At 71.4% G+C, this 56768-nt stretch carries 48 protein-coding genes and 10 pseudogenes (2 of these 58 running past the window's edge); 34 read left to right on the top strand and 24 right to left on the bottom strand.

The features are described 5' to 3' along the window. The 7 genes and pseudogenes from QFZ64_RS35275 to QFZ64_RS03465 form a co-directional block, all read left to right on the top strand. Positions 1-431: pseudogene (locus tag QFZ64_RS35275) on the top strand (hypothetical protein); its annotated part reaches 190 nt to the left of the window's first position; the annotation flags it as partial. Positions 432-528: 97 nt separating this feature from the next. After that, positions 529-1314: pseudogene (locus tag QFZ64_RS03485) on the top strand (maleylpyruvate isomerase family mycothiol-dependent enzyme); the annotation flags it as partial. Positions 1315-1434: 120 nt separating this feature from the next. Next, complete coding sequence (npdG, locus tag QFZ64_RS03480) at positions 1435-2091, top strand: NADPH-dependent F420 reductase (protein ID WP_307071554.1); 657 nt, start codon at positions 1435-1437, stop codon at positions 2089-2091. Positions 2092-2138: 47 nt separating this feature from the next. Next, entirely contained in the window at positions 2139-3701 is a 1563-nt protein-coding gene (locus QFZ64_RS03475) for a Re/Si-specific NAD(P)(+) transhydrogenase subunit alpha (RefSeq protein WP_307062173.1), read from the top strand. Positions 3702-3704: 3 nt separating this feature from the next. Then, positions 3705-5150 carry a Re/Si-specific NAD(P)(+) transhydrogenase subunit beta gene (gene pntB, locus QFZ64_RS03470; RefSeq protein WP_307062172.1) on the top strand — a complete coding sequence of 482 codons (1446 nt, stop codon included), beginning with the start codon at positions 3705-3707 and terminating at the stop codon, positions 5148-5150. 34 nt (positions 5151-5184) lie between these two features. After that, positions 5185-5373: pseudogene (locus QFZ64_RS35270) on the top strand (SDR family oxidoreductase); the annotation flags it as partial. Positions 5374-5414: 41 nt separating this feature from the next. Beyond that, positions 5415-5576, top strand: a complete 162-nt coding sequence (locus QFZ64_RS03465; RefSeq protein WP_307062170.1) for an SDR family oxidoreductase — start codon at positions 5415-5417, stop codon at positions 5574-5576. Between the two features lie 125 nt (positions 5577-5701). Here the strand turns inward: QFZ64_RS03465 and QFZ64_RS03460 are convergent. Beyond that, positions 5702-6103: pseudogene (locus tag QFZ64_RS03460) on the bottom strand (FAD-binding protein); the annotation flags it as partial. Between the two features lie 215 nt (positions 6104-6318). Here QFZ64_RS03460 and QFZ64_RS03455 point away from each other — a divergent pair. Beyond that, complete coding sequence (locus tag QFZ64_RS03455) at positions 6319-6948, top strand: DUF5134 domain-containing protein (protein WP_307062168.1); 630 nt, start codon at positions 6319-6321, stop codon at positions 6946-6948. Between the two features lie 241 nt (positions 6949-7189). Next, positions 7190-7583, top strand: a pseudogene (locus tag QFZ64_RS03450) (cytochrome b N-terminal domain-containing protein); the annotation flags it as partial. 292 nt (positions 7584-7875) lie between these two features. On the opposite strand, the gene QFZ64_RS03445 reads toward QFZ64_RS03450, so the two are convergent. Next, the gene (locus tag QFZ64_RS03445) at positions 7876-8445 is read right to left on the bottom strand and encodes a TetR/AcrR family transcriptional regulator (protein WP_307062166.1); all 570 of its coding nucleotides are present in this window, start codon (positions 8443-8445) and stop codon (positions 7876-7878) included. 235 nt (positions 8446-8680) lie between these two features. Between QFZ64_RS03445 and QFZ64_RS03440 the strand changes: the two genes are divergently transcribed. Together QFZ64_RS03440 and QFZ64_RS03435 are read left to right on the top strand one after the other, a co-directional pair. Continuing rightward, positions 8681-10063 carry a carboxypeptidase regulatory-like domain-containing protein gene (locus tag QFZ64_RS03440; protein WP_307062164.1) on the top strand — a complete coding sequence of 461 codons (1383 nt, stop codon included), beginning with the start codon at positions 8681-8683 and terminating at the stop codon, positions 10061-10063. 104 nt (positions 10064-10167) lie between these two features. Beyond that, complete coding sequence (locus tag QFZ64_RS03435) at positions 10168-10635, top strand: VOC family protein (RefSeq protein WP_307062162.1); 468 nt, start codon at positions 10168-10170, stop codon at positions 10633-10635. Positions 10636-10861: 226 nt separating this feature from the next. On the opposite strand, the gene QFZ64_RS03430 is transcribed toward QFZ64_RS03435, so the two are convergent. From QFZ64_RS03430 to sigJ (QFZ64_RS03420), 3 genes are all read right to left on the bottom strand, one after another. Then, positions 10862-12601: an MOSC and FAD-binding oxidoreductase domain-containing protein gene (locus tag QFZ64_RS03430; RefSeq protein ID WP_307062160.1), complete on the bottom strand. Its 1740-nt coding sequence runs from the start codon at positions 12599-12601 to the stop codon at positions 10862-10864. Positions 12602-13029: 428 nt separating this feature from the next. After that, the gene (locus QFZ64_RS03425; protein ID WP_307062159.1) at positions 13030-13242 is read right to left on the bottom strand and encodes a hypothetical protein; all 213 of its coding nucleotides are present in this window, start codon (positions 13240-13242) and stop codon (positions 13030-13032) included. 138 nt (positions 13243-13380) lie between these two features. Continuing rightward, entirely contained in the window at positions 13381-14286 is a 906-nt protein-coding gene (gene sigJ / locus QFZ64_RS03420) for an RNA polymerase sigma factor SigJ (RefSeq protein WP_307062158.1), read from the bottom strand. A gap of 173 nt (positions 14287-14459) precedes the next feature. Here sigJ (QFZ64_RS03420) and QFZ64_RS03415 point away from each other — a divergent pair, with 173 nt between their 5' ends. Further along, positions 14460-15209: an SDR family oxidoreductase gene (locus QFZ64_RS03415; RefSeq protein ID WP_307062156.1), complete on the top strand. Its 750-nt coding sequence runs from the start codon at positions 14460-14462 to the stop codon at positions 15207-15209. Between the two features lie 109 nt (positions 15210-15318). Next, a complete protein-coding gene (locus QFZ64_RS03410; RefSeq protein ID WP_307062155.1) occupies positions 15319-16146 on the top strand; it encodes an NAD(P)-dependent oxidoreductase in 828 nt (275 codons plus the stop codon). A 127-nt stretch (positions 16147-16273) separates the two neighbouring features. Here QFZ64_RS03410 and QFZ64_RS03405 read toward each other — a convergent pair whose 3' ends face one another. The 5 genes from QFZ64_RS03405 to QFZ64_RS03385 form a co-directional block, all read right to left on the bottom strand. Beyond that, positions 16274-16669, bottom strand: a complete 396-nt coding sequence (locus QFZ64_RS03405; protein WP_373430539.1) for a cupin domain-containing protein — start codon at positions 16667-16669, stop codon at positions 16274-16276. A 123-nt stretch (positions 16670-16792) separates the two neighbouring features. Continuing rightward, the gene (locus QFZ64_RS03400; RefSeq protein WP_307071552.1) at positions 16793-18022 is read right to left on the bottom strand and encodes a S9 family peptidase; all 1230 of its coding nucleotides are present in this window, start codon (positions 18020-18022) and stop codon (positions 16793-16795) included. Positions 18023-18160: 138 nt separating this feature from the next. Next, entirely contained in the window at positions 18161-19069 is a 909-nt protein-coding gene (gene sigJ / locus QFZ64_RS03395) for an RNA polymerase sigma factor SigJ (RefSeq protein ID WP_307062152.1), read from the bottom strand. A gap of 70 nt (positions 19070-19139) precedes the next feature. After that, entirely contained in the window at positions 19140-19589 is a 450-nt protein-coding gene (locus QFZ64_RS03390; protein ID WP_307062151.1) for a hypothetical protein, read from the bottom strand. Between the two features lie 118 nt (positions 19590-19707). Further along, positions 19708-20406, bottom strand: a complete 699-nt coding sequence (locus QFZ64_RS03385) for an SDR family NAD(P)-dependent oxidoreductase (protein ID WP_307062149.1) — start codon at positions 20404-20406, stop codon at positions 19708-19710. A 114-nt stretch (positions 20407-20520) separates the two neighbouring features. On the opposite strand from QFZ64_RS03385, the gene QFZ64_RS03380 reads away from it, so the two are divergent. After that, on the top strand, positions 20521-21387 hold the full coding sequence (locus tag QFZ64_RS03380) for a helix-turn-helix transcriptional regulator (protein WP_307062147.1): 867 nt from the start codon (positions 20521-20523) through the stop codon (positions 21385-21387). Positions 21388-21502: 115 nt separating this feature from the next. Then, a pseudogene (locus QFZ64_RS03375) lies at positions 21503-22726 on the top strand (cytochrome P450). A 135-nt stretch (positions 22727-22861) separates the two neighbouring features. On the opposite strand, the gene QFZ64_RS03370 reads toward QFZ64_RS03375, so the two are convergent. Continuing rightward, complete coding sequence (locus QFZ64_RS03370) at positions 22862-23851, bottom strand: alpha/beta hydrolase (protein ID WP_307062145.1); 990 nt, start codon at positions 23849-23851, stop codon at positions 22862-22864. Positions 23852-23996: 145 nt separating this feature from the next. After that, positions 23997-24284 carry an antibiotic biosynthesis monooxygenase gene (locus tag QFZ64_RS03365; RefSeq protein ID WP_307062143.1) on the bottom strand — a complete coding sequence of 96 codons (288 nt, stop codon included), beginning with the start codon at positions 24282-24284 and terminating at the stop codon, positions 23997-23999. A gap of 144 nt (positions 24285-24428) precedes the next feature. Between QFZ64_RS03365 and QFZ64_RS03360 the strand changes: the two genes are divergently transcribed. The 3 genes from QFZ64_RS03360 (at position 24429) to QFZ64_RS03350 (ending at position 27646) form a co-directional block, all read left to right on the top strand. Further along, positions 24429-25325, top strand: coding sequence for an AraC family transcriptional regulator (locus QFZ64_RS03360; protein WP_307062141.1), 897 nt, complete (start codon positions 24429-24431; stop codon positions 25323-25325). 156 nt (positions 25326-25481) lie between these two features. Continuing rightward, positions 25482-26231 (top strand): SDR family oxidoreductase, encoded by a 750-nt coding sequence (locus QFZ64_RS03355; protein ID WP_307062140.1) that lies wholly within the window; start codon positions 25482-25484, stop codon positions 26229-26231. Between the two features lie 587 nt (positions 26232-26818). Further along, positions 26819-27646 (top strand): alpha/beta fold hydrolase, encoded by an 828-nt coding sequence (locus QFZ64_RS03350; RefSeq protein ID WP_307062138.1) that lies wholly within the window; start codon positions 26819-26821, stop codon positions 27644-27646. Between the two features lie 143 nt (positions 27647-27789). Here the strand turns inward: QFZ64_RS03350 and QFZ64_RS03345 are convergent, their stop codons facing one another. Next, positions 27790-28539: a glucose 1-dehydrogenase gene (locus tag QFZ64_RS03345; protein WP_307062136.1), complete on the bottom strand. Its 750-nt coding sequence runs from the start codon at positions 28537-28539 to the stop codon at positions 27790-27792. A 98-nt stretch (positions 28540-28637) separates the two neighbouring features. On the opposite strand from QFZ64_RS03345, the gene QFZ64_RS03340 reads away from it, so the two are divergent. Then, on the top strand, positions 28638-29075 hold the full coding sequence (locus QFZ64_RS03340) for a helix-turn-helix domain-containing protein (RefSeq protein ID WP_307062134.1): 438 nt from the start codon (positions 28638-28640) through the stop codon (positions 29073-29075). Positions 29076-29151: 76 nt separating this feature from the next. On the opposite strand, the pseudogene QFZ64_RS03335 reads toward QFZ64_RS03340, so the two are convergent. Further along, positions 29152-29463, bottom strand: a pseudogene (locus QFZ64_RS03335) (NADPH-dependent F420 reductase); the annotation flags it as partial. A 129-nt stretch (positions 29464-29592) separates the two neighbouring features. Here QFZ64_RS03335 and QFZ64_RS03330 point away from each other — a divergent pair. Next, a complete protein-coding gene (locus tag QFZ64_RS03330; protein ID WP_307061152.1) occupies positions 29593-30342 on the top strand; it encodes a transposase family protein in 750 nt (249 codons plus the stop codon). 5 nt (positions 30343-30347) lie between these two features. On the opposite strand, the pseudogene QFZ64_RS03325 reads toward QFZ64_RS03330, so the two are convergent. Both QFZ64_RS03325 and QFZ64_RS03320 read right to left on the bottom strand, forming a co-directional pair. Then, a pseudogene (locus tag QFZ64_RS03325) lies at positions 30348-30662 on the bottom strand (NADPH-dependent F420 reductase); the annotation flags it as partial. A gap of 62 nt (positions 30663-30724) precedes the next feature. After that, a complete protein-coding gene (locus QFZ64_RS03320; protein WP_307062132.1) occupies positions 30725-31459 on the bottom strand; it encodes an SDR family NAD(P)-dependent oxidoreductase in 735 nt (244 codons plus the stop codon). A 297-nt stretch (positions 31460-31756) separates the two neighbouring features. Here QFZ64_RS03320 and QFZ64_RS03315 point away from each other — a divergent pair, with 297 nt between their 5' ends. Continuing rightward, on the top strand, positions 31757-32401 hold the full coding sequence (locus tag QFZ64_RS03315) for a TetR/AcrR family transcriptional regulator (RefSeq protein WP_307062130.1): 645 nt from the start codon (positions 31757-31759) through the stop codon (positions 32399-32401). A gap of 291 nt (positions 32402-32692) precedes the next feature. Here QFZ64_RS03315 and QFZ64_RS03310 read toward each other — a convergent pair whose 3' ends face one another. After that, a complete protein-coding gene (locus QFZ64_RS03310) occupies positions 32693-33709 on the bottom strand; it encodes a LacI family DNA-binding transcriptional regulator (RefSeq protein ID WP_307062128.1) in 1017 nt (338 codons plus the stop codon). A 116-nt stretch (positions 33710-33825) separates the two neighbouring features. Between QFZ64_RS03310 and QFZ64_RS03305 the strand changes: the two genes are divergently transcribed. From QFZ64_RS03305 to QFZ64_RS03265, 9 genes and pseudogenes are all read left to right on the top strand, one after another. Further along, a complete protein-coding gene (locus QFZ64_RS03305; RefSeq protein WP_307062127.1) occupies positions 33826-34749 on the top strand; it encodes a phytanoyl-CoA dioxygenase family protein in 924 nt (307 codons plus the stop codon). A gap of 36 nt (positions 34750-34785) precedes the next feature. After that, positions 34786-35252 (top strand): annotated as a pseudogene (locus QFZ64_RS03300) (MarR family winged helix-turn-helix transcriptional regulator); the annotation flags it as partial. Positions 35253-35369: 117 nt separating this feature from the next. Then, positions 35370-37109 carry an MFS transporter gene (locus QFZ64_RS03295; RefSeq protein WP_307071551.1) on the top strand — a complete coding sequence of 580 codons (1740 nt, stop codon included), beginning with the start codon at positions 35370-35372 and terminating at the stop codon, positions 37107-37109. 200 nt (positions 37110-37309) lie between these two features. Further along, a complete protein-coding gene (locus QFZ64_RS03290; RefSeq protein WP_307062125.1) occupies positions 37310-38206 on the top strand; it encodes a hypothetical protein in 897 nt (298 codons plus the stop codon). Between the two features lie 63 nt (positions 38207-38269). After that, complete coding sequence (locus QFZ64_RS03285; RefSeq protein ID WP_307062123.1) at positions 38270-38665, top strand: phage holin family protein; 396 nt, start codon at positions 38270-38272, stop codon at positions 38663-38665. Beyond that, positions 38641-39423 carry a DUF3618 domain-containing protein gene (locus QFZ64_RS03280; protein ID WP_307062121.1) on the top strand — a complete coding sequence of 261 codons (783 nt, stop codon included), beginning with the start codon at positions 38641-38643 and terminating at the stop codon, positions 39421-39423. The genes QFZ64_RS03285 and QFZ64_RS03280 overlap by 25 nt, the downstream gene beginning before the upstream one ends. Before the next feature lie 133 nt (positions 39424-39556). Further along, positions 39557-40106 (top strand): annotated as a pseudogene (locus tag QFZ64_RS03275) (NAD(P)-dependent oxidoreductase); the annotation flags it as partial. Between the two features lie 317 nt (positions 40107-40423). Next, on the top strand, positions 40424-42865 hold the full coding sequence (locus QFZ64_RS03270; RefSeq protein ID WP_307062119.1) for a glycoside hydrolase family 65 protein: 2442 nt from the start codon (positions 40424-40426) through the stop codon (positions 42863-42865). Positions 42866-43002: 137 nt separating this feature from the next. Further along, complete coding sequence (locus tag QFZ64_RS03265) at positions 43003-43968, top strand: YihY/virulence factor BrkB family protein (protein ID WP_307062117.1); 966 nt, start codon at positions 43003-43005, stop codon at positions 43966-43968. Positions 43969-44031: 63 nt separating this feature from the next. Here the strand turns inward: QFZ64_RS03265 and QFZ64_RS03260 are convergent, their stop codons facing one another. Continuing rightward, the gene (locus tag QFZ64_RS03260) at positions 44032-45486 is read right to left on the bottom strand and encodes a glyceraldehyde-3-phosphate dehydrogenase (RefSeq protein WP_307062115.1); all 1455 of its coding nucleotides are present in this window, start codon (positions 45484-45486) and stop codon (positions 44032-44034) included. 289 nt (positions 45487-45775) lie between these two features. On the opposite strand from QFZ64_RS03260, the gene QFZ64_RS03255 reads away from it, so the two are divergent. The 3 genes from QFZ64_RS03255 to pgm all read left to right on the top strand — a co-directional run bounded on the left by QFZ64_RS03255 (position 45776) and on the right by pgm (position 48885). Further along, a complete protein-coding gene (locus QFZ64_RS03255) occupies positions 45776-46549 on the top strand; it encodes an FAD binding domain-containing protein (RefSeq protein WP_307062113.1) in 774 nt (257 codons plus the stop codon). 94 nt (positions 46550-46643) lie between these two features. Beyond that, positions 46644-47084: a hypothetical protein gene (locus tag QFZ64_RS03250; RefSeq protein ID WP_307062111.1), complete on the top strand. Its 441-nt coding sequence runs from the start codon at positions 46644-46646 to the stop codon at positions 47082-47084. A 160-nt stretch (positions 47085-47244) separates the two neighbouring features. After that, positions 47245-48885 carry a phosphoglucomutase (alpha-D-glucose-1,6-bisphosphate-dependent) gene (gene pgm, locus QFZ64_RS03245; protein ID WP_307062109.1) on the top strand — a complete coding sequence of 547 codons (1641 nt, stop codon included), beginning with the start codon at positions 47245-47247 and terminating at the stop codon, positions 48883-48885. Between the two features lie 120 nt (positions 48886-49005). On the opposite strand, the gene QFZ64_RS03240 is transcribed toward pgm, so the two are convergent. The 3 genes from QFZ64_RS03240 to QFZ64_RS03230 all read right to left on the bottom strand — a co-directional run bounded on the left by QFZ64_RS03240 (position 49006) and on the right by QFZ64_RS03230 (position 50966). Further along, on the bottom strand, positions 49006-50022 hold the full coding sequence (locus QFZ64_RS03240; RefSeq protein ID WP_307062107.1) for a hypothetical protein: 1017 nt from the start codon (positions 50020-50022) through the stop codon (positions 49006-49008). Positions 50023-50303: 281 nt separating this feature from the next. Beyond that, positions 50304-50474, bottom strand: a complete 171-nt coding sequence (locus tag QFZ64_RS03235; RefSeq protein WP_307062105.1) for a hypothetical protein — start codon at positions 50472-50474, stop codon at positions 50304-50306. 135 nt (positions 50475-50609) lie between these two features. Further along, positions 50610-50966, bottom strand: coding sequence for a PRC-barrel domain-containing protein (locus QFZ64_RS03230; RefSeq protein WP_307071550.1), 357 nt, complete (start codon positions 50964-50966; stop codon positions 50610-50612). Between the two features lie 350 nt (positions 50967-51316). Between QFZ64_RS03230 and QFZ64_RS03225 the strand changes: the two genes are divergently transcribed. Further along, positions 51317-52912: an alpha-1,2-mannosidase gene (locus tag QFZ64_RS03225; RefSeq protein WP_307062103.1), complete on the top strand. Its 1596-nt coding sequence runs from the start codon at positions 51317-51319 to the stop codon at positions 52910-52912. Between the two features lie 137 nt (positions 52913-53049). Here the strand turns inward: QFZ64_RS03225 and QFZ64_RS03220 are convergent, their stop codons facing one another. The 3 genes from QFZ64_RS03220 to QFZ64_RS03210 all read right to left on the bottom strand — a co-directional run. Then, positions 53050-53448: a hypothetical protein gene (locus QFZ64_RS03220; RefSeq protein WP_307062101.1), complete on the bottom strand. Its 399-nt coding sequence runs from the start codon at positions 53446-53448 to the stop codon at positions 53050-53052. 100 nt (positions 53449-53548) lie between these two features. Further along, positions 53549-54451 (bottom strand): C40 family peptidase, encoded by a 903-nt coding sequence (locus tag QFZ64_RS03215; protein WP_307062099.1) that lies wholly within the window; start codon positions 54449-54451, stop codon positions 53549-53551. A gap of 130 nt (positions 54452-54581) precedes the next feature. Further along, positions 54582-56768 carry the 3' portion of a helix-turn-helix domain-containing protein gene (locus tag QFZ64_RS03210; protein ID WP_307062097.1) on the bottom strand. The gene runs 1674 nt beyond the window's last position, so the window shows 2187 of its 3861 coding nt (coding positions 1675-3861); its start codon lies off the right edge, out of view; its stop codon occupies positions 54582-54584.

Raw genomic sequence — 56768 nt, 5'->3', positions numbered from 1 at the left:
AGGTCAACCGGGTCGAGGGCAAGAAGCACCTGTGGGAGCGTAAGTGGTCCTACGGCTGGTCGATGATGCGGATAGCGGCGTACGTGCGCCGTACCGGTCCGGAGTCGCTGGACACGTGGCTGCCGGCCGCGGGGCAGGCGCTGCACGTGCGGGGCCGACGCCCCCACGACCCCGTCGTGGCCCGGCTCCTGCTGGAGAGCATCGGCGCCGACCCGGCGGTGGTGGACCCGGCCGTCGCCGACGAAACCACCAACGACGAGATCAAGGCCGACCACCAGCGCGTGCTCGACGCCTCGGGACACGGCGTCCCGACGCTGTTCTTCCCCGGCGGGCACTGCGCGTTCGGCCCGGTGCTGATGGACCCGCCCATGGCCGATGCCGCGATCCGGCTGTGGCGGGCGGTGACGGCGTGGGACGAATTCCCCCACCTGTGCGAGCTCCAGCACCCCAAGACCCCGGCCGACGAGGAATACATCACCACGACGATCCGGCCCTACCTCGAAGCACGCGGCTGGGTTAGCTTCGACCGTGGCGAGGTCATCGACTTCGGCGACAGGACCCCCAGCGCGTGCGGACGGAGGCCTTCAAGTGACGACGAAGCACGACCTGACCGAGACGCCGCGCGCGATCCGGGCCGAACCGGACGCCCTCACCGGCGAGCTGACGGCCGATCAGTGGAAGACCTCTGTCCTCCCCGGCTGGGACGTCAAGGACACCCTGGCCCACATCCTCGGTACGGAGAGGATGCTCGAGGGCGGCGTGGACGGGATACAGGACCGCATGGCGCAGGTGGTGGCCTCCGCCGGGGCGGACATCGAGCGCCCGCACGTGCGCAACCCGATCGGCGTGACCAACGAGGCATGGGTCGAGCACCACCGCTCCTGCAGCCCGGACGAACTCCTCCGGCAGTTCCGCACGACGACCGCCGGACGGCTCGCGGCCCTGAAGGCCATGTCCGACGAGGACTTCGCCTCGTCGTCATGGACCCCCGCGGGCCAGGGCACACACGCGTCCTTCATGCGGATCCGGGTCTTCGACTGCTGGATGCACGACCAGGACATCCGGTACGCCGTCGGCCGGCCCGGCAACGACGGGGGACCGGCCGCCGAGGCCTCGCCCGATGAGGCCGTCGGGGCGCTGGGCTTCGTGGCCGGCAAGCGCGGCCGCGCGCCGCAGGGCTCGCTCGTGGCGTTCGAGCTGACGGGTCCGGTCAGGCGCACGCTGTACGTCGAGGTCACTGACCGGGCGAGGGTCGTCACCGCGATCTCCCGCGATCCGGACGTCTCCCTCCGTCTGGAGTCGTCGCTCTTCATGCGGCTGGCCGGCGGAGGGGTCCCCTTCGACGACGTGTCCGACCGGGTCGGCATCGACGGCGACCTCGAACTCGGACGACGCATCGCGGCGACTCCCGCCTTCACGGTCCAGGAGACGGGCATGAGCTCGAGATTCAACGGGACCACCGTCTCGGTACGCGGCGGCACCGGCCCACAGGTCCGGGGCCGCGCCCGGCGATTCGCCGCCGCCGGGCTGACGGTCGTCCTCGGTTCCCGTTCCGCCGACCGTGCCGCCGGGACCGCCGCGGAACCGGGCCCGTCCGCCAGGGGCGCCACCAATGCCGAGGCGGCCGCCGCCGGCGACCTGGTGATCGTCGCCGTACCGTGGAACGGCCACCGCGAACTCCTCGTGTCGCTGCGGGACGAACTCGCCGGCAAGGTCGTCGTGGACTGCGTGAACCCCCTGGGCTTCGACGCGCAGGGCGCCTTCGCCCGGCCGGTGGCCGAGGGCTCCGCCGCACAACAGGCGGCCGGCGTCCTGCCGAACTCGACGGTCGTCGCCGCGTTCCACCACGTGTCCGCAGTGCTGCTGGAGGACCCCGCCGTCACGTCGGTCGACACCGACGTCCTTGTCCTCGGTGACGTGCGCGAGGCGACCGATCTGGTCCAGGACCTCGCGTCCCTCATCCCGGGCGTCCGCGGCGTGTACGGCGGCCGGCTGCGCAACGCCCACCAGGTGGAGGCGCTGACCGCGAACCCCATCTCGATGAACCGGCGCCACAAGTCCCACGCGGGAGTCCGGCTCACCGACGTGTGACCGCGGCCGTCCCTCGACCGCGTTCCTACCGTGCCCAGGAGGCAAATGTGATTGTCGGCGTACTCCGAGAGGCCCGACCCGGCGAAACCCGGGTCGCCGCGACGCCCGGCACCGTCGCGCGCCTGCTGAAACTCGGCTACGAGGTGGTCGTCGCTCCCGGGGCCGGAGAGCGGTCGGGGTTCGCGGACGCGGCCTACGCCGAGGCGGGAGCCACGATCCAGGACGCCGGAACACTCGGCGACATCGTGCTCGGCGTCAACGCCCCCTCGAAGGAACAGCTCTCACGGCTCAGGACGGGCGCGACGCTGATCGCGATGCTCTCGCCGCGGCTGGACGGGGCGCTCGTCGACCACCTCGCCACGCTGCCGGTCACCGCACTGGCGATGGACGCCGTCCCGCGGATCTCCCGGGCGCAGTCGCTGGACGTCCTCTCCAGCATGGCCAACATCGCGGGCTACCGGGCGGTGATGGAAGCCGCCCACGTCTTCGGACGGTTCTTCACCGGACAGGTCACCGCGGCGGGCAAGGTCCCGCCCGCCAAGGTCCTCGTGGCCGGCGCCGGCGTCGCGGGACTGGCCGCGATCGGGGTGGCCGGCTCCCTGGGCGCGATCGTCCGGGCGACCGATCCGCGCCCGGAAGTGGCCGACCAGGTGCGGTCGCTGGGCGGGGAGTACCTCCCGGTCCAGGCACCCTCCACCGACTCCGGAGCCGGCACCGGCTACGCGACCGAGATGGCCGCGGACTACCAGGCACTGGAGGCGAAGCTCTACGCGGAGCAGGCCGCGGACGTCGACATCGTCGTGACCACCGCGCTGATCCCGGGGCGTCCCGCGCCCCGGCTCGTCACCGCGGAGATGGTCGCGTCGATGAAGCCCGGCTCGGTGATCGTCGACATGGCCGCCGCCAACGGCGGGAACGTCGAGGGCACCGTCGCCGGCCAGGTCGTGACCACCGCCAACGGTGTCACGATCATCGGCTACACCGACCTCGCCGGCCGGCTGCCGGCGCAGGCCTCGCAGCTCTACGGCACCAACCTGGTCAACCTGCTCACGCTGATGACCCCGGGCAAGGACGGCCGGCTGGTCCTGGACCTCGACGACGTCGTGATCCGCTCGATCACCGTGACGCGCGCCCTGGACAGTGGCACCGACCTGTTGTGGCCGCCACCGCCGGTACAGGTCTCGGCGGCCCCCGCGGCGGCGCCGAGGGCGGCCGCCGCGCCTGCCGCGACCGCCGAGGCGAAGGCGCCACCGACGCCGCGGCAGGAACTGACGCGGCGCGTGGCCCCGGTCGGGACCGGCGCCGTACTGCTGTTCCTGCTCGCCGGGTTCGCGCCGTCCGCACTGCTCGGCCACCTGACGGTGTTCGCGCTGGCGATCGTGATCGGCTACTACGTGATCGGGCACGTGCATCACGCGCTGCACACCCCGCTGATGTCGGTGACCAACGCGATCAGCGGAATCATCGTCGTCGGGGCACTGCTCCAGCTCGGTCACGGCGACACCGTGGTCACTGTCCTGTCGGCCGCCGCGGTCCTGCTGGCGTCGATCAACATCTTCGGTGGCTTCGCGGTGACCCGCCGCATGCTCGCCATGTTCACGAGAGGCTGACCCGTGTCCGTCGCAACCGCCGCGTCCGCGGCGTACATCGTCGCCGCCCTGCTCTTCATCCTGGCACTGGCCGGACTGTCCAGGCACCAGACCGCCAGGGTCGGCAACCTCTTCGGAATGGCCGGCATGGCCGTCGCGCTGGCCGCCACGGTGGTGCTCGCCATCGACGACGGGCTCAGCACCGGACACGTCGTACTGCTGCTCGCCGCGATGGCCGTCGGCAGTGGGATCGGGCTCCACCGTGCCCGCGTGGTCGAGATGACCGGGATGCCCGAACTGATCGCGCTGCTGCACTCCTTCGTCGGGCTCGCGGCCGTACTGGTCGGCTGGAACGGCTACTTCGACGTCGAGCACGACCCCAGCGGCACCGAGGCGCTGTCGCTCAGGATGCGCGACCTCGCCGGGATCCACTCCGCCGAGGTGTTCATCGGCGTCTTCATCGGCGCCGTGACGTTCACCGGTTCGGTCGTCGCCTTCCTCAAGCTGTCGGCGCGGATCAGGTCCAGTCCGCTGGTGCTGCCGGGCAAGAACGCCATCAACCTCGGAGCCCTCGGCGTCTTCGCGGTGCTGACGGTGTGGTTCGTGATCAGCCCGGCGCTGTGGCTGCTGGTGCTCGTCACCGTCGTCGCGCTGGCCCTGGGGCTGCACCTGGTCGCGTCCATCGGCGGCGGGGACATGCCGGTCGTGGTCTCTATGCTGAACAGCTACTCCGGCTGGGCCGCCGCCGCGTCCGGGTTCCTGCTCGAGAACGACCTGCTGATCATCACGGGTGCGCTGGTCGGCTCCTCGGGTGCCTATCTGTCCTATGTTATGTGCAAGGCGATGAACCGCTCCTTCCTCTCCGTCATCGCCGGGGGCTTCGGCATCGAGGCGTCCGCGGCCGCGGCCGCGGACCTCGGCGAACACCGTGAGACCGACGCCGCCGCCACCGCCGAACTGCTGGCGGACGCCGACTCGGTGATCATCGCGCCCGGCTACGGCATGGCCGTCGCCCAGGCCCAGCACGGCGTCGCCGAGCTGACCCGCCGGCTCCGCTCGCGCGGCACCGAGGTCCGCTTCGCCATCCACCCGGTCGCGGGCCGGCTGCCCGGCCACATGAACGTCCTGCTGGCCGAGGCCAAGGTGCCCTACGACATCGTCCTCGAACTCGACGAGATCAACGGCGACTTCACCGGAACCTCCGTCGTGCTCGTCATCGGCGCCAACGACACCGTCAACCCGGCGGCCGCCGAAGACCCGGCCAGCCCCATCGCCGGCATGCCGGTGCTGCACGTGTGGGCGGCCGACCAGGTCGTCGTCTTCAAGCGGTCGATGGCCTCGGGATACGCCGGCGTACCGAACCCGCTCTTCCACCGCGACAACACCTCGATGCTGTTCGGGGACGCCAAGCAGCGCGTCGAGGACATACTGCGCGAACTCGCCTCCCTCGCACCGCGCGTCAGGAGCTGAGACCTCACGGGGATACGACCGTGGCCCGGCCGAGGTGCGGCCGGGCCACGGTCATGGCGTGGCCGAGGCGCCTGCACGAGGCCCTCGGCGCCTTCGGCCGCGTCCCCGTCGGCGGCATCCGACGTCATCGCGCGGCAGTTCCGAAGCGGCCCTCGACTACGGGACGCGAGGCATCCGGGTCAACGTGGTGAGCCCCGGAACCATCGACACCCCCATGGTGCGTAAGTCGCTCGGTGCCGAGCACGACGCGCACGGTTCGCCGAGATGCGTGAGGAGCGGGTCCGGACCCACATGGCGGGTATGCGGCGGATGGGCGCGCCGGAAGAGGTCGCCGCGGCCGTCCTCATGCGCTCCGCCGACGACGCTTCGTTCATCAGCGGCGCCACCCTCTATGTGGACGGCGGCGCCACCTCGGCGCTGATCTGACGTGGGCTCACCGCGGGGCGGAGGGCACCGGGCCGCCCAGCACGCGGCGCATCCCCCGGAAGCCGTGCCCTGCCACCACGAACGTGTCTCCGTCCTCGACCGCCGCCCGGGCCGGCCGGCCGTGGGAAGACGGCACCGTCGTGGACGAGGAGGCGGGTGATGCAGACGGTGTCGAGTATGCCCACGTCCAGCCGGCTCGCGCGCCGGACGAGCGTGTGCTGGATCTCGAGGCCGGTGCAGTCGCCGGCGAAAGCGGTGCGGCGGTACTTGTGCGCGCCGAAGCAGCGCTGCGAGATGCGGCCGTCCCCCTCGCGGGCGAAGGGCATGCCGAAGCGCTCCAGGTCGTCGATGCCCAACGCCGCGCCCTGGGTGACGGTCTCCGCGGTCGGGTGCTCCGGGCGGGTGCCCGGCGGGGCCCGGGGAGGCCCACGTGTCACCACGTCGACATCAAGGACCGGGCGCGTGTCACGGAACGCCCGGTGAACCGCATCTCTGACCGGTGGTGAGCGAGCCGTGTCACGGAACAACCGCGCGTCCGGTCAGAGACGTGGCAGGTCCTTGGACCAGGAAAGGTGCACACCGTGTCGACCAGGAGCCCAGCGCACGACCACTTCCTTCATGGACGCGGACACGGATACGGGCGCGGACACGGATACGGGCGCGGACACGGATACGGGCGCGGGCACGGATGCGGACAGGGACACGGTGACGCGGCTCCGCGTCCCGCCGTCTGACCCGCGGCATGCTCACTCCCGTCGATGTCGTGCACGTCATGCTGACGGTGCTCTTCGCCCTCGCCGCAGTGCAGGCGCTGTGGCACTGCGTCCGGTGGCCGAAGGCCGGACGCCGTGACCGGGTGGACCACCTCCTGCACTCCGCCATGTCCGTGACCATGGCGGCCATGCCCTGGAGCCTCGGCCGACCGCTGTCCGGCCGGGTCGCGACGGTTGTTCTCATGCTCGCCGCACTGTGGTTCCCGCTGACCGCCCTCCGCCATCACTCGGCGAACAGAGTGACGGACATCGTCGGCCGGCTGCCGCACGCAGTCGGCATGGTCGCGATGGCCTGGATGTCGCGCACGCACCACGGCGCGGGGATGCCGCCCCACGAGACCTTGGCGGCAGCCCCGGCCGCGCACGGCACCACGACTCCCGGCCACGCCACCGGGGTACCGGTGCCGGCCGCCTGGGTCACCGGGCTGCTGACGGTGTACCTCCTGGCCTGCGCCATACGGTCCTTGACCCGCCCCATGCCCTCACTGCGGTCCGCCCCGGACGCCGCACGCCGCGCCGCCGCCACGAATCCCTACGGTCACGTCCGCGACGGAGCGACGGCGCTGGGGACGGCCCTGATGCTGCTCGTGCCTCACTGACCGACTGCCACAGCGACTGTCGCAGGGGCCGACGAAAGCGTTGCCGGGCATCGAAAGTTCTGCCGCGCATCAAAAGCGGTTCACGAATCGTGCCGGAACAGTACAGCCGTGGACGAGTCGGTTCTGCGGCGCCATCGGACCCAGCGAGCTCGAGCTTCGGCGACGCGGAAATGAAGGGTGAAGAGAGGGGCAACGACAGCCGGCCGGCCGAGCCGGGGCAGGAGCGGACGGGGGAGAGGCTCGGCTGAACTGGGTGTTCGGGTTCCTGCTGCTCGTCCTGGCCATGTTCGGCGGCCTGACCGGTTACGACCTGCCCGACGACCTGCTGTCCGGAACCGGTCCGCAGGTCGTGAACGGCACGATCCTCCCGATCCCGATCCCGATCCCGATCCCGATCGTCGGGACGTACGTGTCCTTCTTCCTCTTCGGCGGCGAGTTCCCGGGCGAGGACCTGGTCGCCCGTTTCGACACCCTCCACATCCTGATCGTCCCCGCGCTGGTGATCGCTTCGCTCGTCGGCCACCTGACCCTGGCCGTACGCCACCGGCACGCTCAATATCCCGGGCCGGGCCGTACCCGAACCAACGTCGTCGGTGATCCCGTTCCGGGTGTACGCCGTCAAGGCCGTCGGCTACGCGCGCCACCAGGCGGTCCGGCAGAGCCGACTTCCTGATGCCGACGTCACCGCGCGGCACCAGTAAGGCGCTGTGCCCCGCCTCCAGCCGCGAGGCCGTCCGCCGGGCGCAGCACACTCGCGACGCCGGTCACGCAACCGCGCCGGCTCGTTGCCACTCATGCCGACCTCTGCACGCGGGGGAGCACAACAACCCCACGAGCGGCTCGGCCCGGGGTCGGACACGTCGAGGACCTCGAACAGTCCCTCGGCCGGTCACTCGTCCGAGCCGGTGCAGCGGTCGGCGTGCCGGGTCAGCCGAACGCCGCGGTGGCCGCGTCGATGAGGCGGTCGGCCGCCGCGTCGGTACGGGCGACGTCATGGGTCACCAGGCGGTCCTGGCACAGACCGCGCAGGCCGGAGACGAGCAGTGTGGCCGCGGCCCGGGCCTGCTCCGGCGGGTGGCCCAGCCGGACGCAGGCGGCGGCGATCGGGCCGATCATGACCTCGACGGTGTCGGAGGCCAGCGCGCCGTACTGCTCCGGGTCGGTGGCGGCCAGGCTCAGCAGCTGCAGCAGCATGCGGACCGGTCCGGCCTGTTCCCCCACTGTCATCGCCTCCCACAGCGCGTGGGCGGCCCGGCGCAGGGCCACCTCGTCGTGGACGTCGTCGAACATCGCCTGCGCGTCGGGCCGGTTGGCGAGCAGCGCCTGCGCCAGCAGGTTCTCGCGACTGCCGAAGTAGTACAGAAGCATTCGCTTGGTGGTGCCGAGGGATTCGGCGAGCGGACTCAGCGACATCTGGGCGAGCCCATGACGTTGCAGATGCGTCACGACCTGCCGCAGCAACGCGGCGCGCTTTTCGACATTGACCGGACGAGCCATGACTTTGACTGTACCGGTCGGTACGCATAGAGTCCGCGAAGTATTGTTGTGCCGATCGGTACATTAACCAGGCGAGCACACCGGGGACGGTCGCGTGCGAAGGACGAAGGGGTCTCATGGAGCGGGCTGCACCACGCAGGGCGGTCACGGAGCGCGGAGCCACAGGGCGTGTACCGGTCGTTCACCGGCCAGGATGTGGTCGCGCACGGGCGCTCGGCGTGCGGGGGGCGGTCCTGTGAGACACCGTGAGGTGCGCGCCGACGGCACGTCCCTGCTCAGGACGCTGGCCGAAACCCTGATGTTCCCGACGATCCTTTTCCTCGGCCTCCTGTTCTGCTTCACGTCGGCCTTCCACGCGCCCCGGCCGCACGACGCCAGGGTCGTGGTCGCCCACCCCGGGACGGAACGCGTGATCGGCGGCGCCCTGCGGAAGGCGCATCCCGGCGGGTTCGACGTCACGGCCGTGGCGAACGCGGGGGAGGCCCGCAGGGCGGTGCTCCGGCGGGACGCCGTGGCGGGCTACGCCGCCGAGAGCGGGCACCCCGTGCTGTACGTGGCTCAGGCCAACGGGACATCGCTGGAACAGGCGCTGGCCCAGGACTTCACCGAGCTGGCGGCGCGCGACCACCACAAGCTCACGATCACTGACGTGGCACCCACAGTGAGCAAGGATCGCAACGGCACCACCCTGGTCTACCTCGGCGTCGCCTGGAGCGTCCCCGGCTACATCCTCGCCACCACCCTGCTGCGGGTGGTGACCTTCGACCGCCGCCGGAAGGTGATCACGATCGCGGGCGTCGCCGCGTTCTTCGGCGCGGTGGGCTATCTCGTCGGCAGATGGCTGGACTACCTCCCCGACGACCCCTCGGCGATGGCGATCGGTTTCCTGCTCACCATGGCGGTCGGCACATTCTCCGCCGGTGTCGCGCCTTTCACGCGGAAGTTCTTCCCCCTCGTGGGGATGGGTCTGTTCATCGTGCTGAGCGTCCCCACCAGTGGAGTGGCTCCCGTCCCACTGCTGCCGACGTTCTTCCAGGACCTGCACGCCGTGATGCCGTTGGGCAACGCGGTGGACGCCCTCAGAGGGCTGCTGTACTTCGACGGCGCGGAAGTGCTCAGACCGGTCCTCGTGCTCTGCGCGTGGATCGCCGCGGGTGTAACCCTGCTGGCACTCGACGCGTGGCGGCATCGGCGCGAGCACCTCACGGAGAACGCGGAGGAGGAGCAGCAGGACGTTCCGGAGCCCCCGGCCGAGGATCCGTCCGTGGAGATTCCCGCACCGACCGCGCTTCCGGTCCGCCCTCACCACCACTTCGGCGAGCCGCTGCCCATGCTGGAGGGCACCGTCCGTGACGACGAGCGGCAACCCGTCCGTCATGCCGTCGTCACCGTCATGGACGGCCGCGGCCGGCAGCTGGTGCGGACCACGACGAACACGCAGGGGGAATACGCCGTGACCGGCCTGCCCGAGGGGCACCTCATGCTCGTCGTCTCCCACCCCGGCCGCCACCCCGTGGTGCACCAGAAGCTGATGCAGCCCGGCGCGGCCGTCCGGGCCGATTTCACCCTGCACGGCCACACCCCCTGGGCGTCCTTCCAGGCGCTGTCGCAGCACTGACCGTACGGAGGCCGGGCGTCGTGCACGCGGGCCCCGGTGTCACGGACCGGGAGCCTGCCCGGTCAGGTCTTCGGCCGCACGGGCCCAAGAAAGGACGACGGACCATGACACTTCACAACGGTGACGCTCTCCCCGCTCCTCAACAGGGCCTGCTTCTCACACACTTCCTGACGGTGCGCGACGTCGCGGTGTCCCGGCGCTTCTACGCCGACGTCTTCGGCGGCGAGGTCGTGATGGAGGAGAACCCGGCGATCGTCAAGGTCGCCAACACCTGGATCATCATGAACCCCGGCGGCGGTCCCACCCCCGACAAGCCTGGCGTCACACTCGAGGCCCCGCGAAGTGGTGAGCGTGTCTCCGGATTCCTCAATGTGCGAGTGGCCGACATCGCCGCCTTCTGCGCGCATGCCGCCGCGAACGGTGCCGACTTCCTCACCGGACCCGTCGACCGGGGCTCCGAGCTGCGCTGCTACTTCCGCGACCCCGACGGCTACCTCATCGAGGTGGGCCAGTCCACCGGTCTGCTCGCCGGGGTTCATGCGACCACGCCCGAAGAGTCCAGGATCTCCTGACCTGGTCAGTGTCCCGCTTGGTGGTGCAGCCGATCAAGGCTGGGGCACAGGCCCGGGGGTGACGCCACGCCGGGCGATCAACGGCTTGAGCCGCGCTTCGCCGACATGCGGACGTACGTGTAGAAGCCGCAGCCCCGGTCGGCGTTCCGCGCCGTGACTTCGTCGGCCAGGACCGGGTCCGCCATGTCGGCCCGAGCCGTCCCTGTCAAAGGTCAAAGGGCAAAGGTCAAAGGTCGAGAAGGATGTCGGCTGTCGGCTGCGAGCAGCAGATGAGGACGCTGCCGCCCGGCGGGGGATCGACAAGATCGAGATCGTAGTCGACCTGGCCCGATACGAGGGCTGTCTGGCAGGTGTGGCAGACGCCGCTGCGGCAGGACCAACGGACAGGAACGTCGCAGGCTTCTGCGAGCTCGAGGAGCGTGCCGTAGCCGGCGTTCCACGGCACCGTGATGTTGCTACGGGTGAAGGTGACCGAGGGGCCGGTGGGGGGTCCGGGAAGGACAGTGGGCATGTGGGGAGCAGGAGCTTCCGTGGGCGCGATGCCCGGAGTGATCGAGCCCGCGGAACCGAAGATCTCCGTGTGGACCTTGGAAGGGTCGGCACCGTCGGCGGCCAGCGCGGACGTCAGACCGTCCATGAAGGTGACCGGCCCGCAGATGTAGGTCTCCGCCTCCGCCGGCAGCCCCAACGAACTCAGTAGCGCGGGAGTGACTCTGCCGACGCTTTGGTAGTCGGATCCTCGCGCATCGACATCGCGTGGCCTGCTGTAGGCGATGTGGCAGTGGCTTGCCGGCAGCTCGGCGAGCAGGGTGCGGACCTCTTGCCCGAAAGGATGCTCGCTGCCGTTGCGTGCTCCGTGGATCCACCACACGGGTCGCGCGTCTTTCGTGGCCGCCAGGTGGCGAAGCATGGCAAGGACGGGAGTCGCCCCTACGCCGGCCGAGATGAGCACCACTGGGCCGGGGGTGGTCCTGAGGACGAAGCTGCCTCGTGGGGCGGCGACTTCGAGAGTGTCGTGAAGCGCTACGTGCCGGCGAAGGTAGCCACTTCCGGCTCCGTTTGTTTCCTGTTTGACACTGATCCGGTAGGTGCCGGCCCCGGGCGTGCCGGACAGGGAGTAGCTGCGGATGACCGGGGATCCCTGTGGGTCGGGGCGCATGCGAACGGTCACGAACTGCCCCGGAAGGGCCGGCGGGAGAGGGCTGTCGTCCTGCGCTCGGAGGGTCAGCGAGAAGACACTGGCGCTTTCCACGGTGATCCGAGTGACCTCGAGTGGACGGAAGCCCTGCCAGGCTGGCGGCGGCGTCCCCGACACCCCGGTCAGTCCGCTGTTCCCGGCACTCATGCCGGTGTCGCGGTCGTCGAGGAGGGACCGCATGGACTGCTTCCAGCCGGGGCTCAGCGCAGGGATGCGCAGGGCACGCTCGAGCTGGGCACGCGGGTGTGCGGACGTGTAGAGGAGCGCGTCGATCTCCCGCACGGTCATGGCTTCCGGACCCGTGCGTGTCCTGACGATCTCGTCGCCGGCTTCGACCACTCCCTCGGTGAGGACCTTGAGATAGAAGCCCGGGCGTCCGTGAGCCACCAGAAGGGCGGGCATCTGTGGTTCGTTCATCCGCAGACCCACCCGATAACAGGTGACGCGGGGCTGGGTGACTTCGAACAGTGCTTCGCCGATGCGGTACTGGTCCCCGATGCACACCTCGTCGTCCGGCAGGCCCTCGACGGTGAAGTTCTCACCGAACTGACCGTGGACGAAGTCGTCACGCTCGAGGTGTTCTTGCCAGTAGCGGTACGAGTCCAACTGGTAGACGAGGACGGCCCTGTGAGGTCCCCCGTGCCCCTTCAGGTCGCCCTGACCGTCTCCGTCGACGTTGAGGCGACGCACCGTCCGTGGCCCGGTCACGGGACGTTTCCAGACGCCCGTATGAGTGATGCGGCCTCTCCACGGTACGTCCTGAGGCATGCCCACATTCACTGCGATCAGTGTGGCCATGTGTGCGTCCCCTGTCGGTATCTTTCGCGCACCGTCCGGACCGGGCCCCTGGGACGGTCGACACATACGTGGGTGGACACAGGAGCCGCCCAGGCCTACTGCAATCGTTACGCTCGATCCAGCGGAACGACAAGCCCGCATCGTTCATCCTACGAGGCGCCCGGCCGTGGTGCCTGGTGCTCACCTCATCGGGCCACTGTGGGCGGCAGGGATGTGACCGGGCCAGGCGTCGGTCCGGGTGTACGGGTTTTCAGTCCCGATCCGCGTGCCATGAAGGCATCCACATCCACGCATCCCTTCGTATGTTCTCAGTAGGTGATGCGCCGGCCGCCCCCCGCCCTTTTCGTCCCGCGGAGTGATGGCGGATGTGACACCCGCCTCCTGACGGCGCGGCCTCGTCAGTGTGTTCGCGTGTGTGAGCCAGGACGGGTCAGACCCGCGACAGCGGTGACCACGAGGGCCAGAGCAGCGAGGCCGGAGATGACGGGCAACACAGCCACGTCGCTTCGCAGTTGATATGCGGCGTTGACGGCCAGTACGACGCCGATGATCAGATAGAGAACGCTCATGCCCCGGCTCGTGGGGACGATCCGCCATGTGTGGTCCCTCATGTCTGCCTCCAACTGGGCGTCGAAATCGTGTAGTTCGCGTTCCCAGTCGGCCAGGAGTCATTCCTGGGTGCTTGCCGTCCCGCTGCGGGAGTGTCGGTTCTCCGTCCCGGACACGGCCCCGGCGGGCTGGGGCCGGGGTCAGTTCCACAGGGTCAGCTTGTGCGGGTTCATCATCATCCGGATGTCGGTCACGGCCCCGGCAGCCTCTTCCAGGGTGACGACGCCGACGATCCGTCCCTCGTCCCACATCGCGAATCCGAGCCCGTCGGGTGTCTCCTGCTCCAGGACCGTGACTCCCGGGTTCTTGCCGAGTGCTCCGAGGAGGAACCGGGCGACCTTCTCCGCTCCGACGACGGGGTTCCGCGCCGCTGTCACCACGCCGCCCCCGTCGGAGCGCAGAACGACCTTCGGGTCGAGGACGGTGATGAGGTCGGCGAGCCGGCCGGTGCGGGCGGCGGCGGCGAATGCCCTGACGATCTCGTCGTGCTCCGCGCGGGAGGCCCGCCGGGCGCGGCTCTGTCGCACCCTGCGGCGGGCCGAGGTGGCGAGCTGGCGGCACGCGGCCGGCGTGCGTCCGACCACGTCGGCGATCTCGTCGAACGGCATCGCGAAGATGTCGTGGAGGACGAACGCGATGCGCTCGGCGGGTGTCATCGACTCCAGCACGACGAGCAGGGCCGTGCTCACCGATTCATCGAGGCTGACGTGCTCGAAGGGGTCCTCGGCGGCGGGCGGCGACGCCGGGAAGGCATGGGCGGGGACCGGCTCCGGGAGCCACGGGCCGACATAGCTTTCGTGCCGTCGGCGTGCCGAGGCCAGGACGTTGAGACAGACCCGGCCAGCCACACGCGTCAGCCACGCCCGGGGGACCTCGATCGCCTCGCGCTCCTCCTCGGTGAGCCGATACCAGCGGACGTATGTCTCCTGCACCGCGTCCTCCGCCTCGGCGACGGTTCCGAGCATGCGGAACGCGAGCGAGACCAGATAGCGTCGCTCGCCGAGTACCTCCGCATGCAGTGCGTCATGCTCATCCGGTTCCATCATGTTCTCCTTCAGCCACCCGAACACCCGAACACCCGACCGCGTAGCCGGGCGCATTGTGAGGCCTCAACCTCACATTCGGGTCTCCTACGAGGTCATGGGGGTATGAACAACGGATATCGACCCACCCTGCTCCTGCCGGCCCCCGCCCGCATCGAGGACACGGCGGTGGCACGGTGAAGATCGCTGTGGCCGGCGCGACCGGCATGCTGGGCAGCCGCGTCGTGGACGCGGTGCGCGCCGCGGGACACGAGCCCGTCTCCATCAGCCGGGGCTCCGGCATCGACCTGATGACCGGCTCCGGCCTCGCGGAGGCCCTGCGCGGGGCGTCGGCCGTCGTCGACGCCTCGGCGACCAGCAGCACCTCGGCGAAGAAGTCCACCGACTTCTTCAGCACCGTCACCCGCAATCTGCTGGCCGCGGAACGTGCCGCGGGCGTGCCGCACCACGTGGCAGTCTCGATCATCGGCGCCGCGAAGGTCGACGCGAACTACTACGCGGGCAAGGCGGCCCAGGAGAAGATCCTCACCGCGGCCCATGAGGGTGGCTGGTCGCTCCTGAGGACGGCCCAGTTCCACGAGTTCGCCAAGCAACTCGTCGGGCACGGCAAGGTCGGCCCGCTGCAAGTGGTGCCGAGCATGCGAGCGCAGCCGGTGGCGGCAGCGGAGGTCGCGGCCGAGCTCGTCACCATCGCCGCGGGCGAGCCCCGCGGCCTCGGGCCCGACCTCGCCGGACCGCGTGAGGAACGGATGGCGGACCTGGTCCGGCGCTACCTGGCGGCAACCGGACAGCGCCGACCTGTCGTCGAGGTGTCGATCCCTGGTGCCTGGGGTCGCGGTATGCGGGACGGGTCGCTGCTTCCGGGACCCGGCGCGCGCCTCGGCCGGCAGACCTTCGACGAGTGGCTGTCCGAGCAGCTCGGCTGACCTGCCCAGGGTCCTTCACGCCGCTTCGGCACGGTGCCGAGGGCCCACAACGCACTCGAAGGCAGCACATGACAGGCAAGAACGCAGCACAGCACGCAGAAGGGTGACCATGCGCGTCTTTCTCGCCGGTGGATCCGGCGTCATAGGAAGCAGACTCATACCGGCGCTGGCGAAGGCGGGCCACGACATCGTCGCGACGACCCGCCGCGCCGAGAATCTGGACCATCTGCGCGAGCGCGGAGCCCGAGGCGTCGTCGTCGACGTCTACGACGCCCCGCGCCTGGCGGCGGTCGTGAAGGAGGCCCGCCCCGCACTCGTCCTGCACGAACTGACCGACCTGAGTGACTTCGACACCGAGGCCAACGCGCGTCTCCGCCGGGCGGGGACGGCGAACCTCGTCGCCGCCGCGGAGGCCGCGGGTGTGGACCGCATGATGGTGCAGAGCATCGCCTGGGCGTACGACGCCGGCGACACCCCCGCCACCGAGGACGAGCCGATCGCGCCGGACTCGGCCGTGGAAGCCATGGAGGGCTCGGTGCGCCGGATGCCGCACGCGACCGTACTCCGCTACGGCATGCTCTACGGGCCCGACACGTGGTACGCCCCCGGCGCACGGATGGCCAACGCGGTCGCCGCCGGTCTGATGACGGCCACTGCGGCGATCACGTCGTTCGTCCACATCGACGACGTGGTCGCCGCGACGGTGGAGGCGATCGACTGGCCCGACGGCGCCTACAACATCGTCGACGACGAGCCGGCCCCGGCCACCGAGTGGCTGCCCGTCTACGCCTCCGGCCTGGGCGCACCCGCACCGGGGGTCGCCGAGTTGCCGGAGGGGGCGCAGAGGGGACGCGGAGCGTCCAACGCCAAGGCCCGCGCGGTCGGTTGGGTTCCGCAGTACGAGTCCTGGCGCGAGGGGTTCCCGCGCCGGAGCTGAGTCCAGTGCTTCAGTGCGGCCGCCGGTCGGCCGATCACCTTACGCACTGATGGCAAAGGGGCGGGAACACGACATCGAGCCGTGTTCCCGCCCCTTTACGACGCGCGGACTCATGCCGCGCGTACTGTCACGCGGGCCGGGGGTGGCGCAGGTGGGCGCGCTCCACGAGCTCCTCGGCGCTGACGTAGGTCAGCATGTCCTTCCCCGGGGTGCAGACCATCACCGCGATGAACGTCGTCCGGGCATCGGGGAGATTATTGGCGGCCTGATAGTGGATGACGTCACCACCGGGCTCCCAGAACGCCTCTCCCGCACGGATGACGCGCTCCGGCTCACCTTCGAGCTCGAAGACGAGTTCACCTTCGACGAGATAGCCGAAGACCGGTCCGGAGTGCCGGTGCGGGGGCGATCCGGCCGATCCGGGCTCGAGCGCGATGCTGACGGTCATGACATGAGAAGGGCCGAGACCGTTCTCGACGTGGGCTTGATCCAACAGCTGCATGACAGGTGCGGGGTCGACCATGTCCGATACTCCTTTCGGGACGACGAATTCGTCCGTCTCCCTGTATGACCGTCGCCGCCCTCGGTATGTGAGGAGGGCAGCGACGGGGTGGTGGACCGAGGCAGTGCGAGTTCTGTGTCCCGGTCAGTGCTTGCTGTGGTGGTTCAGCCAGTCGACGACGTCGGTGGCCGCGCCGCCCGCGCTGCGCGGGGTGAGCACCGAGTAGTGGTCCTTGCCCGGGTACAGCCGGAACTCGACGGGGACACCGCCCCCGCGGGCGTTGCGCACCGCCTGCTCGGTCACCGCGATCCTGATGGACGGGTCGTGGTCGCCCTGAAGCAGCAGCATGGGCTTCGAGGTCTTCTCGCGAGGCACACTCTGCTCGTCGAGCCAGCTCTGCATCTTCAGCGCGGCCTCCGGGGACTGCGGGGCGAACTGGTAGTCGTTCAGCTTGTCGCCGAAGTCGGCGGAGAAGTCCTTCCAGATCTTCGCGGTGCAGTCCTTCTCGACCCGCGGCATCATCGCGAGCGCCTGGCGCCCGAGGAACCGGTCGTACCGAAGCTCGGGATGCACGCTCTTCAAGCCGTGCAGGGCCAGCAGATAGAAACCCCGGTCCACCGGGCCGGGGGTGCCGTAGGAGTAGGCCACCCCGACATTGGTCACCGGAGCCAGCCCGACCGTGCCCCGGAAGTCCAGGCCCCGGCCCCACGTCCTGGCGAGCTCACCGGCCGCGATGGCGGCCTGGCCGCCCTGGGAGTGCCCGACGAAAGTGACCGACCTCGACAGTGTGGGGTCGGCCTGGATGGCGGCGCGGGCGGCGTCGATGACACTGCGGCCCTCGCTGTCGGCCACGATGTAGGGGTGCTCCCCGGCCGTGCCCAGGCCCTCGTAGTCGGTCGCGGCGACCGCGTAACCGGCCTTGAGCAGCTCGGCGAGGAAGGCACCGTATCCGTACAGGTCGATCCTGCCGGCCGCGTCGGGTGTGGTGGACGGTGCACAGCGGTCGCCGATGCCGCTGGAGCCGTGCGCCCATGACACCACCGGCCAGCCGCCCTTCGGTGCCTTGCCCTTCGGTGTGAGCACAGCACCGCTGACCGTGATGTCGTCCCCCTTCAGGGACCGTGAGTGATACAGGATGCGGTCGGCGCGTCCGGCCACCGACGCCAGCGCCGGGTCCAGGTGGGCGAGGGGCTCGGCCGACTCGAGCCGTCCGGCGCCTTCCGGTCCCGTCACCGGGCTCACTCGCGTCGTGGTGGCCGTGCGTGTCACCGCGACCGGGGTGTCGTCGCCGGTGTGCAGGGACAGTGGCACCCCCACAGCAAGGGCCGCGGCCGTGGTCGCCATCACGCCGAGCGTGAGATTGCGGGGCTTCATGCGTTGCACGGAGACTCTCCTGGGATCACACCGGCCCGCGGAAAGCGGGCCGGTTTCCTTTTCCGCCGTCGCCTTGATGACGGGAGGGACCGCGTCCCGCGTGACAGTCCGAGCCGTGACGACGGACACAGAGACTGCTCAGTCCTTCGGTGTGAGCAGTGCGAGCTTGTCCGGGTTCGCCATCCACTGCACGCCGGTGACGCGGTCGTCGGCGATCTCGAACGCACAGACCTGCCACCGCGCTCCGAGGCGGACCTGCAGTCCGCTCTGTCCGTTGAACTCGGCGATCCGGAAATCGACGGAGGACTGCTTGGCGATCGTTCCGATCAGCAGCCGGGCCACGCGCCCGGCACCGTGCACCGGTCGCAGTGCCGCACTGACCTTGCCGCCGCTGTCGCTCCACAGCGTCACGTCCTGGGCCAGCAGCCCTTCCAACGTCGCCCGGTCCCCGGTACGGGCCGCGGCCAGGAACTTCTCCACCAGTTCACGATGTTTGCCCGGGGCGGTGGTGAAGCGGTCATGGCCACCGGCAACACGAGCGGAGCCACGGCGGTACAGCTGGCGGGCATGTGCCTCGCCCAGCCCCAGGATGCCGCCGATCTCCTCGTACGGCAGGTCGAAGGCCTCGCGGAGGACGAACACCGCACGCTCGGGTGCCGAGAGCCGTTGCAACAGCCTCAGCATGGCGAGCGACAGCGTTTCACGCTGCGCGGCGGTCTCGGCAGGGCCCAGCGGACGCCCCTCGTCGGTGAGCACCGGTTCGGGCAGCCACGGGCCGACCTGGGTCTCCCGCTGCCGGTAGGCCAGTCGCATGCGGTCGATCGACAGGCGGGTGACCACCGTGACCAGGAACCGGCGGGGCGCCTCGACGTCCGACCGGTCATCCGCCGACCAGCGCAGCCAGGCCTCCTGCACCACGTCCTCGGCGTCGGCGAAACTGCCCAGCATGCGATAGGCGACGCCCAGGAGCATCCCCCGGTGCTGCTCGAACGCCGTGGCGTCGGTGGCGGCGTCGGTGGCTGGGGCTGTGGCTGTGGAGATGCTCATATGTCCGGTGACAGTCGGCGGGCGCTGACCGCGACCCGATCGCAGGGTTTGATCACGGCGGCTTTCACCATCAGCCGCGTGATGTGGTGGCGTGGGTCGGAGCAGGGCGCGTGCCGCGTCGCCGTTCCGGAATGAACAGGGCAGCGGTGACGAGCACCAGGAGGCAGAGGGACACGACGTTGAGGACCTTGTCGGTGGTGCCGTAAACGTGCAGGTGCTGCATGTGGAAGGCGCAGTGGAGCACGTTGAAGACGAGCCAGGTCGAAGCGGTGATCTGGACGACCATCGTGTGACGTGCGTAGCCGATGGTGATCAGGGCCAGGACCGCCAGCGCGAGGAACATGGCGCCGGTGTCCTTGGCGAGATGCATGTTGTACGGGCCGAGCTGCGGCAGCCAACTGAACCCGAGGCCCGGGAAGTTCGCATACCAGTTCTTCGGCGCGGCATAGGCCCAGCCTCCGGTGTAGAGGCCGACGAGGGCAAGCAGAGCCAGCAGTGCACGGCGAGATGTGAGAGTCATACCCACTACGACAGGACAGAGATCCGATACGTGAGGTCCGATCGTGGTGCGACGTCACCGGGCATTCACCGACTTGGCGTACGGCCCGGACGGCTCGGGCCGTACGGGCCGTACGGGTTCAGGACCAGGCCATCTCGCCGTGGCGGGAGACGAAGCGCCCGGATCCGGCGCCGGGCCCCTCGGTGGCGAGTGCCACGATCGCGTCCGTGCCTTCGGTGACGGACTGGGGGCCGCTGTGGCCGTTGAGGTCGGTCGCGGTGTAGCCGGGGTCGGCGGCATTGACGCGAATGTCCCCGAGCGCCTTGGCGTACTGCGTGGTCAGCATCGTCAGCGCCGCCTTCGAGGACGTGTACAGCGGTGCGACGACGTGCGACTCGGGCCGGTCGGGGTCGTGGGTGAGGGCGAGGGACCCCATGCCGCTGCTCACGTTGACGATCACAGGATCGTCGGAGCGGCGCAGCAGCGGCAGGAACGCGGTGGTGGTGCGGATGACGCCGACAAGGTTGACGTCGTAGACGGCGAGGGCGTCGGCGGCGGTGAGACCGCTGGGATCGCCGGCGGCGCCGTGCACACCGGCGTTGTTGATCAGGACGTCGATCCTGCCCTCGTGCTCGGCGACGTCCGCGGCCGCGGCGGCCACGGACGCGTCGTCCCTCACGTCGATGGGAACGTACCGTGCGCCGAGCGCCGCGGCGGCCTCCTCGCCCTGCTCGTGGTCGCGGGCTCCCACGAGCACGGTGTGACCGCACTCGATCAGGCGGCGGGCGGTCTCGCGTCCGAGACCCTTGTTGGCTCCGGTGATGAAAGTGATCGTCATGCGTTCGATCCTCCTGCGGCCGGGAAGCGCGGGCCAGGGAGACTTCGACGGTAGGAAGGGCAGTACCACCCTCGCGCCCGCCCCGACGACCATGAACGCGGGAGAATGAGGAACATGACGGCAAGACCAGGAAGCGGACTGGGCGCGATGATCCGCACGTGGCGCGACCGGCTGCCCCCGTCGGCCGCCGGACTGCCGACGGCACGAGGGCGCCGCGCGGCCGGGCTGCGGCGCGAGGAACTGGCCGACCTCGCGGGGATGTCGGTCGACTACATCGTGCGTCTGGAACAGGGACGCGCCACCACACCCTCGGCGAGCGTGGTGGCATCCCTGGCGCGCGCCCTGCAACTGTCCACCGCCGAGCGGGACCACCTGTACCGGCTGGCGGACCTGGTCCCGCCGGCGCACGGAACGGTCCCCGATCATCTCCCGCCCGGTGTGCAGCGGGTCCTCGCCCGGCTCGGAGACGTCGCGGTCGCCGTCTTCGCCGCCGACTGGCGGTTGCTCTGGTGGAACCGCGGTTGGGCCGCACTTCTCGGCGACCCCTCCGCCTCGCCGCCGCGCCTGCGCAATTTCGCCCGGGACAGATTCCCGGTCGACGGCAGCCCCGCCCGCCTCGCACTGTGGCCGGTGACCGAGTCGGACCGGCACGCCACCGACGCCGCCGTCGTCTCGGACCTGCGCCGCGCCACCGGCCGCTTCCCCCACGACCCGCGCCTTGCCGCCCTGATCCGCGAACTGATCGCCGGCAACAGCGAGTTCGCCGAGCTGTGGGCGACCGGAGAGGTGGCCTCGCACCGCGAGGACCACAAGACGATCGACCATCCCTCGGTCGGACCTGTCACTGTCGACTGCGACACCCTGACCGACGGCGACTGCGAACTCAAGATCGTGATCATGACTGCCGTACCCGGCAGCGAGGACGAGACCAAGCTCCGACTGACCACCATCGCCGGCCCACCGGCCACCACGCACCACTGATCACTGGTCACTGATCGTTGGTCACTGACCAGTGACCAACCGGCTCGGCACGGCACGGCATCCGTGCCTGGCTGTCGTGCGGGGCCGGGCAGGCGCGATCTGGTTGGCTGATCCCATGAGCGAGACAACTTCCCCTGCCACGGGCGGCATTGACCCCGCAGCGCTGTTCGACGATCCCTACGCCGTCTACGGCCGCCTCCGTGAGGAAGGGCCGGTGCACCGCATCACCGGCACCGACGGTCTTCCCGCCTGGCTGGTCACCCGCTACGACGATGTGCGGCAGGCCCTCGGCGACCGGCGCCTGTCCCTGGACAAACGCCACGCCCCGCCCGGCGGCTACCGCGGGATGGCCCTGCCGCCCGCGCTGGACGCCAACCTGCTGAACATGGACCCTCCCGACCACACGCGGATCCGCAGGCTGGTCTCCCGGGCGTTCACCCCCCGGCACATCGAGGAGCTTCGCGAGCCCGTCCGGCGTACCGCGGAACTCCTCCTCGACGCCTGCGCCGGCGACGAGGAGTTCGACCTGATCGCCGCCTACGCCGCCCCTCTGCCGATCACCGTCATCTGTGACCTCCTGCGCATCCCGGGGGACAACCGGTACGACTTCCGCGCCTGGACCGACGCGCTGATGGCACCCGACCCCACACGGCCGGCCCGGGCCCGCGACGCCGTCGGCCGTCTGCTGGCCTTCTTCACCGGCCTCGTCGCGGACAGGCGAAGGCACCCGGGCGACGACCTGCTGTCCGCACTCATCGCCGTACGCGACGAGGAGGACCGCCTCAGCGAGGACGAGTTGATGTCCTTGGCCTTCCTCATCCTCGTCGCCGGATACGAGAACACCGTCCACCTGATCGGCAACGCCGTCGCCGCGCTGCTCGCCCACCCCGCGCAACTGGCCGCACTGCGAGCGGATCCGGCTCTGCTGGACGGGGCGGTGGAGGAACTCGCCCGCTAAGACGGCCCGATGCCGCTGGCCGTCCGGCGTTTCCCCGTGGAGGACGTCGCCATCGGTGGTGTCACCGTGCCCGCGGGGGAGACGGTGCTGCTGTCCCTTGCCGCCGCCCACCGGGACCCGCGCCGCTTTCCCGAGCCCGACCGGCTCGACCTCACCCGCGACGCCACCGGGCACCTCGCCCTGGGCCACGGCATTCACTACTGCCTCGGCGCCCCGCTCGCCCGCATGGAGACGTCGGTCGCACTCACCGCGCTCTTCGACCGCTTCCCGGACCTGACACTCGCCTGCCCTCCGCAGGACCTGCGGCACCGCGCGTCCATGCGCTCGCGCGGCCTCGTCACCCTGCCCGTGCGGCCCGGGTCGCAACAGCCGGCGCTCTAGGCGGGCACCCCGTCCTCCGGTGAACTCCCCAGGTCCGCCCAGGTGCGCCCAGATCCGGGCCCATCCGGTCGGGCCGGGCCGGCCCGACCGGGGCGTGGCCTGCCCCTGCCCCGCTGCCGCCCTTGGAGGCGCCGTTCACGTACTGAGCGCTGTCCAGGCGGCGGCGCCGTTCGAGGGCAGGAGTCGGGCGAGCCAGTCGGTGCGGGTCCGACGCGCCGTGGCCGAGATGGTGGCCTGCGGACACAACGCGTCGAACCCGTGGAAGCCGCCCGCCCAGACGTGGAGTTCGGCCTGGCCGCCGGCCGCCCAGATGCGGCCGGCGTACTCGGCGTCCTCGTCGCGGAACACTTCGGCGGAGCCGGTGTCGATGTAGGTGGTCGGCAGGCCCGAGAGATCGTCGGCCAGTGCGGGGGAGACGTAGGCCGGCACCTCGTCGCCGGTGAGGTCGCCGAGGACGGCCAGCCATCCGAACTCGTTCATCTGGCGGGTCCAGACGCCGGGCTCGCCGGTGTACTGGTGGCTGGAGGTGCTCGTGTTCCGGTGGTCGAGCATGGGACAGATCAGTATCTGCGCGGCGATCGCCGGAGTACCGAGATCGCGGGCCAGCAGGGTGACGCCGGCGGCGAGGCCACCGCCCGCGCTGGCCCCGGCGACGACGATCCGGGCCGGGTCGATGCCGAGTTCGGCGGAGTGTTCGGCGACCCAGAGCAGTCCCTGGTAGCAGTCGTCGACCGGTGTGGTGCCGGTGGCCTCCGGCGCGAGCCGGTAGTCCACGGAGACGACGACCGCGCCGCACTCGTCGAGCCACTCCAGGGGGATGTCGAGCTGCGAGAAACGGTCGCCCATGACCATCCCGCCGCCGTGCATCCAGTAGACACAGGGTGCGGCGTCGGTGCGATCGGTGCGCGTGGGGCTGAGAACCGACAGGGGGATCGCGGTGCCGTCCTTGGCGGGCACGGTGATCTCGCGCCGCTCGACCTGCCGGTGCGCGAGGAGGGAGTCGACGGGCGTCGCAGGGAACTGGCGGAGTCGGGCGAGACCCTCTGCGTCGAGCTGGGGCATCAGCGGTATGTCGGCCAGAAGCTCACGGAGTTCGGGGTCCAGGGCGGGGCGGGATGTGGTCACGGTCGTTGCCTTTCGTCGCCGGGCGGTGCCGGACGGTGGGACAGGGGAGGGGGCTGATTCGGCAGGCGTCGACGGGCCTGCGGGCCGTCGGGTCGACGGGCGGGGGATCCGGGGTTCAGAAGACGGCCCTGCCGTGGACCGGGATCTAGTCGCTGTACTGGAGCTCCTCGGCCGGCGGTCCGTCGATCCCGGCCACGACGGCCTGGGCGGCCGCGCCGGCGAAGACGCGGTGGTGGTCCTCCTCGCTGGTCCAGCCCTCGATGATGTGGACGACGTCGGGGGCGGACGCGGAGCGGGAGACGAGGTGGACGACGCAGTGTTCGCTCGCGGCGGGGCCGCCCTCGTCCAGGCCGGTCAGCAGCAGCTCGACCAGTCGGTCGCCCATTCCAAGCCTGGCGGTCAGGGTGGCGTGGAAGCCGTGCGTGGCAATCACGGAAGTCTTCTCCTGTGTCGGTGGAATGAAGTGATTCCATTCAACTGCCCTGACCTGCGGAAACGTTAGAACGATGCTCGCTGCCCCTTGCACAATCCTCCCGGCCGCGCGAGCCGGGACAACCGAGGGTGCTGCAATGGACGCATGTGCCTCGAAGAACTCCGCACCCTGCTGGCCCGACATGCCCGCACGGACTGGACCACGGCCATCGACGGCGTTCTGATCTCGAAGGTCGACCGGCCGGATCCGCCGGCACCCGCCATGACAGGGACGGTGCTCGCGGTCATCGCCCAGGGCGCCAAACGCCTCGCGCTGGGCGATCGGGTCTTCACATACGGCGCCGGGCAGTACCTGGTCGCCTCCGTCGATCTGCCCGTCACCGGGCAGTTCACCCAGGCCGCCCCCGAGCGGCCGGCCCTCGGCTTCGGACTCGCGCTGGAACCCTCCGCCGTCGCCGAACTGTTGCTGCGGGCCGGTCCCGGCGACATTCCCCGCGCCGGCGCGGGCACTCCGTCGGGCATCGCCGTCAGCGACGCCCCGCCCGCGCTGCTCGACGCGGCGGTCCGCCTGCTGCGCCTTCTCGACGAGCCCCGCGACCGCGCCGTACTGGCCCCATTGGTCGTACGCGAGATCCTATGGCGGCTGATCACCGGCGAGCAGGGTGCGACGGTGCGTCAACTCGGCCTCGCCGACAGCGGCCTCAGCCATGTCTCGCGGGCTGTGCGCTGGATCCGCGAACACTACGCGGAACCCTTCCGGGTCGAGGACGTGGCGCGCCTGTCCGGCATGAGCGTCTCCGCCTTCTACCGCAACTTCCAGGCGGTGACTGCGATGAGCCCCATCCAGTTCCAGAAACAGATCCGGCTCCAGGAAGCGCGGCTGTTGCTCGCCACCCACCCCGGTGACGTCACCGGGGTGGGCCACCGTGTCGGCTACGACAACCCGTCGCAGTTCAGCCGCGAGTACCGCCGCCAGTTCGGCGCACCCCCCAGCCGGGACGCGATTCGTCTCCGCGACGCTCCGGTGGGCGTCCTGCCCTGAGCGGAAGAACCTCACGGAGGAGGATCGTGCAAGGGGAAGCGAGGATCGTTCTACTGTTTGCGCAGGTCAGCGCGATTCAATGGGATCAGTAGTTCTCCGCGGGGCGGGAAAGAGCCTGGCCCACCGCGGATCCCACCATCTCGCGAGGATCCCAGCATGAAGACAGTCCTGATCACCGGTGCGTCATCCGGATATGGGCGGGAGACCGCCCTCCACTTCCACTCCCAGGGATGGAACGTCATCGCCACGATGCGCACTCCGCGTGCCGGCATCCTGCCCGAGTCGGACCGACTGCGTGTCATCCCGCTCGACGTCACCGAGCCCGAGACCATCGTCGCCGCGTTCGAGACGGCCGGTCCTGTCGACGTCCTGGTCAACAACGCGGGCATTCCCTCGTTCGGAGTGTTCGAGGGAACCCCCATGTCCCGCGTGCGGGAAGTCTTCGACACCAACACCTTCGGCGTGATGGCGACGACACAGGCGGTGCTGCCCCAGTTCCGCGAGCGCGGCTCCGGCGTGGTGGTCAACGTGACCTCCAGTGTGGTGCTGGGCCACATGCCGCTCTCAGCTGTCTACAAGGCCAGCAAGATGGCCGTCGAAGGGTTCACCGCGTCCCTCGCACTCGAACTCGCGCCCTTCGGCGTGGGAGCGAAGACGGTCGAGCCCGGCGCCTGCCTGACCACGAACTTCGCAGCCAACGCGACGAAGGGCGCCGCGCCGGACGAGTTGATCCCGGCGCCCTACGCACTATGGGCGAAGGAGGCCATGGCCGACTTCACGGGCCAGGTTCTGTTCACCAAGGAGAGCGACGTCGCCGAGACGGTCTGGCGAGCCGCGCACGACACGACCGGCCAGCTCCGCTTCCCGGCCGGCCCCGACGCGGTCCTGCTCGCCCAGGCGAAGTGACCGGCCGGTGGAGGACTGGCTCCGCACGTGCTCCGTGAGATCGGTCCTTCAGGACTGTCCACCCCTGTCCATGGTCTGCTCCATGCCCACGTGGACGTGGAGAGGGTCGTCGTCCACGTGGACGTGGAGAGGGTCCTCGCCGTGGGTCCGGCTCTGTCGCCCGCCGCAGTGTCGCCGCACGTCAGCCACTTCGATGTCACGTGCATCCATCAGCCTCTCCATCGACCCCGGGAATACCCGCTGTCCTGCGCCCTGGTTCCATTCCGCTGTGTGAATGACCGGCCGACGGTGCGTCGTTGAGCGCGTCGCCGCGGTTCCCGGTCCGCTTCTCTCGCAATTCACCTTTTGCGTCAGCGTGTGTGGCGGCCGGGTGGGGCCCCGTCAGGAAGGGGCGCTTTCAACGAGACGGGACCTCGTTGCTCCAGTAGAGTGACGTGCGGGACGTGCTCTTCCCGGTCACCCTTTGTCACTGGTCATGCCGTCGTCCTCTTACTCTTCTGCGGCTTCCCGGCCTTCGCACTCGACATCCGGTTGGGGCACTGAACGCTGTCATCAGGCTGAGTTCACGCACCACGAGAGGGGATGTCATGCCTTTCGTCACCGCCAACGACGAGACGCAGATCTTCTACAAGGACTGGGGATCGGGCCGACCGGTGGTCTTCTCCCACGGCTGGCCCCTGAACGCCGACGCCTGGGACGGTCAGATGAAGGTGATGGCGGACAACGGTTTCCGCGCCATTGCCCACGACCGGCGTGGAGGCGGACGTTCCGGCCAGCCCTGGGACGGCAACAACCTCGACCAGTACGCCGACGACCTCGCGGCAGTCATCGAATCCCTCGACCTGCGGGACGTCATTCTGGTCGGCCACTCCACCGGCGGAGGCGAGGTCACCCGCTACATCGGCCGGCACGGTACGGGGCGGGTCGCCAAGGCGGTACTGGTCGGTGCGATACCGCCGCTGATGCTCAGGACGGAGGCCAACCCCGAGGGCCTGCCGCGTGACGTCTTCGACGGAATCCGCGCCGGCGTCGCATCGGACCGGTCCCAGTTCTACCGGGATCTCAGCGGTCCGTTCTACGGCGCCAACCGCGACGACTCGACGGTCACCCAAGGCACTCGCGACCAGTTCTGGCTCTGGAGCATGGGGGTGGGCATCAAGGGCGCCTACGACTGCGTCAAGGCCTTCTCCGAGACCGACCTCACCGAGGACCTCAAGAAGATCGACGTGCCCACGCTCATCGTGCACGGGGACGACGATCAGATCGTTCCCATCGTGGCGTCCGGGGACAAGAGTTCCAAGCTGGTCAAGGACGTGGACTACAGAATCTACGAGGGCGCACCGCACGGCCTGGCCATGGTGCCGAAATACGCCGAGCGGTTCAACGCCGACCTCCTCGCGTTCGCGCGCGACTGACACACGCACTGGGGGACGCTCGATCACGGCCTCGTGTCGGGGCCGTGCCGGGCCGACGGCCCCGGGCGCCCTTCGCGTCCGGGGCCGGTCGGCTCAGGTCGGGGTGTGGGTGCCCGGTGGGGAGCCGGCGCAGGGTGTCCGGGTCAGCGCAGTCCGCCCGAGGCGAAGACGACGTCTCCGGTGATCCACGCGGCGTCCGCGGAGGCGAGGAGTGCCACCGCGGAACCGATGTCTTGCGGCTGCCCGAGACGGCCCAGGGGCGTGATGCGGCTCACCGCGGTGACGCTCTCCTCGTTGATGAGGCCGGCCGCCCGGGAGCCCTCGGTGTCGGTGGCGCCCGCCGCTATGGCGTTGACCCTGATGTTCCGTGCCCCGAGTTCGTTGGCCAGGACTCGGGTCAGCTGGGTGACGGCCCCCTTGGTGGAGGTGTGGAGGGCCGATCCCGGACTGTTGCTGGAGATTCCGGAGGTCGCGATGTTCACGATCGACCCGCCGTCCCCGGGAACCTGCTTGACGAAGGCCTGACAGGTAAGAAATGCGCCGAGCACGTTGGTTCGGTACTGCCGATCGAATTCGCTCGGCGTGATGTCCTCCAGGGGTTGGAAAGAATAGACCGCCGCATTGTTCACCAGTATGTCGACGGGGCCGAAAGCGGCATTGGCTTCGGCGAAAATACGCTCGACGTCCTCAGGATCTCCGACGTCGCCGGCCACTGGCGTGGCTTTTCCGCCGTTTTTGATGATCTCGGCCACGGCGGAATCCGCGGACGTACGGTCGGTCGCGTAGTTGACCGCGACCGCCGCACCGCCGGCGGCGAGCGCGGATGCGATTCCCCGGCCGATGCCCTTGCCGCCTCCGGTCACCAGGGCGACTCGTCCTTCCAGGTCGACCATTCATCCGCTCCTTTTTCGGTGCTGACTGCCTTCCCGGGAAACGGTATGCAGGAGGCCCAGCCGTCGGAAGAACGTACTTTTTAGTAAGCTCTTTCCTCATGAACCGATCCACGACGGCGGCTGCCGGCGACCGGGAGCAGGTGCACTCGCGGCACGACGTCTCCGCCGCCGACTGTGCGGCCAGGCCGATCTTCAAAGACATCACCAGCCGCTGGGCCGCTCTGGTGATCACCGCGCTGCAGGAACGACCGCACCGCTTCGCGCAGCTCACTGCCCGTATCGGCGGCGTCAGCGAGAAGATGCTCACCCAGACCCTGCGGGCCCTCACTCGGAACGGGCTCATCAGCCGCACCGCCACCGCTACCGTGCCGGTGCAGGTCACCTATGACTTGACCGATCTGGGGAGAGACATCGCCCCGCGCATTCGAGAGCTGGTCCTCTGGGTCAATCACCACACGAGCACGATCCAGGCGGCTCAGGTCGCCTACGACGCCGACATGCCGGAGGCGCCCGCTGTGGCGAACAGCCGGCGCTGAGGGCAGGGCCCGACGGATCGACGACGACCGCCACGTCGCGGCCACGGCATCGGCGGGCCGCGGCGGGAGGGAAAGCTCAGTCGGTGAACTCGTCGACGCCGAGCGAGAAGTCCCAGTGGCCGACTCCGTCGCGGGCGAGGCCCACTGTGACCAGACCCATTCCTTCCAGCCAGTGCGCCATCCCGAGGCCGCCGACGTCCAGCGGGCGCAGCCCGAGGCTCTCGACGAACCTCGCCACGTCCGTCTTGGCCTGTGCGCTGTCGCCGGCGAGGAAGACGTCGGGCCGGCCGCTCTCCAGGACATTGCGGAAAATGGTGTTGAAGGCCTTCACCACGGCGGTGCCGGCCGGGGCCACCTTGGCTACTTCCTGCGCGATCGAGGTCCGCTCACTGAGCATTTTCAGTACGGCCACCGATCGGGTGACGGAGTGGTGTGAGGTTGGGGTGCGCAACGGACAGGGCTCCCGTGCCGTTGAGGGAGGTGTTCGACGTCTCAACTCAGCAGCACAGGAGCCCTGTTGGTTCCGTATCCTGCCGTACTCGACCTGCCTCACGCCGTGGTCGAGTCGGTCACGATGCTCATCGTCACCCGTGAGGGTGACCGGCGGTGCAAACTCCCGCCGCACCGCCGTGCGCTGGTCGCACTCGTGTACCTGCGTCGCCACGACACCCTCGCCCGTATCGCCGGAGCCTTCGGTATATCCGTCGGTACCGCCCACGCCTACGTCACCGCGGTCACGGGTCTGCTCGCCGAGCAGGCACCGGGCCTGCTGAAGACGCTGCGCGCGCACGACCCGGACTTCGTCCTCCTGGACGGCACGCTCGCCGAGTGCGACCGCGTCGGCGACGGCAGGGCCGATTACTCCTCGAAACACAAGCGGCACGGGGTGAACGTGCAGGTCGTCACGGACCCGGCCGGCGAGATTCTGTGGCTCTCGCCGGCGCTGCCGGGCCGGACCCACGACCTGACGGCCGCCCGCACCCACCAGATCCTCCGGATCTGTGCGCGCCAGGGCGTCCCGATCCTTGCTGACATGGCCTACATCGGTGCGGGCGACTGGGTCACCACCGCCAAGCGCCGCCCGCCGGGCGGTGAACTCACCCTCACCGAGCGGACCAGCAACCGGGCCCTGTCTGCGGCCAGGGCACCTGTTGAACGTGGCATGGCACGGCTGAAGTCCTGGCAGATCTTCCGCAGATCCCGCATCAGTCCCAACCGCATGAGCGTCATCACCAAGGCCGTCCTCACCCTGGAGAAGCAACGCTGAAAATGCTCACTGTGTGCGAGTCCGTCGAACGCGGCGTTGAACGGGTTGCTGATGTCGACGACGACTTTCCCGGCGAGGGCGTCTGCGTACTCGGTGACGACCGGAACGACGCCGTCGTACAACAGGGCCGTGATGACGATGTCCCCGGCCGGAACGGCGCCCCACTCTCCCGTCGTCGCGCCGCCGCCCAGAGCCTTGGCCAGGCCTTCGGCCTTGGACTGATCGCGTCCCACGACCTCGACGGTGTTGCCGCCCGCCACCGCGAGTGTGCCGAGGGCGCGGGCCATGTTTCCCGTACCGAGGAGAGTGATGCTGCTCATGAGGTGTCTCTCTTCCTGCGCTGGAGGCGTTGGTCCCGCCTCGTCCGGTGGGCGCCCGTGGGTCAGATGGCGGTGGTGCCGCCGTCGCTGACCAGTTCGAGGCCGTTGACGTAGCTGGAGTCGTCGGAAGCGAGGAAGAGGGCGACGGTGGCGATCTCCTCGGGGCGGCCCATCTTCCCGCGGGGGATGAGGGACTCGAACGCGGTCCTGGTCGCCTCGTCGAACAGTTCTTCCTGCTTGGCGGTGGCGACCTGGCCGGGTGTCAGGACGTTGACCCGGATGTTGCGGTCGCGCAGTTCGTTGAGCCAGACGCGGGCCCAGGCCTGCTGGACGGCCTTGCTCCCCGCGTAGAGGCTCCAGCCGGGGAAGGCGCCGAGGGAGGCGTTCGACCCGGTCATCAGGATCGAACCGTTGTCGTTGAACAGCGGCAGTGCCTTCTGCACGGTGAACAGGGTGCCGCGCGCGTTGAGCCAGAAGGCGCGGTGGAACTGCTCCTCGGTGATCTCGCCGAGGGGGGCGGGCTCGCCCGCCCCGGCGCTGGCCCACAGCACATCGATCGAGCCCTTCTCCCGCTTGACGGTGTCGTACAGGCGGTCCAGGTCCTTCAGTACGGACGCGTCACCCTGCACGGCGGTGACGTTGCGGCCGATCAGTGCGACGGCGTCGTCCAGCGCCTCCTGCCGCCGGGCCTGGATGAAGACGTGCGCTCCTTCCTCCACGAAGAGCTTGGCGCCGGCCAGTGCCATGCCGGTGGACGCGCCGGTGACGACCGCGACCTTGCCGTCGAGCTTTCCCATGATCACTCCAATGAATCGAGAGGTGTCCGAAGCGGTGCGCGGTTCGAGGGGCTTAAGGAAACCGAACCGTGTACTTAACGTACGTGGATGTCGATCGCGGCGCAAGCTAAGTACACCGATCGGTACCCGCCGTTGGCCGGATGGTCGGACGGCCGGATGGCGGGACGCCTGGCGAGTGCCGTGGCGCGCGGCGGTCGTCGGGGCCGTGAACCCTTTCTCGCCCGGTGAGGCGTCCGCCGGTCGGCCGGGCGCACGCTATGTAGACCGATCTGTACCGAACGGTCTACACTGGCCGCTATGACGGAGTTGGAGAAGGGACCATCGGGGCGTCGCCGGGGCAGGGGCGCGCGTGAGCGCATCCTCAGTGCGTCACAACAGTTGTTCCGCGACCAGGGCATCAATCGCACCGGCATGGACCAGCTCTGCGCAGCGGCCCAGGTCTCCAAGCGCACGGCCTACCAGCACTTCGCGGGCAAGGACGAACTCGTCGCCGAATACCTGCGCCGGTTCGATCCCGACGTCATGCCCGGAGTGTTCGACCGCACCGACCTCACGCCGCGCGAACGGCTCCTCGCCGCCTTCGACATGCCCGCGTCCACGCCCCTGTGCCCCTACATCGCGGCGGCTGTCGAACTGCACGACCCCCAGCACCCGGCATCCCGGTACGCACGCGAATACAAGACCGCCATCGCCGCGCGGCTCACCGAAGCCGCCCGTGAAGCCGGCGCCACCGACCCCGAACAACTCGGCGAACAACTGGCGTTGCTCATCGACGGCGCCTCCGCCCGCACCCGAGTGCTCAACAGCGAGTCCTTCTCCACCGCTGCCGCCATCGCCGCCGTCCTCATCGACAACGCCATCCCCGCGTCGTCCTCCTCCCGGGAGTCGGATGAGCACCGGGCTGGCACGGCGTCCGCGGCCGTGCCGGTGGGAGGGCGCTGACAGCCCGATCGCCGTCCCTCGCCGACCGGAGGGCGGCGTCGCGCACAGAGTTCCTGCCGGGCGGGACGTCGGGGCCAGGGTCGCCGGCGATACAGCGAGTCGGGAACGCGGCCGGCGCGAGATCCCGTCGATCGGCGGCGTGAAGCAGGGCTGGCCTGTCCACGCGCACCTCCACGACGCAGTGGTGGATGTCAGCCGCGTCGTCGCCCCGCTGCCGCGGAGGTGCGGCCTCCAGAGACAGGTGAACGCGGAACGCGCACCACCGCCCCGCCCTCGCCCTTGCCTTCGTCGTCAGGGCTTCCGCGTGCTGCTCTCGCGTACCACGAGGCGGTGCGGGATCACCACGTCCAGGGGTGGGACCGCCGACGCCGGACTGTAGATGCGGTCGGCCAGACACTGCAGGGCCCGCTCGGCGATCTGTCGTTTGTCGGGGGCCACCGTCGTCAGGGGAGGGTTGGCGTAGCGGCCGTCCTCGACGTCGTCGAAGCCGGCGAAGGCCACGTCGTCCGGGACGCGCAGGCCCCGCCGGTGCGCCACGTGCATCGCGCCGAGGGCGAGCTCGTCGGTGAACGCGAAGACGGCGTCGGGCCGGGCGCCGGCGTCCAGCAAGGCGGTCATCGCCCGTGCCCCCTCCTCGCGGTGCAGCGTCGTCACGGGCTGCTCGAGTGCGGGAGCCGGGGTGAGGCCGGCGCGGCGGAGCGCGTTGCGGTACCCCTCCAGGCGCTGCCTGGCCGTCTCGTTGTGCAGGTGCGGTTGGGGGCCGATGGCCGCGATGCGCCTGTGCCCCGCTTCGAGCAGATGGGTCGTGGCCTCGTCGGCCGCGAGCACGTTGTCGGCGGCGACGCGATCTGCGAGTCCGTGCGGTCGTCGTTCGCCCAGGAGGACGACGGGCACGTTCCGGGAGCGGCCGGTCACCTCCTCCGGTCCGAGCGCCCACGGACTGATGATCAGACCGTCCACCAAACGGCCGTCACCGCCGTCCAGCAGTCGGCTCTCCGCCTCCGGGTCGCCGAAGGTCTGGTCGATGACGACGGTCCACGAACGTTGCTGGGCGGCCCGGACGATCAGGCCGGCGAGTTCGCCGAAGTACGGTGAGTGGAGTTCGGGAATGGCGAGGCCGATCATTCCGGTGCGGCCGGCGCGCAGATTGCGAGCGGCGACGTTCGGCCGGTAGCCCAGTTCGTCCAGCGCCGCCTGGACGCGTGCGCGAGTCTCCTCCGCCACCGAGGCCGATCCGCTGACGACGTTGGAGACCGTACGCGTCGACACCCCGGCGAGGGCGGCGACGTCCTTCAGGCGACTGCTCACGACCCACATCCTCGCACGCGCCGACGGCGCCGAGAAGATCTCTGCCGCCACCTATTGCAACGTCGCAATCATCGTCGCACCATGGGTCGGGCAAGCACAGCGCGAGGAGGCGCAGTATGAACGTGTCCGTTTCCCCCGGCTCTCCGGTCCCGCCCGATTCCCCGGTCCCGCCCGATTCCCCGGTTCCGACCGGCTCCCCGGTATTCCCCGGTGTCGACCCCGCCGCCCTGGACGTCGACGTCTCCGCGGATGTGACGGCCCTCTACTCGGACGGCATCACGGCACGCAAGGGCGCCTTCACGCCCGAGTGGGCGGACCGGCTTGGTGAGGACGTGGCCGGGGCGTTCGAGGAAGCCCGTTCCCGGCCCGGCGGCGCCGTGGGGCGCGGACCGAACCGGTACTACGTGGAGATCCACCCGGAGCAGATCAGGGGTTTCGCGGAGTTGGTGGACCACCCCTGGGTGCGCTCCCTGTGCACGGCGACGCTCGGCCCCGACTACCGCATCGTGGAGCTCGGCTTCGACGTCCCGCTGGAGGGTGCGGTCAACCAGCCCTGGCACCGCGACTTCCCCATGCCCGAGGAGACCCGCCGCGAGCGGCGCCTCACCTCGCTCGCCTTCAACGTGACCACGGTGGACACCGAGGAGGACATGGGCCCCTTCGAGATCGCCCCGGGCACCCAGTGGGACGACGGCGAGGACTTCGAGCACGGCATGTTCCCGCCCAAGGCGGACCACGGGCGCTACCTGGAGCGGGCGGTGCGCAAGTACCCGCGGCGCGGTGACATCTCCGCGCGCACCGCGCTGACGATCCACCGGGGCACGGCGAACCAGTCCGCCAAGTCCCGCCCCGTGCTGGTCCTGGGCGTCGACGGGCCGGAGGCCACCAACGGCGAACGGCACGACGCGGCCGTCACCCGTGCCTACTGGGAGACGCTTCCCGAGCGGGTCCGCCGGCACCTCGACTGCGCGATCGTGGACGAACTGACCCCGGTGACGCAGTTGCACACCATCGAGGGCCTGGTGATGGGCGACGCCTGAGCGGGTCGCGCGCATCTTGTTTCACCGTACATGTAAATGCATGATGCAGTGATGGACATGCCCGCCGCGCTCCCCGAGGAGCCCCACGGCGCGACGGAAGACCTCGTCGTCGCCGTGGAGCAGGTGCTGCGTCACGTGCGGCAGAGCGCCACCGCCGGTGGGCTCGGCACCGCCGCGTCCGCGCTGCTGGGGCGGCTCAGCCGCGAGGGGCCCTCGCGGCTCACCGAGCCGGCCCGGGCGGAGGGGGTCCGCAGCCCAACGCGGCCCAGCTCATCACCCGTATGGAGCGGGCGGGTCCGGTGCGCCGTACCGCCGACCGGAGTGACGGGCGCGGCGTGCTCGTGGCGGTCACCGAGGCCGGTGCGCAGGTCTTCGCCCAGCGCCGTGCCGAGCGGGCGCGTGCACTGGGGGTGCTCATGGCCGAACTGACCGAAGCGGAGCGGCGCGCGACCGAGGTCGCGCTGTCCGCCCTGGCGCGGGTGATCCGGGAACGCCGCCAGGAACGTGGGCGAGGCCCGTGCCCAGCGCCCGTCCCCGCCTGCGTCTCCCTGCCTTCGTTTCCCCGCCTTCCGTCCCCTCGTCTCCCCTCCCGTCCGCCCTCCTTCGGAAGAGAACCGCACATGAGTGCACCGCACGCAAAGGCCGCCGGTCCGTTCCGGCAGCCCAAGGCCGTCTGGGCCGTCGCGTTCGCCTGCGTGATCTCGTTCATGGGCATCGGCCTGGTCGACCCGATCCTCCCCGCCCTGGCCGGCAGCCTGCACGCCACGCCCAGCCAGGTCTCCCTGCTGTTCAGCAGCTATCTGATCGTCACCGCGGTCGCCATGCTCTTCGTCGGCGCGGTCTCCAGCCGCATCGGCGCCAAGCGCACCCTGGTCACGGGCCTCGCCGTCATCGTCGTGTTCGCGGCCCTCGCCGGAACCACCGACTCCATCAACGGCATAGTCGGCTTCCGGGCCGGCTGGGGCCTGGGCAACGCCCTGTTCATCGCCACCTCCCTCGCCGTCATCGTGGCCTCCGCGAGCGGCGGATTCGGCGGCGCGATCATCCTGTACGAGACCGCGCTGGGCCTCGGTATCGCCGTCGGCCCGCTGCTCGGCGGTGAACTGGGCGCCATCAGTTGGCGCGGGCCCTTCTTCGGTGTCGCCGTCCTCATGGCCGTCGCTCTCGTCGCCACCCTCGCCTTCGTGCCGTCCCTGCCGAAACCCGAGCGCCCCACCTCACCCGTCGCCCCGCTCAAGGCGCTGCGCCACCGCGGTCTGCTCACCATGGGCATCATGGCGCTGCTCTACAACTGGGGCTTCTTCACCATGCTCGGATACGCCCCGTACCCGATGGAGCTGAGCGCCCACCAGCTCGGGCTCGTCTTCACCGGCTGGGGGCTGCTGGTCGCCGCGTTCAGCGTGTTCTTCGCCCCGCGTCTGCAGGGCCGGTACGGCACCGCGCCCGTCCTCTACGCCAACCTGCTCTGCCTGGGCGTCGTCATGGCGGTCATCGCGGCGGGCGTCGACGACCCGACCGTCGTCATCGTCGCGGTCATCGCCAGCGGTGCCTTCATCGGCATCAACAACACGCTCACCACGCAGGCCGTCATGCTCGTCTCGCCCGTCGAGCGCCCGGTCGCCTCCTCGGCGTACGGCTTCCTGCGCTTCATCGGCGGCGGCCTCGCCCCGTACGTCGCGGGCAAGCTCGCCGACGCGACCGACCTGAGCGTCCCCTTCTACCTCGGCGCCGGCACCTTCGTCCTGGCCGTCCCGGTGCTCGCCGGCGGACACCGGCTGCTGGCGCGGGCCGAGCGGCGCGACGGGGAGGGGAAGCCGGTCGAACCCGCCCGGAGTGGCGCCCCCGTGTTCACGCCGGTGGGCCGCACGACGAGCGGCGGCCACCCGCCGGTCGTGGTCGCCGTCGGTGCCCACGACCGGGCCGCCGCGATCGTGGACGCCGCCGCCCGGCTCGCCCGCGACACGGGCAGCCCGCTGGAGGTCGTGCACGTGCGGCAGACCGCCGTCGTCGAGGGGCAGGCCGTCGACACCGAGACCGAGGAGGAGGCCCGGGACGCCGTCACCGCGCACCTCGCCCGGCTCGCCGGCATCGGCATCGGCGCCACCGGGCAGATCCTCACCAGCGTCGGCGACCACGCGGCCGCCGGACAGGCACTGGCCCGGCACGCCGCCGACGTCCACGCCCGGACCGTCGCCGTCGGCCGCTCCCCGCGCGGACCGCTCGCCCAGTTCGCCGACGGCAGCCTCACCACCGCCCTGACGCACGCCGCCACCTGCACCGTCGTCCTCGTCGAACCCGAGGACGACCCTCGGCCGTTGACCCCGGCGTCGCTGCCGGAGCTGCGCACCGGCAGGGTCTGAGCCCCGCCGCCGATCGTGGTCCGGGGCCCCACCGCACGGTGGGGCCCCGGACCACGATCGGCGGCTGCCCAGGGGAGGTGTCCCGGTGTCGCCGCCGCGTTTCCCCCACAGAGGCAGGGGCACCCGATATCCGCACATTCCCCATAAAAGGGATATTCGCGGCATAGGGCTGCGGAAGGCTCGATCGACCAGGAGGAGCCTTGAGCGACTTCCAGAGCACCAGCCGCCCGGACCGGGGGACCCCGGCGGCAGTGGCGAAAACGGCCCAGGACAAGGCGGGCGAGGGAGCCGGACTGGTGGGCGACAAGGCCGCCGAGGTGGCCGGCACGGCCAAGGAGCAGGCGGGCAACGTGGCCGGCGAGGCCACTGCCCAGGCCCGTGACTTCGTGGACGAGCTGCGCGACCAGCTCCAGGACCAGGCGAACGTCCAGACGCGGCGCCTCGCCGACAACGTACGCAAGCTCTCCGACGAGCTGCGCGTCATGGGCGACAGCGGCGGCCGCGACTCCGGCGCCGCCGGCGTCGTACGGCAGGTCGCGGACGGCGGTCACAAGGTGGCCGCCCGGATCGAGGAACGGGGGCCGGACGGCCTGCTCGGGGACCTGCGGGACTTCGCACGGCGCCGGCCGGGCGTCTTCCTCGCCGGCGCCGCGGTGGCCGGCTTCGCCCTGGCCCGGGCGGGCAAGGGCGTCAGCGCGGCAGGCCACGACGGTCACACGGCACGCACCGGCGGTCCGGCCCCGAACGGGCGTCCGGTGGCTGCCGCGGGCGGCCCGCCCGACACCGGGTTCGAGGACCCCGTGCACGGCTACGGCCACGGCCGGGTTCCCTACGGCGACCCGGGGTACGGGCGTGGCCCCGGATACGGGGAGGGCGGGGGCCACACCGAGGGCACCGGATACCGGGAAGGGCCGGGATACGGGGAGGGGGCGGGATACGGGCGAGGACCCGGATATGGGCAAGGGCCCGGACACGGGGAGCGGCCGGGGTACGCGGAGGGGCCCGCCCGTACGTCGCCCGGTGGCAGCGCCGCTCCGGCCCCGCCCGGTGGACCGGCGGCCCGCCCCGGCGCACGGCGGCCGATGCGAGAGGGCTGAACCATGGCCACCTCCTACTGGGAACCGGGAACGGCGCGACCCTACGCGCCGCAGGAACCGGTGATGCCCTCGGCCGACGGGGCCGAGTCCTCGCTCGGCGAGCTCGTCGGTGAGATCGGCAGCGACCTCTCGCGGCTCGTCCGCGACGAGATCGACCTCGCCAAGGCGGAGATCAAACAGGAGTCGGCCAAGGCCGGCAAGGCCTTCGGCATGCTGGGCGGCGCCGGATACGCGGGCCACCTCGTCGTGCTGATGGGCAGCCTGACAGCCATGTTCGGCCTCGCCCACGTCATGGACCTCGCCTGGGCGGCACTCGTCGTCACCGCCGTGTGGGCGGTGACCGGAGGCGTGCTCTACACGACCGGCCGGGCCCGGCTGCGGGCCGTCCACGTCAAGCCCGAACAGACCGTGCAGACCCTCAAGGAGGACGCGCAATGGGCACGACACCCGACCAGTTGAGGTCCGACGTGGAGTACCGGCGCGCCCATCTGGCCCGCAACGTAGAACTCCTCGCGGACCGGATGGCCCCGAGGCGGATCGCCCGGCGCAGGGCCGCCGCCACCAGGACCAGGATGACGCACATGAAGGAGCGCGTGATGGGCACTTCCCGTGACGCCGCGTCGAGCATGACGGACACCGCGTACGGTTTGGCCGGCGGCGCCGGCCGGGCGGCGGGCAGCGCCGCCGGCACGGCACGTGCGACGGCGGGCCAGGTCTCGGACACGGCCAGGTCGGCCGCGGGCCAGGTGGCCGACACGGCGGAGTACGCCGCCGGGCAGGTCGGCGAGGCGATCCAGCAGACGCCGGAACAGGTGCGGCGGGGCACCGAGGGCAGCCCGCTGGCGGCGGGCGTCATCGCCTTCGGCGCCGGCATGCTCGCCGCGGCGCTGCTGCCTCCGACCGAGGCGGAGGAGCGGGCGGGGCGCCGGCTGCGTGAGCACTCCGACCAGTTGCTCGAACCAGTGAAGCGGGAGGCCACGCAGGCGGCGCAGGACGTCAAGGAGGAGATGTGCGAACCGGCGCAGGAAGCGGTGGACGCGGTGAAGTCCACGGCGCAGGACGCTGCCCGCACGACGAAGGAACAGGCGCGGGCGGCCGGTCAGGACACGGCGCAGGGGTTGCGGGGGGTCGGCGAGGACGCGGTCCGCGAGACCCGCGACAAGACCGGCGGGTCCACCGGAACTGGGGGTTCCACCGGAAGCGGCGGAACCGGCTGAGGACCATGGAGGCGCACTCCTCCCGGTGCTGCCGGCAGGGGCGGCGGTGCGTGGAGGACAGGGGCGACGGGCGCGGGAGACGCGGGCCGGTCGGCCCGAATGCCGACGTGTTCCGGGCCGTGCCGTGGAGAACGTGAACCCCCTCCGGATCGTCGCCTACGGTGTCCTCGCGGACGAGGAACCCCTCCTGCGCACCGCCTTCGCCCCTCACCTCGCGGCCGGTCACGGACTCCACTGCCTGGGCCTGTTCCTCGACCGCGACACCGCCCCCATCCGCCGTCGGTCACGACATCGTGCTCAGCAGCGTCAACGACATCCTGGACGCCGAGGTCCTGCGCACCCTGGCCAAGGGCGGCACGAGACTGATCGCCCAGCGCGCCACTGGCTACAACAACATCGACCTGACCACCGCCGCCGACCTCGGCCTGACCGTGGCCCGCGTCTCGTCCTACTCGCCGTACTCCGTCGCCGAGTTCGCCCGGGCCCTCGCGCTCGCCATCGACCGCCGCGTCGTCCGGGCCGCCCACCGCACCCGCGAGTTCGACTTCCGGCTCGACGGCCTGATGGGCCGTGACCTGCGCGGCCGCACCGTCGGCGTGGTCGGCACCGGCAAGATCGGCGTCGCCTTCGCCCGCATCGCCCACGGCTTCGGCATGCGACTGCTGGGCTGGGACATCGCCGAGGCCACGGCCGACACCGTGGCGGACCACCTCGCCGGCCGCACCGGCCCCAACACGCTCGTTCCGCCGCCGGCCGACTGACCCGCCGCGTCGCGGTCCCGCACGGCGGGCGGATTCCGGGCCCGCCCCGCAGACTGGGAGGGAGGGACCCGCATCCGTCCGAGGCGGCCCGGCCGACGGTTCCATGGCCGGACCGGACCGGACCCGAGCGATCTCTCATACCTCGAGAACCCGGGGAGTCGGAGGACTGGGCATGAAGGGTCCGGCATGAAGGAGCACGACGTCTCCCACGACCCCGCCGCCCCTGCGGCCTGACCGCCGTGCGCCCCGGTACGACCCCCGCTCCGGCCCCCGCCCCCGGGACCCACCGCGCCGGTCCCGGCTGTGGCACCGCCGCTCCCGGCACCTGGGAGTACGACGGCTACGACCCCGCCGCCGAACGCCTCAGGGAGTCCCTGTGCACCCTCGGCAACGGCCGCTTCGCCACCCGCGGCGCACTCCCCGAGTGTGCGGCGGACGCCGTCCACTACCCCGGCACCTACCTGGCCGGCTGCTACGACCGCCTCACCTCCGACGTGGCCGGCCGCCGGGTCGAGAACGAGGACCTGGTCAACCTCCCCGACTGGCTGCCCCTGCGCCTGCGCCCCGCCGGCGGCGACTGGCTCACCCCGGACACCGCGACCGTTCTCGACCACCGCCTCACCCTCCACCTGGACTCCGGGCTGCTGGCCCGCCACACGCGCTACGCGCTCGGCGGGGGCCGCACCCTCGACGTGCGCCAGCAGCGGCTCGTCTCCATGGCCGACGCCCATCTCGCCGCACTACGCACCGAGTTGACGGCCGAGGGCGCCGGCCTGGCCCTCGAGGTCGAGTCGGCGCTCGACGGCGGCGTCACCAACTCCGGCGTCCCCCGCTACCGCGATCTGGACGGCCGGCACCTCACCCACGTCCACACCGGCACCACCACCCCAGACACCGCATGGCTGCGCTGCCGCACCCGTACCTCCGACGTCCGGATCGGCATGGCGGCCCGCGTCACCGCGGACGTGCCGGTCACCGTCCACCACGTGCACCCGCGCGCCCTGCACACCGCGCACCTGCGCCTGGAGCCCGGCCGCACGGCCGTCGTCGACAAGACCGTCGCCCTGCACACCTCCCGCGACCCCGCCATCAGCGACCCGCTGCGCGCCGCCGCCGAACGGGCCCGTACGGCACCTGGCTTCGTGGAGCTGCGGGAGAACCACCGCGCGGCCTGGGAGCAGTTGTGGCGCCGGGCCCGGCTCGAGGTCCCCGGGGAGCCCGGCCTCATCCTGCGGCTGCACCTCTTCCACGTGCTGCAGACCCTCTCCCCGCACACCGCCGACCTCGACGTCGGCGTACCGGCGCGGGGACTGCACGGCGAGGCCTACCGCGGGCACGTCTTCTGGGACGAGCTGTTCGTGCTGCCGTACCTCAACCTGCACTTCCCCGAGGTCTCCCGAGCCCTGCTCACCTACCGCCACCGGCGTCTGGAACCCGCCCGCGCGGCGGCCCGCGCCGTCGGCCGACGCGGTGCTCTGTACCCGTGGCAGAGCGGCAGCGACGGACGGGAGGAGACCCAGCGGCTGCACCTCAACCCCCGCTCGGGCCGCTGGCTGCCCGACCACTCGCACCTCCAGCGACACGTCGGGTCGGCGATCGCGCACAACGTCTGGCAGTACTGCGAGGCGAGCGGCGACACCGAGTTCCTGCACACCGGCGGCGCCGAGATGCTGCTGGAGATCGCCCGGTTCTGGGCCGACTCCGCCACCTGGGACCCGCACACGCGCCGGCACCGCATCCTCGGTGTGATGGGTCCCGACGAGTACCACGACGCCTACCCGGACGCCGACCGGCCCGGCCTCGACGACAACGCCTACACCAACGTCACCGCCGCCTGGGTGCTCACCCGCACCCTGGAGCTGCTGCGGTCGCTCCCCGAGCCCCGGCGCCGCGAACTCACCGAGGGCACCAGCCTGACCGACACCGAACTCCAGCGCTGGGAGGAGGTCTCCCACACCTTGCGCATCCCCTTCCACGACGGCGTCATCAGCCAGTTCGAAGGCTACGAAGACCTCGCCGAACTCGACTGGGACGGCTACCGCGCCCGGTACGGCGACATCCGCCGACTGGACCGCATCCTGGAGGCGGAGGGCGACAGCGTCAACCGCTACAAGGCGTCCAAACAGGCCGACGTCCTCATGCTCGGCCACCTCTTCCCGCCGGACGAACTCGTCGCCCTCTTCGCCCGGTTGGGCCACCGCTTCGACGACGAGCTGTGGCGCCGCACCGTCGACCACTACCTGGCCCGCACCAGCCACGGCTCCACGCTCAGCGGACTGGTCCACGGCTGGATCCTGGCCCGCTGCCGCCGCACCGAGGCGTGGAACTACGTCCAGGAGGCCCTGCGCGGCGACGTCGCCGACGTGCAGGGCGGCACCACCGGCGAGGGCATCCACCTCGGCGCCATGGCCGGCACCCTCGACCTGGTCCAGCGCGGCCTGCCCGGACTGGAGACCCGCGGGGGCGCGCTCCGGCTCGATCCCGTCCCGCTGCCGGAACTCTCCTCCTACGGCTTCACCCTGCGCCACCACGACCACTGGGGCGTACGCCTGCGGCTGGAGCACCGCCTGGTGGAGATCGAGGTGCCGCCCTCCGCCGCCGCGCCCCTCGACGTCCGCGTCGCCGGCCGCGCGGTCCGGGTCCGGCCGGGGGAGCAGCGCCGGCTGGAGCTGCCCGACTGAAGCCGGGCCGCACCGGATGCGCGACGGGGCCGCTCCCGGGGCATGCGTACGAACGAGGAGCCCACGCCGCTCCACGCACTTCTACGCACCTCCGAGCACCTCCATGAACCTCCGTGAACCGAGGAGAGTCGCCGCCGATGGGAACAACCGTCCACGTCCCGCAGACCCGGGACATGATCGGGGAGGAACTCTCCGGAGACGAGGCGCTGACCGCACTGCGCCGGTACGGAGGCGTCCGGCTGCTGCTCCACTCCTTCGCCCGCTTCCGGTACGCCGACGGATTCACCCACGCCCGCGCGCTCGGCTTCCAGGTCGTCCTCGGCATGGTGCCGTTCACCATCGCCCTGGTCGGACTCGCCACGTCGGTCCACACCGAGGGAGTGGGCCGCGTCATCGAGCTCACCCTCGGACGGATCGTGCCGGGGGCCAGCGCGGACCTCGTCGAGGGTGCCTTCGAGCGCACCCGGAAGACGGCCCACGGCAGCGTGTGGAGCGTCCTCGCGCTCTGCGCCGGCCTGGGCTTCGCCCTGTTGAACCTCGCCTCGGCGATGGGCCAGGTCGAGCGCGGCGCCAACCGCATCTACGGTATCGAACGCGACCGGCCCTTCCCCCGGAAGTACGCCCGCGCAACTCTGCTCGCCGTCGCGGCCGGGATGCCGATGGTGCTGGGATTCGTGGTCCTGGTCGCCGGCGGCGCCGTCGGGGACGCGCTGGTGCAGACCTACGGGCACAGCCGGAGCGGGCCCGGCTGGTGGCACCTCCTGGAGGTGCCGCTCGGGCTGTTCGCGGCCTGGATCGCCTCCGCGGTGATCTTCCGCTGGTCGCCGCGGAGGGACCAACCGGGGTACACCTGGCTGGCGTTCGGCTCCGCCGTCCACCTCGTGCTGTGGGTGGCGGCCACGTGGCTGCTCGCCCTGTACGTGGAGAAGAGCAGCGCCTTCGGTGACCTCTACGGCCCCCTCACCGCCTTCGTCGCCCTGCTCCTGTGGGCCAACCTCACCGGCATCGCCCTCTTCCTGGGCATCGCCTTCGCCGCCCAGCTGGAAGCGGCACGGGCGGGCATCACCACACCGGTCCGTCCGGACCCGGGTCCGGGGAAGTAGGGGAGAGGGGGCGCGCACAGGGGCGGTGGGGGCGACGGAAGTGCCGCCCCCACCGCCGCGAGGTCAGGCCGCCGGTGCCGGGTACGTCGGGTACTCGACCCCGGACACGTACTGCACCACCCGCACCACCTGGCACGAGTACCCGAACTCGTTGTCGTACCAGAGGTACAGGATCGCGTTGTCGCCCTCGACCTTCGTCGCTCCCGCGTCCACGATCGACGCGTGCCGCGAGCCGACGAAGTCGCTCGAGACCGCGTCCGGCGCGGTGGTGAAGTCGATCTGCCGCTTGAGCGGCGAGGTCAGCGACACCTCGCGCAGATGGTCGAGGACCTCCTCCCGGCTGGTCTCCCGCGTGAGCCGGAGATTGAGGATCGCGATCGAGACGTCCGGCACCGGCACCCGGATCGAACTTCCGGTGATCCGTGCCTTGAGGTCGGGCAGCGCCTTGGCGACGGCGGAGGCGGCGCCCGTCTCGGTGAGCACCATGTTGAGCGGCGCCGACCGGCCCCGTCGCTCCGACTTGTGGTAATTGTCCAGCAGATTCTGGTCGTTGGTGAACGAGTGCACCGTCTCGACGTGGCCGCGCTCCACACCGAACTCGTCGTCCATCGCCTTCAGCGGCGGCACGATCGCGTTGGTGGTGCAGGACGCGCAGGACAGGATCCGCTCGTCCGGCTTGATGGTGTCGTGGTTGACGCCGTGCACGATGTTGGGGACGTCGCCCTTGCCCGGCGCGGTGAGCACCACCTTGTCGATGCCGGGCCGCAGGTGCTGCGACAGCCCCTCGCGGTCACGCCACCTGCCGGTGTTGTCGATGAGGATGGCGTCCTTGATGCCGTACGCCGTGTAGTCCACCGAGGCCGGGTCGTCGGCGTGGATGACTCTGATGGCGTTTCCGTTGGCGGTGATCGTGCCGTTCGCCTCGTCGACGGTGATCGTGCCCTGGAACTGGCCGTGCACGGAGTCGCGGCGCAGCAGCGAGGCCCGCTTGACGAGATCCTCGCCGAGCCGTCCGCCACCGCCGCGCACGACGATGGCGCGCAGCCGCAGCCCGTTTCCGGAGCCGGCCTTCTCGATGAGCAGCCGGGCGACCAGGCGTCCGATGCGGCCGAAGCCGTAGAGCACGACGTCGCGCGGCTCACGGCGCTCGATCCTGTCGCCGCCGGTGGCCCCTGCGACGGCCTCGGCGGTGAACTCCCGTACGGACAGGCCGCGGTCGTCCTCCTTGTACGTCGCGGCGAGCATGCCCAGGTCGATCTGGGAGGGGCCGAGGTCGAGCGTGGTCAGCGCCTGGAGGAAGGGGAGTGTCTCGGTGACCGACAGCTCCGCCCCGGCGATCTGCCGGGCGAACCGGTGGGTCTTGAGGATGCTCACCACCGACTTGTTCACCAGGGAGCGGCTGTGCAGGAGAACGGTGACGTCCCGCTCCCGGTGCAGCTTCCCGATCAGCGGGATCATCGACTCCGCGATCTCCTCGCGGTGCTTCCAGTGGGTGAACGAATCGTGGTTGTCGGTCACAGAGTCGTGGTCAGTCACAGAACTGTCTCTCAGTCGAGCCGGCAGGCGCTCATATGCTAACCACACGGCTGTTCTGATCGATCAAGGGGGCACCCGCCCGCTTCCGTCGCGACCCGCCCGGACGCGGCTCGGTCCGACCCGCGCCGTGCACGAGGGGCGCACGGAATCGAGGGGTGAGACCTGTACGCGCCCCCGCGGGCGTCGGCAGAATGCGTCATGTCACGATCACGTGGCTGGGGTGCCGTCGGTCCACCGCCCACCCCCTTCGCAGGAAAGCAGGTCGGCTGCCGTGCTGTTGTCTCTGCCCACCACCGTGTCCGCGCTGCAGGAATGCCTGGCCCAGGGGGCGGTGCCGGTCGGTGGCGCGACCCTCGTGTGGGCTGCCTGGCAGCGCGACGGCTTCCCCGAACGGGCCGTGTCGCTCCGCAAGGTGCCCGAGGCCACCGTGGTCGGGCGAGAGGAACTCGGCGCGGCCGTCCTGCTGCACCAGGTCGACGACCGGGTGCCCGAGGTGCTGCGCCGGGCGGCCGGCTCGGTGGGCACCGGTGCCGTGCGCCGCACGGCCACGGTCGGCGGCAACATCGTCGGCAGCACCCTGCGCTGCCTGCTGCCCGCCGCGCTCGTCCTGGATGCCCGCGCCCACGTACTGGCGGCCGACCGGGCCTACGAGACCGACCTGGCCGAACTCGTCACCAAGCGGCCTCTGTTGCTCGCCCTGCGCTGGCGTGCCCCGCTCACCAGCGGCTACCGCAAGCTGCCCGGCGACGCGGGCGGACCGCCGCCGTTCGTCGTCGCCGCTGCCGTGCACGCGGACGGCGACGGCGGGTGCCTGCTGCGCGTGGCCGTCCGCGACGGCTACGAGGTGATCGCCGAGAGCACCGACTGCGCCGGCAGTGCCGGCACCGGTGCCGATACCGGCAACGCAGCCGGTACCGGGAGACGGGACGTCCTCGACACACTGCGGCGCACGCCTCTCGGTGACCTGCCCGCCACGGGCTGGGAGGCGGTCCGCGACCAGGTCACCGAGACCCTCGCCGATGCGGCGCCCGGCCGAGCGGGCTGACGCCCGCCGCACGCCGAAGGGTCGCCCCGCACCGGTCGTCGACCCCGCTGCCGTGGGGCTGTTTGCCGTCGGAGTGAGCGGCAAGGCGGAGTGCATGACTCAATCGAACTCCAAACCGACCAACAGCACGCAGTCGAAGTCCGGAACCGCCGAGGCCACCCGCTCCAAGGCCCAGCAGACCGCGGACAAGGCGACCGCTCCCGCCTCCGGGGCCGCGAAGGCCGTCGCGGGCAAGGCGGGTGACGCCGCGTCGGCGGCCCGCAACGGCACCGAGCGCGTGGCCACCGTGACCACGCAGGCCGCCCAGACAGCGGTCAAGGGCGTCGAGGCCGGCCGGCAGGCGGTCGTCGCCACCACCGGTCAGGTCGCCGCCACCGCGCGGACGGCCTGGACTGTCCTCGCCCGGCGCAAGGCCGTCGCCGCCGGTGTCGGCGCCGGGATCACCGCGCTCGGCGCCGCCTCGTACGCGGTGGGCCGCCGCTCGGCACGTCACAGCCACGGCCCCCTCACCAGGCTCACCGGCGGCCGCCTCTGAGGGACTCCGGCGAGCCCCCTGTCCGGCCGCCGGCGGGCAGCGCCCGCCGGCGCCGGCCCACACCTCCGCCCGGCACCGCCGGTCGCGCACGTGCACATCGCACCGGCGGGGGAAGATGAGAGCGCGAGCGAACGCACGACCGATGCGGAGGAGTGGGCGCATGCTGCACGAACGAGCCGGCAGGCCGGCCGAGCCCGAGGACCTGATCGACGTCGCCCGGCTGGTGACCGCGTACTACGCGCTGCACCCCGACCCGGCCGAGCCGGGACAGCGCGTCGCCTTCGGCACGTCCGGACATCGCGGATCGTCCCTGGCGACGGCGTTCAACGAGGACCACATCGCCGCCACCAGCCAGGCCATCTGCGAGTACCGCACGGCACAGGGCACCGACGGCCCGCTGTTCCTCGGAGCCGACACCCACGCCCTGTCCGAGCCCGCCCGGGTCACCGCACTGGAGGTGTTCGCGGCCAACGACGTCACCGTCCTCGTCGACAGCGCCGACGGCTACACCCCCACCCCGGCCGTCTCGCACGCCATCCTCACCCACAACCGGGGCCGCACCTCCCGCCTCGCCGACGGCGTGGTCGTCACCCCCAGCCACAACCCGCCCGCCGACGGCGGCTTCAAGTACAACCCGCCCAGCGGCGGCCCGGCCGGCTCGGACGCCACCTCCTGGATCCAGGACCGGGCCAACGAGATCATCGCGGCCGGACTGAAGGACGTACGGCGCCTCCCCTACACCCGCGCGCTCGCCGCCCCCGGCACCGGCCGCCACGACTTCCTCGGCGCCTACGTCGCCGACCTGCCGAACGTGCTCGACCTCGACGCGATCCGCGCGGCCGGCGTCCGTATCGGCGCCGACCCGCTCGGCGGGGCCTCCGTCGCGTACTGGGGCCGCATCGCCGAGGAGCACCGGATCGACCTCACCGTGGTCAACCCGCTCGCCGACCCCACCTGGCGGTTCATGACGCTGGACTGGGACGGCAAGATCCGCATGGACTGCTCCTCGCCGCACGCCATGGCCTCGCTCATCGCCCAGCGCGACCGCTACCGCATCGCCACGGGCAACGACGCCGACGCCGACCGGCACGGCATCGTCACCCCGGACGCCGGGCTGATGAACCCCAACCACTACCTCGCCACCGCGATCTCCTACCTCTACGCCCATCGCCCCGACTGGCCGGGCGACGCGGGAGTGGGCAAGACACTGGTGTCCTCCAGCATGATCGACCGGGTCGCCGCCGACCTCGGCCGCCGGCTGGTCGAGGTGCCCGTAGGGTTCAAGTGGTTCGTCGACGGACTGGCCGACGGCTCGCTCGGCTTCGGCGGCGAGGAGTCCGCCGGGGCCTCGTTCCTGCGCCGGGACGGTTCCGTCTGGACCACCGACAAGGACGGCATCCTGCTGGCCCTGCTCGCCTCCGAGATCACCGCCGTCACCGACCGCACCCCTTCCGAGCACTACGCCGCGCTCATCGCGCGCTTCGGCGAGCCCGCCTACGCCCGCATCGACGCCCCCGCCACCCGCGAGCAGAAGGCGCGCCTCGGCAAGCTGTCCCCGGCACAGGTCGGCGCCGACACACTCGCCGGGGAACGGGTCACCGATGTCCTCACCGAGGCCCCGGGCAACGGTGCGGCGCTCGGCGGCATCAAGGTCGTCACCGAATCCGCCTGGTTCGCGGCGCGGCCCTCGGGCACGGAGGACGTCTACAAGGTCTACGCGGAGTCCTTCCGCGGCCCGGACCACCTGCGCCAGGTACAGCAGGAGGCCCAGTCGGTGGTCGACCAGGCCCTGGGCGACTGACCCTTCACGCCGCCCCTCCTCGTACCGACGACCGGTCCGCACCGATGACCGGTCCGCTCGGGGGCGCGTCCCGCCCCGGGGCTCCGCCCCTGGCCGGGCCGGTCGCCGGTGCGGGGGAGTTCAGGCGGTGGCGGGTGCGGCGGTCAGTGCGCCCAGGACGAGAGGGGCGTCACGCCGGCCTGTGGCCACGGCCACCGGTTCCGATTCCGGTTCGTCACCGTCCCGGCACTCGATGACGATGCCGTCGTACTTGTAGGCCCCCGGCCACCCCTCGGGATCGTCGGGCAGGAAGGACCGCACGCCCGAGACGACGAGCGACGGGGGGAACGGCCGCAGGGCGACCCGCCCGGCCGGGTCCGGAGTGGCGGCCGGAGGCCCGTCGCCCACCACCAGGTACCCGAAGCCGGACACGCTGTAGGGCACCTCGCCCCGGACACTCGCCCGCACGCACTGCCTGCGCACGGGCCGGACGGGCACGACGTCCCGCACGTCGGCCGCCCGCCGCATCCGCCGCCGCAGCCCCCACACGAACAGACCGCCGACGCCCGCCGCCGGAACGGCGCCCGCCGCCTGGATCAGCAGCGCCCGCGGGACGTCGTCGCCGCTCAGCCCCGCCAGGACCCCCACGAGGGACAGGACCGCACCGGCCACCCAGATCCCGGCCGGCCACCACGGCCAGGTCCGCCGCCCCGCGCCACGGTGGCGGGGGAGCGCCCACGCGGACCACAGCACGAGCAGGCCGAGGGGCGGCACCGCGAGGCCGACACCCAGGGGAAGCCGCCAGTCGTCGACCGGCGAGAGGCGGGTGTCCTGGACGGCGTCGCCGAAGCGTACGTTCCGGATGCCGCCGCGCCAGGAGGTGAGCATCACGGCGTCACCGGCGCGGACCGCCTCGTACACCGGCGTGTGCCCGTCCATGCGCAGGCGCCGCACGGTGCCGGAGCCGCGTTCGGCGACCACCAGGTCGTAATCGGGGGTGCGCTTCTCGTGCACCTCCACCTTCTCCCGGACGGTCGCCTCGACCGCGGCCCGGCAGGAACCGCCGGGCCGCGTGCCGGCCGGGCAGGCGGGTGCGGACAGAAACGCGTCCTTCTCCGCGATCCTGCCGGGGACCAGCCCGAACAGGACGGAGGACAACAGGAGCAGCGAAACACCGAGACCGACCGTCACGGGTCGCCGCGCGCGGCCGTACGGAGCGTCCTTCGGCGTCCTCGTGTCCTTCGTGCCCGTCGTTTCCTTCGTCGTCCCGCCAGGTTTCCGCACCATCCCCGTCGCCCCCTCCATGCGTCCTACGACGCATCATGCGCCGGCGAGCGACCCGCCTTCATTGCGGGGACCGGGCAGTCTTCGCCGCCCCGGGTTGCCGGGACACCGGGAGGGAGGGGGCTCGCGGCGCCACGGCAGCCCGGGGCGGTGCGTCAGCGGGGCACGTGGCGCCCCGAGCGGCGTCCGGCGCGCAGCCCGCCCAGGAACAGAGCGGCGATGAACACGAGGACGCCGATGACCAGGAGGTAGAGCAGACCGTGGACGAGCGCGCCGATCAGACCGAGGGCCACGGCGACCAGAACGAGGAAGAGGATGACGGCCATGGCCGTACCTTTCTTGTGCGTGTCGTTGAGGGGCGCTTTCCTGCGTGCCAGGAACTTGCCGGGTCTCCGTGGGGGGAGGCCGGAAAGCCGAAGCGGAGAAGCCGGGAAGCGGAAGGAAGCGGGGAAGCCGGGCGATCAGCGCCGGGCCAGCCGCCGTTCTCCCGTCGCACCGGGCCGGTATTCGAACTCGTAGTGGGCGAACACGGCGGGCTCCTCGGTGGCGAGCAGCTCGCCGTCGGTGCCGATGCTCGGCGCGCCCTTGACCTGCTTCTTGTCCCAGGCCACACGTATGTACTCCGGCCCGACCTGTGCCTGTGCCAAGGGGACGAAGGCCAGCCGGTGCCGGGTGGGCGCCCCCACGCGCACGGTGGCGAAAGCGGGCTCGTCCGTGGTGGTGTCCACGTAGATCGCCTCCAGCGTGCCGAGCTTCTTGTCGGATGCGTCGAGGACGTCGCGCCCTCGCCATTCGCGGATGTCGGTGACGGTGAACACGTCCACGCCTTCCTTCCTGCCGGGATGCACCGGATGCACCGGATGCGGGGTACCGCGGGACTGCGAGTACCTCGCCACCCTCCGGTTACCCCGATTCCGCCGCCCGGACTTCTGCGGCCGGGGCCGGTCGTGCCGCCAGTGCCTGCGCGCCGGACGCGGGACGCATTCCGGCCGGCGCGCCGTACGGTCCGCGGGCGCGCCTGCGGACCCTGCCCGCGTGTCCCCAACTCGGCTGCTCGTCGGACCCGTTGTCAGAGGCAGCCGTTAGTGTCCCGGCAACAGGAACGACCGAGGACGTCGCCCGGTACACCGGCCGGGGGATGTCCCCCGACGAGTGTGAGGAACCACCGATGGCCCCTGCCTTCGCCGTATTCGCCGATTTCGGCAGCCGACCCGCCGGACTGTCGAACGCCGTCGTCCGCCACCACCGCTGCGCGGTGGCCTCCTCGTACGTGGTGGTGACGGCCGGCGGCCACCTCGCGGTCGACTTCGTGGTGCCGGACCACGAGGACACCGCCGAGGCGGTCCTGCGGCTGGAGACACTCGGCACCACCGCGCCGGTGGACGTCGTGCTGAACGGCGAGACGGTGGCCAAGGAGTTCCGGCTGCCCGAGGCGGACACCCCCGACGCCCTGTGCGAGTACGTGCTGAGCGTTCCCGGTACGGCCCTGCTGCCCGGAGTCAACGTGCTGCACATACGCAACGCCGACGGGGGCGGGGGCGTGCTGCGGCTGCGCTCGCTCGCACTGGACCCCGTCGAGGCCGCCGAGCGCACGCGACGGGCCCGCGCCGCCCGCGGAGGCGGGGCGTCGGTGCGCACCTACGCCACCGAGCGGCGCCCGCTCGGTGCCCCCGTCTGGCAGCCGGGCCCTCCCCTGCTCGTCCACCTGGACCAGGGCGAATCCCTCGCGGACCCGGCCGGGCAGGAGCCCCCCACCCGGCTGGCGTGGCGCGGCACCGACGGCATCGAGTCCTCCGTGGCGTTCCGCACCGATCTGTCCGGTTTCCACGGTCACGTCCGCGGCGCCGACGGCTCCCTCGGCGAGGTCCGCGGCACGCTCACCGAGCAGCAGCCCCGCCCGGACGGCCCGGTCGCGGCCCGGGTACGGCACTTCGTCACCGAGGAGGATCACAACGGGGTGTGGCGTCCGGCCGGCCGGCTGGGCCTGCTGCTCGACGACGGCGCCCCGCTGGAGCGCGTGACCTGGAGCGGCCGCAGCGGCGGGGCGACCTCGCTCTCCCTGGTCACCGAGGCCACCGGCAGCGCGGGAGCGACCGGCGGCGAGCGTCGTGACATCACGGACCGGGTGCGCGAGCTGCAGGCCAGCGACGAGTTCACGGCGGCCGGCGAGGTCGCCGCCAACCTGTTGGGCACCGCGCGTACCAAGTGGCTCGCCCAGGAGAGCGACCCGGAGGTGATCTTCGTCTTCGGGGCCCCCGTCAGGGTCAGCTCCTACAGCCTGACCTCGGCCAACGACTTCACCGAGCGTGATCCCTCGGACTGGACCCTGGAGGGCTCGCACGACGGGCGGACCTGGATGACGCTGGACATCCGCCAGGACGAGCACTTCCGGCGACGGTTCGAGACCAAGGAGTACTGCCTCGCGACCACCGGCGCCTTCCAGCACTACCGTCTGAACATCAGTGACAACTGCGGTGACCATCTGACCCAGCTCAGCGCCGTGCGGTTCTTCGACGGCGGTGAGGCGGCCCCGGCGCCCGAAACCTTCGCGTTCATCGGCTACCGGCAGGCCCCGGGCGCCGAACCGGTGGGGTACCGCGGCACGAACGTCCCCGCGCCCGCCACCGGAGCCGCACCGGGCAGGACGGACGGGCAGGGCGGGGAGGGCGAAGAGCTGCTCGCCGGGGACTTCTCGGAGACCGCGCAGAGCCTGCAGGAGGCCGCGCAGCTGCTGGAGCGGCTGACCCGGTACCTGCGCCACTGACCGGAACGGCCGTGCCGCACTCCGCGGGAGGCGGGATGCGGCACGGCCGTTCCGGCATTACCTTTCGCTACTGGTCGTCACTGTCCGGTGACCGTCCGTCCCCTTTCCCGGTCGGCCGTCACCGTCCGGCCCCCCGGTCAGCACTGGCGCAGACCGGGCGCCGGGTCGACCGAGGTGTGCACGTCGACCGCCGGGACGTTGCCCCACTGGCCGTTGTCCAGCTTCGTCCAGTACCAGACGTTGTTGCCGCCGAGGTGGGTGTCACCGGGGCCCCAGCACTGGAACCAGCTGAAGCCCGTGGTCAGCGTGCCCCGCACGCCGCTGCCGTAGGAGCGGTGCTCGTACCCCTTGGCGCCGACCCGGTTGCCGCACCACAACTTGCCGTCGGAGCGCACCCCGCACTCGGCGGCCGCCGCGGCGTGCGTGGTCTTGGCGGCGTGGCCGGTCGGCGTGGCCTCGGCGGGCGCGGCGACGGTCAGGCCGCCGAACAGGGCGGTGCCGGCGAGGGCCAGGGCGATCTTCTTGAACGCGGACATGCTTCCTCCTGAGATGTGGCTCCGCACGGAGCCGGGTGAGGGTGAGGCTGGGAGTGAGAGTGGAGCCGGTAGTGAAGAGGTGAGGGCGGCCGTGCCGCCGTCAGCGGCAGGTGGGCACGCCGTCCAGCCAGGCGGGGCCCTTGAGGTAGATGTTGGTGATCCACGCGCGGTACTCGGGCAGGTAGGACCAGGCGTCGTTGGTGTAGCCGTCCGCCGTCACGGTCTGGGCGTGCTTCTGGCACTCGACGCGCACCATGGTCGGCCCGTCGAACCGGTGCACCCGCGCACTGGTCGTCGACGCCTCGGCGTGGGTCCACACCCCCGTGCCCCAGGTGCTGACGGTGCCCGAGGGCGCCGATCCCGTGCCGATGCGGACGGCACCGGCGTAGTCCCCTCCGAGCCGTACGGCGCTGACCATGACGTGGGTGCCGGACTGCCGGGCCTCGACCATCTTCCCGGCGCCCAGGTAGATCGCGATGTGGTGGATCGAGCCGCCCGAACCCCAGGCCAGCAGGTCGCCCGGGAGCAGCGGCGCCGTGCCCTGCCCCGCGGTGAACCGCTGTGTCACCCGGGAGGAGTGGAACTGGTGGTACGAGTTGCCGTTCAGCGGGTCCCCGCCGAGGGCGCGGGCGTAGGCGTAGCGGACCAGGCCCGAGCAGTCGAAGCCGCGCCGCTCCGGGTCGTGGGCGCTGGCCGGGTCGCTCGGGTCGACCTGGCCGTACGTCGGTCCCGGCTGCGCCCCGTGTCCCCCGCCCCACGTGTACCAGACGCCGATCTGCTCGCAGGCGGCCCGTACGGCGGCCTGCGCGGCGGCGGAGGCGCCGGGGGAGAGCACGACGCAGTCGGCCGCCGCCCGCGCCGGGGCCTCGGGGGCCGTCGCCCCGGCCGCCGGTGCCGTCAGGGCGGCGCCCCACAGGGTGAGCGCCGCAGCCGCCACGGCGGCCGCTCTGCGCGGCAGCGACACCTTCGCCCGCACCACCGCGAGTACCTCACGTGTTGTCATGTTCTGTTCCCCGTTCCCCGTTCCTTGTTCCCCGCGCTCACGGTGGCCGTGAGCGTCGTGGATGTCGTCGGTGTTCCGCCGGGCCGGCCGCGGCCGGACCTGGTCGGTCGTGGTCCGCGGCGGTCGGTCGTCACCGGTGGCGTACCGGTGACGTACCGGCGGTGACCCGACCGGCGGCATCTCGAGACTGGGGCGCCGCCGGGCCGGCTGTCGAGGGATCACGGGTCGCCCACCGCGACGGGAAACGGGAAACCCGCGGGAAACCCGCGGGCCGCGGGGCGCCGACGAGGGCCCGGATCGTCGCCGCGCGCGCTCCCGGGTCGAGGGACCACCGGCGGACGGCGCCGTCGGTGCCGCAGCTCACCGGCCGTTTCCCGCCCGGGGCGAACGTCACCCCCCACACCGCCCCGCCCCGTCCGGTGAGCACCGGCCCCGGCCGGTACCGGACGGCGTCCCACAGCCGCAGCGTGCCGTCGATCCCGCCGGAGGCCAGGGCGGCGCCGTCCGGGGAGAAGGCCACGGCGCGCACGGCACCGGTGTGCCCGGTCAGGGTCGCCAGCGGGCGGCCCGCCCCGGTGTCCCACACCCGGACCGTGCCGTCGTTGCCGCTGCTCGCCAGGCGCCGCCCGTCGGGCGCGAAGGACACGCTCCGGACGGCCCCTCGGTGCCCGCGCAGCAAGGCCCGCGGCGCACGCGAGGCGACGTCCCACAGCCGTACGGTCAGATCGTCGCTCCCGGAGGCGAGCGTCCGCCCGTCCGGACTGAACGCCACCGCGTTGACGAAGTCCTGGTGCGCGGCGAGCGTGGCCAGCTCACGGTGCCGGCGGACGTCCCACAGCTTCACCGTCCGGTCCGCGCTCGCCGACGCCAGAACGCGCCCGTCCGGCGAGAAGGCCACGGCGAACACCGAGCCGGCGTGGCCGCGCAGCGTGGCGAGCGGACGGCGCCGGGCCGGGTCCCACAGCCGTACCGTGCGGTCCGCGCCCGCGGAGGCCAGCAGCCGACCGTCGGGGGAGAACGCCACCGTGAACACCGCGCCCCGGTGCCCCCGCAGCACCCCGGCGGACCGGCGCCGGTGCCCATGCAGGTGCCGGACCCCGTGTCCGTGCCACAGCCGTACGGTGCCGTCCGCGCCCGCAGCCGCCAGGAGCCGGCCGTCCGGAGCGAACGCCGACTCCCACAGCTCGGTGAACGGACGCGCCGTCCACGCCCCGCGCCCGGGGTCCCACAGCACCGCCGACCGGTCGAAGCTGCCGGTGACCAGGCGGTTCCCCGGGCCGACCGCCAGCGCCAGCACATAGTCGGTGTGGCCCGCGAGGGTCTCGGTGACACGGTGCCCGGCGGTGTCCCACACCTTCGCCGTGCCGTCGCCGCTGACGCTGACCACGGCGGTGCCGTCCCGGGTGTAGGCGACCGCGTTCACGTCGTCGCTGTGCCCCCGCAGCACCGTCTCCTCGCCGTGGACCCCCCGGCCGGCGGGGCCGGTGACGTCCCAGATCCGCACCGTCCGGTCGGCCCCGCCCGACGCCACGCTGCGCCCGTCCGGCGCGAACGCCACCCCGAGCACCGCGTCGGCGTGGCCCCGCAGCACGGTGGACCGGCCGCCCCGCACCCGCCACAGCCGTACGGTGCGATCGGCCGAACCGGACACCACCCGCCGCCCGTCCGGCGCGAACGCCACCGCGTGCACGGCGTCCGTGTGCCCCCTCAGCACCGCCCGCTGTTTCCGCGTCCGTGCGTCCCACAGTCGTACGGTCCCGTCCGCGCCGCCCGACACCAGGGTGGCGCCGTCCGGGGAGAAGGCGACGGAGCGCACCGCGCCTGCGTGCCCGTACAGCACCCCCGCCGCCCGGCGCTCCGGCAGCCGCCACAGCCGTACCGTGCCGTCCCCGCCGGCCGCCGCCAGCATCCGGCCGTCCGGGGCGAACGCCACGGACAGCAGGGGAGCGCCGTACCCGGTGAGCGTCGCCACCGGCGACCGCAGCCCCGGGCCGTCCCACAGCCGTACGGTCGAATCGGCGCCGGCGGTCGCCAGCAGCCGTCCGTCGGGGGAGAAGGCCACCCCGTCCACCGGCCCGGTGTGCCCGGACAGCCGGCCGGCGAAGGCTCCCGACTGCGTACTGAGCAGGGCGCCGCGCGCCTGCACCGTCGGCGCGGTCCGGTACGCCCGGGCCGCCATCAGCATCGACGCCTCCGGCCGCCCGGCCGCCATCGCCAGCGAGCGCACCGCGAGCGCCTGCGACTGCGCCACCCGCCGCTCCCGCAACGCCCGCGACCGCTGGTGGAAGGCGAGGGCGCCCGCGCCCACCGCCAAAGC

Source organism: Streptomyces sp. B3I8 (assembly GCF_030816915.1).
Taxonomy (GTDB): Bacteria; Actinomycetota; Actinomycetes; order Streptomycetales; family Streptomycetaceae; genus Streptomyces.
Note: the sequence above shows the minus strand (reverse complement) of the source record. Positions and strands in the feature narration are given on the sequence as shown.

Coding starts and splice junctions, on each gene's coding strand:
- npdG (WP_307071554.1), top strand. CDS start 1,435: ATGAGCTCGAGATTCAACGGGACCACCGTCTCGGTACGCGGCGGCACC.
- QFZ64_RS03465 (WP_307062170.1), top strand. CDS start 5,415: ATGCGTGAGGAGCGGGTCCGGACCCACATGGCGGGTATGCGGCGGATG.
- QFZ64_RS03455 (WP_307062168.1), top strand. CDS start 6,319: ATGCTCACTCCCGTCGATGTCGTGCACGTCATGCTGACGGTGCTCTTC.
- QFZ64_RS03445 (WP_307062166.1), bottom strand. CDS start 8,445: ATGGCTCGTCCGGTCAATGTCGAAAAGCGCGCCGCGTTGCTGCGGCAG.
- QFZ64_RS03435 (WP_307062162.1), top strand. CDS start 10,168: ATGACACTTCACAACGGTGACGCTCTCCCCGCTCCTCAACAGGGCCTG.
- QFZ64_RS03430 (WP_307062160.1), bottom strand. CDS start 12,601: ATGCCTCAGGACGTACCGTGGAGAGGCCGCATCACTCATACGGGCGTC.
- QFZ64_RS03425 (WP_307062159.1), bottom strand. CDS start 13,242: ATGAGGGACCACACATGGCGGATCGTCCCCACGAGCCGGGGCATGAGC.
- sigJ (WP_307062158.1), bottom strand. CDS start 14,286: ATGATGGAACCGGATGAGCATGACGCACTGCATGCGGAGGTACTCGGC.
- QFZ64_RS03410 (WP_307062155.1), top strand. CDS start 15,319: ATGCGCGTCTTTCTCGCCGGTGGATCCGGCGTCATAGGAAGCAGACTC.
- QFZ64_RS03405 (WP_373430539.1), bottom strand. CDS start 16,669: ATGGTCGACCCCGCACCTGTCATGCAGCTGTTGGATCAAGCCCACGTC.
- QFZ64_RS03400 (WP_307071552.1), bottom strand. CDS start 18,022: ATGAAGCCCCGCAATCTCACGCTCGGCGTGATGGCGACCACGGCCGCG.
- sigJ (WP_307062152.1), bottom strand. CDS start 19,069: ATGAGCATCTCCACAGCCACAGCCCCAGCCACCGACGCCGCCACCGAC.
- QFZ64_RS03390 (WP_307062151.1), bottom strand. CDS start 19,589: ATGACTCTCACATCTCGCCGTGCACTGCTGGCTCTGCTTGCCCTCGTC.
- QFZ64_RS03385 (WP_307062149.1), bottom strand. CDS start 20,406: ATGACGATCACTTTCATCACCGGAGCCAACAAGGGTCTCGGACGCGAG.
- QFZ64_RS03380 (WP_307062147.1), top strand. CDS start 20,521: ATGACGGCAAGACCAGGAAGCGGACTGGGCGCGATGATCCGCACGTGG.
- QFZ64_RS03360 (WP_307062141.1), top strand. CDS start 24,429: ATGTGCCTCGAAGAACTCCGCACCCTGCTGGCCCGACATGCCCGCACG.
- QFZ64_RS03355 (WP_307062140.1), top strand. CDS start 25,482: ATGAAGACAGTCCTGATCACCGGTGCGTCATCCGGATATGGGCGGGAG.
- QFZ64_RS03350 (WP_307062138.1), top strand. CDS start 26,819: ATGCCTTTCGTCACCGCCAACGACGAGACGCAGATCTTCTACAAGGAC.
- QFZ64_RS03345 (WP_307062136.1), bottom strand. CDS start 28,539: ATGGTCGACCTGGAAGGACGAGTCGCCCTGGTGACCGGAGGCGGCAAG.
- QFZ64_RS03340 (WP_307062134.1), top strand. CDS start 28,638: ATGAACCGATCCACGACGGCGGCTGCCGGCGACCGGGAGCAGGTGCAC.
- QFZ64_RS03320 (WP_307062132.1), bottom strand. CDS start 31,459: ATGGGAAAGCTCGACGGCAAGGTCGCGGTCGTCACCGGCGCGTCCACC.
- QFZ64_RS03315 (WP_307062130.1), top strand. CDS start 31,757: ATGACGGAGTTGGAGAAGGGACCATCGGGGCGTCGCCGGGGCAGGGGC.
- QFZ64_RS03305 (WP_307062127.1), top strand. CDS start 33,826: ATGAACGTGTCCGTTTCCCCCGGCTCTCCGGTCCCGCCCGATTCCCCG.
- QFZ64_RS03295 (WP_307071551.1), top strand. CDS start 35,370: ATGAGTGCACCGCACGCAAAGGCCGCCGGTCCGTTCCGGCAGCCCAAG.
- QFZ64_RS03285 (WP_307062123.1), top strand. CDS start 38,270: ATGCCCTCGGCCGACGGGGCCGAGTCCTCGCTCGGCGAGCTCGTCGGT.
- QFZ64_RS03280 (WP_307062121.1), top strand. CDS start 38,641: ATGGGCACGACACCCGACCAGTTGAGGTCCGACGTGGAGTACCGGCGC.
- QFZ64_RS03265 (WP_307062117.1), top strand. CDS start 43,003: ATGGGAACAACCGTCCACGTCCCGCAGACCCGGGACATGATCGGGGAG.
- QFZ64_RS03250 (WP_307062111.1), top strand. CDS start 46,644: ATGACTCAATCGAACTCCAAACCGACCAACAGCACGCAGTCGAAGTCC.
- pgm (WP_307062109.1), top strand. CDS start 47,245: ATGCTGCACGAACGAGCCGGCAGGCCGGCCGAGCCCGAGGACCTGATC.
- QFZ64_RS03235 (WP_307062105.1), bottom strand. CDS start 50,474: ATGGCCGTCATCCTCTTCCTCGTTCTGGTCGCCGTGGCCCTCGGTCTG.
- QFZ64_RS03225 (WP_307062103.1), top strand. CDS start 51,317: ATGGCCCCTGCCTTCGCCGTATTCGCCGATTTCGGCAGCCGACCCGCC.
- QFZ64_RS03220 (WP_307062101.1), bottom strand. CDS start 53,448: ATGTCCGCGTTCAAGAAGATCGCCCTGGCCCTCGCCGGCACCGCCCTG.
- QFZ64_RS03215 (WP_307062099.1), bottom strand. CDS start 54,451: ATGACAACACGTGAGGTACTCGCGGTGGTGCGGGCGAAGGTGTCGCTG.